This is a genomic window from Litorisediminicola beolgyonensis (assembly GCF_042679605.1).
In the GTDB taxonomy this organism is placed as follows: domain Bacteria; phylum Pseudomonadota; class Alphaproteobacteria; order Rhodobacterales; family Rhodobacteraceae; genus Litorisediminicola; species Litorisediminicola beolgyonensis.
On record NZ_JBHTMU010000030.1, the window covers coordinates 1 to 54,213 of the forward strand.

Here is a 54,213-nt window from a genome sequence, read left to right on the forward strand (position 1 = left end):
CAGGTGCCCCAAGGTCTTCCTCTCGGCCATCGCTCTCGCCGCTATCGTCATCTACTGGCTATGAGTCCTGAGCCTAGGTGGAAAATGAGAAAGGCCCGCCTCTCACGAGGCGGGCCTGACAGATGTCTCATCGTCCGGAGACGGGACGCGGCGCTCAGAGCTTTTCGGTAAGCTCCGGAACGGCCTCGAAGAGATCGGCGACCAGGCCGTAATCGGCGACCTGGAAGATCGGCGCCTCTTCGTCCTTGTTGATCGCGACGATCACCTTGGAGTCCTTCATGCCCGCGAGGTGCTGGATCGCGCCGGAGATGCCGACCGCGACGTAGAGCTCGGGCGCCACGACCTTGCCGGTCTGGCCGACCTGCCAGTCGTTCGGAGCGAAGCCCGAGTCGACCGCGGCGCGCGACGCACCCACTGCTGCACCGAGCTTGTCGGCGAGCTTCTCGATCAGTGCGAAATCCTCTTCCGAGCCGACGCCACGCCCGCCGGAGACCACGATCCCCGCCGAGGTCAGCTCGGGACGGTCGCTTTCAGCCAGCTTGTCGGACACCCAGCTCGACAGCGCCGGATCCTCTCCGGTCGCGACGTCCTCGACCGAGGCAGAGCCGCCGGTGGGGGCCGCGTCGAAGGTCGAGGTCCGCACGGTCAGGACCTTGATCTTGTCCGAGGATTTCACCGTCTGCATGGCGTTGCCCGCGTAGATCGGGCGCTCGAACGTGTCGGCATCGACGACCGAGGTGACGTCGGTCAGGACCATCACGTCCAGGAGCGCCGCGACGCGCGGCAGGATGTTCTTCGCATCCGTCGTGGCGGGGGCAACGATGTGGCTGTAGCCCTCGGCGAGCGAGGCGACCAGCGCCGAGACCGGCTCGGCCAGGCGGTGGCCGTAGAGCGCGTCCTCGGCCACGAGCACCTTCGAGACGCCCTCGATGGTCGCGGCTTCCTCGGCTGCGGCTTTCGCCGATGCGCCGATGGCCAGGACCGTGACGTCGCCGAGCGACTTGGCGGCGGTCACGGCCTTGGCAGTGGCGTCCATCGCCAGCGCGCCGTCGTTGATTTCGGCAAGCAGAAGAACGGCCATCACACGATCCCCTTTTCTTTGAGTTTCGACACCAGCTCGTCGACCGATCCGACGATCTCGCCGGCCGCGCGGGCCTCGGGCTCGGAGGTCTTGACGATCTCGAGGCGCGGCGTGACGTCGACGCCGAAATCGGCGGGCGTCTTCTCGTCGAGCGGCTTCTTCTTCGCCTTCATGATGTTCGGCAGCGACGCGTAGCGCGGCTCGTTGAGGCGGAGGTCGGTGGTGACGATCGCGGGCAGCGAGACCTTGACGGTCTGCAGGCCGCCATCGACCTCGCGCGCGACCGTGGCGCTGTCGCCGTCGATCTCGAGCGTGTTGGCATTGGTCGCCTGGCTCCAGCCCAGAAGTGCCGCCAGCATCTGGCCGGTGGCGTTCAGGTCGTTGTCGATCGCCTGCTTGCCGCAGATGATCAGACCTGCGCCTTCCTCCTCTGCGACCTTGGCGAGGATCTTCGCGACGCTCAGCGGCTCGATATCCTGGTGCACGTCGTCCGCGGCGGTGACGAGAATGGCGCGGTCGGCCCCCATGGCGAGCGCGGTCCGGAGTGTCTCCTGCGCCTGCTTGACGCCGATCGACACCGCGATGACCTCGTCGGCCTTTCCGGCCTCTTTCAGGCGGATCGCCTCTTCGACGGCGATCTCGTCGAACGGGTTCATCGACATCTTGACGTTGGCGAGATCGACGCCCGATCCATCCGCTTTGACGCGAACTTTCACGTTATAGTCGATCACGCGTTTGACGGGCACTAGCACCTTCATTCTTCGCGGTCCTCCTAGTCATGGGGCCCAGCCGCGCTGCGCTCCCGGTCAATCGGTCTCCGGCGTGATATAGGCTCGCGCCGGGTCGCAACAGATCAAAATCGTCACGTCATGGCGTTAGAACGCCGCGTTTTGCGGGGCGCAAGCGGTCGTTCAGTCGCAGATCGCCTGCAGCGCGCGCCATTCGGCGTCGCTGAGAAGCGGCGTGTCGCGCGGGACCGTGGCGCTGGGACGCTCGCGAAGGACCGCGATGCGCTCGGCGGGCTGGGGGTGGCTCAGGAAATAGGCGAGCGGTCCCTCGAGTTGGCCCGAGGTGTCGAGCAGGCGCTGGAACATGTCGATCATCGGCTTGGGTCCGAGCCCCTGCCGCCTCAGGACCGCCTCGGCGAAGACATCGGCGCGGATCTCTGTGGATTTGCTGTGCCGTGCGGCGATCAGCCGATCGGTCAGCAGAAGCACCACGGCGCCGCCCGCGAAATCCCCGAGCACCACGGTGAGGATGCCCACCGTGCCCGCCGAGCGCAGCGCCTCGCGCACGCCGTCGCGGCTGTAGACATGGCCGATCTCGTGGGCGAGCACGCCTGCGAACTCTTCCGGTGTTTCCGCGAGGTCGAGAACCCCGCGCAGCATCAGGATATGGCCGCCCGGAAGGGCAAAGGCGTTGCGCTGGTCGCTCCGCAGGATGCGGACCGAGAGCTCGGAGGGAAGCGCGATCCCGCGCGTCAGTTCCCGCGTCAGATGGTCGAGCGCGGCGCGGCCGTCGGCATTCGTGCACTCGGTGATCTCTCCGCCCGAGGTGGTCGCGAGCGCGTCGATGATGTGGCGGCTCGACATCGCGCCGAGCGCGGCTTCGCCCTTGGGCGGAATGGCATCGGCCAGCCGGTTCGAGAGCTGCGGCACGATCACGAGGATGACCAGAAGGACCGCGGTCAAGGCGCCGAGAAGCCAGACCGTGAGCCGCTTGGCCGAGATCGCGGAGCTGCGCCGGAAGGGCATCGGCAAGTCGGCAAGGAGGCTGCGCTCGGGCAGGTAGAGGCGTCGCGTCCGGCCGCCGACGAGCCGAAGTGCCAAGCCCTCGGTCGCGGCCTGATCGGGCACCTCGCGGATGCGCTCGAGCGGCCAGCGTTCACGGCTGCCATCGGAGAGCTCCATGACCAGAATGCCGTGCTCGCGGTCGAGGCTGATCGCGACCGGGTGCGGAACCGGGCAAACCCCGTCGAAATAGGCGCCGCGCAGGGTCAAAACGAAGCTCCGATATCTAGCGCATCGGCAAAGCCCTCGGCCTCCTCCGGAGCGGCGCGCGGGGTTTGCTTCAGGCGCGCAAGCTCGGAGGTGCCGGTGAGCTGCAGGCGCTCGGCGTAATGGTGATAGATGGGACGGGTGACGAAGGTTGCGCGAAGGGCCGACCACAGGAGGAAGATCGCGAAGTAGAGCGGGACGCAGGCCAGTGCCAGGACGTAAGGCGGCAGGCCCGCGAGGGTGGAGAGATCGACGCCCAGCTTCTCGCCGATCTGGATCAGACGCGGACCGGACTGAAGCGCCACGATCGCGGTGGTGAAGGCCACGGCCGGTGGAAAGACCACGATCAGCGCCAGTGCATAGCCGCGGGCCATGAGGAGAAACACGCGGATCGGCGAGGGATCGAAGCGGAAGCCCAGCGATCCCAGCGATTTGGCTTCGGTCAACCGCGCCAGGGCGGTCACCTGGAAATGCACGAGCCCGTAGGCGAGGACCGCGGCAGCGGCCACGCCGATGACCGTGCCCGCGACGCGGTGGCCGAAGATCACTGTTGTCGCAGCCGCCGCGGCGACGAGGACGCCCACGGCCAGGGGCACCGCCGCGGGGTAGAGCATCGCGACCGATCCACTCTGGCGCAGATGGCCGTCACCGAAACGGGTTCGGTCGGTCAGGAAGCGCTCGAGCACGAAGACGGTGACCGGCATCAAGAGCCCCGCCGACAGGACCGCAAAGGCCCACCAGACCGTCGCCTTGCGCGCATAGGCCAGCGCGCCCTTGTCGAGCCCGAAGGTCACCCCGCGCCAGGCGGTGCGCGTCAGCTTGTAGCGGCGGGCGCGATATTTCGCGAAGAAAAACAGCATGATGAGGCCGCCGCCTGACACGACATAGGCGGGGCCGGTGTTTTGGAAGAGCGTCAGCCCGAAATAGACCAGGATAAGGTTCACGACGCCCACGTAGAGCGCGATCACCACCATCGCGGCGAGAAACCCCATCATCTTCTCTGTGGGGTCGCCGGTATATTCCAGCGGCTGCCCGCCGGGACGGAAAGACGACCAGAGCCAGCGCCTCACGCGCGTCTTCATCCAGAAGCGATAGAGGCCAAGCGTGAAGAGCGTCACGAGGCCCGTCCACATGGTGATGCGGAAGAGCGGGCGGGCGGGGCCGTCGAAGCCCACGCCCATCGGATCGGGATCAGGTGAAGCGGTTGTCTCTAGGGAAGCCGCGGGGGGCCATCCGTCCGGCGGAGGCGCGCTTGCCCTGCCATTCTCCGAGATCGGCTTCGGTTCGCGTGCGTCCGGCGGGGTCGTGCCAGCTGAGTCCGTCCGAGAGTGTGAAGGTGGTCGCATCCGACAGCCCTCCATCCTTGTACTTCTGCAGACGCACACCCTTGCCGCGGCCCATTTCCGGCAATTCGTCCAACATGAACACCAATACCTTGCGGTTCTCGCCAACCACGGCCACCGCGTCGCCCGTCACCGGGCGGATGATCTTCGCCACAGCGGGCGCCTTCACGTTCAGCACCTGTTTGCCCGCACGGGTCTGGGCGACCACCTCGTCCTCGGGCACGACGAACCCGTCACCGGCAGAGGAGGCCACCAGAAGCTTGCGGCCCGGCTGGTGGATCAGGATGTCGACGATCTGCGCCTCGTTCGGCAGATCGACTATGAGCCTGAGCGGCTCGCCCATGCCGCGGCCTCCGGGAAGGTTCGCGGCGGAGACCGTGTAGAACCGCCCGTTCGAGCCGAAGACCAGAAGCCGGTCCGTGGTCTCGGCGTGGAAGATGAAGCGCGGGCCGTCGCCATCCTTGAACTTCAGCTCCGAGCCGAGGTCGATATGGCCCTTCATCGCCCGGACCCAGCCCATCTGCGAGCAGACGACGGTGATCGGCTCGCGCTCGATCATCGCCTCGAGCGGCACTTCTTCAACCTCGCCGGCCTCGGCAAAGGCGGTGAGGCGCTGGCCGCGATGGTAGTCCTTGGTAAAGGCCTTCCGGGTCGCCTTCAGCTCTTCGGAGATGCGCTTCCACTGCAGCGCCTCGCTGTCGAGCAGGTCCTCGAGCCCCGCGCGCTCTTCCATCAGGCGGTCGCGCTCGGCCAGAAGCTCCATCTCTTCGAGCTTGCGCAACGAGCGCAGGCGCATGTTCAGGATCGCTTCGGCCTGGACCTCGGTCAGGCCGAGCCCGTCATCGCTGGCGGGGGCGGGCGGGACGTAATCGCTCTGGTCGGTGGCGCGGACGTGGTCCTTGCCCCAGTCTTCGCGCATCAGCGCGGCTTTGGGGTCGTCGTCGTAGCGGATGATGTCGATGACGCGGTCGAGGTTCAGATAGGCCACGATCAGGCCTTCGAGCACCTCGAGCCGGTGGTCGATCTTCTCCATCCGGTGCTTCGAGCGCCGGATCAGCACCTCGCGCCGGAAATCGAGGAAGGCGCGCAGCACCTCCTTCATCGAGCAGACCTTCGGCGTCACCCCGTCGATCAGCACGTTCATGTTGAGCGAGAAGCGGATCTCCAGGTCCGAGTTCCGGAACAGCATGCCCATCAGCACGTCCGGATCGACATTCTTGGTGCGCGGCTCCAGCACCATGCGGATGTCCTCGGCGCTCTCGTCCCGGATATCGGCGAGGATCGGCACCTTCTTGGTCTGGATCAGCTCGGCGAGCCGTTCGACCAGCTTCGATTTCTGCACCTGGTAGGGGATCTCGGTGACCACGACCTGCCATTGGCCGCGGCCCAGATCCTCGACGTGGTATTTCGCGCGCAGTCGGAAGCTGCCGCGGCCGGTGCGGTAGGCCTCGGCGATGTTCTCGCGCGGCTCGACGATCACGCCGCCGGTCGGGAAATCGGGGCCGGGCACGTATTGCAGGAGCGTCTCATCGCGCGCGTCCGGCGATTTGATCAGGTGCTGGCAGGCGTCGATCAGCTCGCCGATATTGTGCGGAGGGATATTGGTCGCCATGCCGACCGCGATGCCCGAGGCGCCGTTGGCGAGAAGGTTGGGGAAGGACGCGGGCAGCACCACCGGTTCGGTCAGCGTGCCGTCGTAGTTCGGGCGGTAATCGACCGCGTTCTCGTTCAGACCTTCGAGAAGCGCCTCGGAAACGACGGTCAGCCGCGCTTCGGTGTAGCGCGAGGCGGCCGGGTTGTCGCCGTCGATATTGCCGAAATTGCCCTGGCCGTCGACCAGCGGGTAGCGGATGGTGAAGTCCTGCGCGAGCCGCGCCATCGCGTCGTAGATCGCCGCGTCGCCATGCGGATGGTAGTTGCCCATCACGTCGCCGGAGATCTTCGCGGACTTCCGGAAGCCCCCCGACGAGGACAGCCGAAGTTCCCGCATCGCGTAGAGAATCCGGCGATGCACGGGCTTCAGGCCGTCGCGCGCATCCGGTAGCGCGCGGTTCATGATCGTCGAGAGCGCGTAGGTCAGATAGCGCTCGCCGATCGCGCGGCGCAGAGGCTCGGCCACGTCGCGAGGGTTGATATTGGGGTCGCCGGTGATCTCGTCCATAGATGCTGTGATACTCCTGGCGCGAACCTCCGTAAAGCGCGGGCGAAAGAATTTCGGACCTTTTCCGGACCTCCGGCGTTTCAAGTGTGATATTGTCGCGGCGCCGATACCTGCTCTTGGCCGTAGACAAGTAACCGTGTTTCGTAGGGGGATAGACGCATGGCGCGTTTTATGCTGCTGACTTTCGCCTTCTTGGGATGGGCGTTTTATGAGATGAGCGGCGGCTCGGATTTCGAGCCTGGCTGGTACATCGAATCCGCTGAAGCCAAGACCGTCGATCCGGCCGAGATGCCCGCGGTCGAGGTCGCCGAGGATGCAAGCGCCGAGGACCCGGCGCCCATGACCGAGATCGTCGCGCGCGCCGAGACCTCGCCGGAGACCTTCGCCGTCATTCAGACCGCAGCGCCTGCATCGTCCGCGGATGCCGCACCGGTCGTGAAGGCGTCGCTCCGGACCGACGAACCCGCGCCCGAGGCCCAGGGCCTGCGCGTGACGACCCGCAGCACCGCGGCCTCCTTCGACAGCAACGTGGTGATCGGCCGCCGCCAGCCTGCAAACGCGGTCGCAACCTCGACCGGCAGCGGCGATGTGCGTGAAGTTGCGGGCAGCCGCGTCAACATGCGCAACGGCCCCGGCACCAACTTCTCGGTGGTCGACAGCCTCTCGCGTGGCGCTCGGGTCGAGGTGATTGACGAGCCCGGCAACGGCTGGCTGAAGCTCCGCGTCGTGTCGACCGAAGAGATCGGCTGGATGGCCGACTACCTCGTAACCGCGTCGAACTAAGCCGCTTACACGCTGGAGATTTGAGAGCCGGGTGCGCCATCGCGCGCCCGGTTTTTCGTTGCGCCTAACACCAACGGGATATGGCGCGGTTCCCCGGGTCAGGATACATCACTGGCCGCAGAGGCCCGGCTCGTGGGCCATTGTCTTGCGGGACAGTTCGGAATGGCGCATCTCATTGCCTTGTCTGGCCTTCCGGGTGTCGGAAAATCCACCATCGCCGCCGAAGTCGCCCGCGCGCGCCGCGCCTGCTACCTGCGCGTCGACACGGTCGAGCGGGCGTTGGGGGAGAGCGTGCTCGCCATCGCCAAAGCCCAAAACGCGGGCTACCGGGCGATCATGGCGGTGGCCGCCGACAACCTCCGCCTCGGGCTCGATGTCGTGGCCGATACGGTCAATCCGCTCGCTCTGACCCGCGGCTGGTGGCACAAGACCGCGCGCGCCGTGCGGGCAGAGTGCCTTGATGTCGAGATCATCTGCTCCGATCCCGCAGAGCATCGCCGCCGTGTCGAGGCGCGTCGCGCCCGCGATCCGGGGGCGGGCTATCCCGATTGGGCAGCGGTCGAAGCCCGACAATACGACCGGTGGGAGGGCGACCGGCTGGTGCTCGACAGCGCCAGGTTCTCCGCCGAGGATTGCGCCAAGCTGATCCTGTCGGCGCTGTCGGACGATTTCTGAAAGCACGGGGCCCCGCGCCCGGGGGATTGCCCTCGCTGCGCCGACGCGCCATCTCCCGCAGCGATGCGTAAGTGACGGAGTGCCCCCGATGTCCCGAAAATCCCTGCTTATCACCGGCTGTTCCAGCGGCATCGGATACGACGCGGCGAAACTCATGCAGGCGCGGGGCTGGCGCGTGTTCGCCGCGTGTCGCCGGGACGAGGATTGCGCGCGGCTGAGAGAGGAGGGGTTCGAGAGCCCCCTCATCGATTACGAGCGGCCCGAAACCTTCGAGGCGGCGCTGGCCGAGGTGCTGGACGCGACCGGCGGCACGCTCGATGCGGTCTTCCACAACGGCGCCTACGCGATCCCCGGGCCCCTCGAAGACGTGCCGGCGGAGGCGATGCGCGCGATTTTCGCGGCCAATTTCCTGGGCTGGCACGATCTCAACAACCGCATCCTGCCCGTCATGCGCAGGCAGGGGCACGGGCGCGTGGTGCTGAACTCCTCGGTCCTGGGCTTCGTCGGCACGAAATGGCGGGGCGCCTATGTCGCCACCAAGTTCGCGCTCGAAGGCTGGGCCGATGTCCTCAGGCTCGAAATGGCGCCGGAGAACATCCAGGTCGTCCTGATCGAGCCCGGTCCCATCGAGAGCGATTTCCGCAAGAACGCGGTCAAGGCTTTCGAGCGCTGGATCGACTGGGAAGCGAGCCCCCGCGCCGAGGACTACCGCGCGCGCCTGCTCGACCGTCTCTACAAGGGTTCCTCGGGGCGCATGACCTTGCCCGCCCGCGCGGTCTCGGAGGTGCTTTTCACCGCGCTCGACAGCCCGTCACCCCGCGCGCGCTACCGGGTCACGACGCCGACCCACGCCATGGCCGTGGCCAAGCGCCTCTTGCCGCCCGGGGTGATGGACTGGCTGCTCTCCAAGGCGTGATCGCTGCGCCGATCTGACGCCTCGTCTCGACAAGCGCCCCGGCTAGGTGGTAGCGCCCTGTTGAAAGAAGGACCGAAGCGATGATGCAAGACCCCCTGTTCATCCTGATCGCGGTGGTGATGCTCGCGGTCGTCGTGGTGCTGATGCTCGGCATCGGCAGCTTCGCCAAGGGCGGCGAGTTCAACCGCAAGAACGCCAACCGCTTCATGCGCTGGCGGATCATCGCCCAGTTCGTCGCCGTGGTCCTGATCCTGCTTTTCGTCCTGATCCGCCGCGGAGGCTGACACCCCAATGGTCGTTCTGAACAAGATCTACACCCGCACCGGCGATGCCGGAGAGACCGCGCTTGGCGATGGCACGCGGGTGCCCAAGACCTCGACGCGGGTGGTGTCCTACGGGACGGTGGACGAGCTGAACGCGACGCTCGGTCTGGCGCGGCTCCATGCCGAGGGCGATCTGGCCGAGGCCCTGTCGCGCATCCAGAACGATCTCTTCGATCTCGGCGCCGATCTCTGCCGTCCCGACATGGCCAAGGACGGCGAGGCGGGCTACCCGGTGCTGCGCATGGTCTCGGCCCAGACCGACCGGCTGGAGGGCGAGATCGACGCGATGAACGCCCGGCTCGAGCCGCTCCGGAGCTTCATCCTGCCCGGCGGCAGCGCGCTGTCGGCGCATCTCCATCTCTGCCGCACCGTGGCGCGCCGCGCCGAGCGGCACACGCTGGAGCTTGCCGCCGAGGACGAGGTCAATCCCGCCGCGATCACCTATCTCAACCGGCTCTCGGACTGGTTCTTCGTCGCGGCGCGGATCGCCAATGACGATGGCCGCGCCGACGTGCTCTGGGTTCCGGGCGCCAATCGCTGAGGCTGTCATGCAGGTCGATTACGAAGAGCTCGCCCGCGGCATCCGCGGGCTCACCGAAGGCGAGGACGATCCCGTCGCGCTGATGGCGACCCTTGCCTGCGAGATCCACCATTCCGACGACCGCTTCGACTGGACCGGCTTCTACCGTGTGGTCGCGCCGGGGCTTCTGAAGATCGGCCCCTACCAGGGCGGCCATGGCTGCCTGACCATCCCCTTCGAGCGCGGCGTCTGCGGCGCAGCGGCGCGTGAGGCGACGACTCAGATCGTCGCCGATGTCGAAGCCTTCCCGGGCCATATCGCCTGCTCCAGCTCGACCCGCTCGGAAATCGTGCTGCCGGTCTTCGACCGGCACGGCACGGTCATCGCCGTTCTCGACATCGACAGCGACCGCCCCGACGCTTTCACCGAGGCCGACCGCGACCAGCTCGAACCGATCCTGCGCGACGTCTTCGGACGTCTCGGGTGAGTCTCGAAGGCTGGCTCGTCTTCGCGGGCTTCTGGGTGGTTTTCGTGACCTCGCCGGGCCCCAACGCCGTCAACTGCATCCGCAACGGGCTGGCGCTCGGCCTGCCGCGCGCGCTGATCGGCGTGACCGCGATCCTCACGCAATCGGCGCTTTTTCTCGCCCTGTCCGCCGCGGGGATCTCGGCCCTGATCCTGCACGCGCCCGGAGCGCTTCTCATCGCCAAGCTCGCTGGCGCCGCGGTGCTGATATGGCTCGGCATCCGCTCCTGGCGCGCCGCCGAGCGGCCGCTCTCCGGCGGCGACGAGGGGGCCGGGTCCGTCTGGCTGAAGGCCTTCCTCATCGCCACGATAAATCCAAAGAGCGTCGCGGGTTACCTGGCGGCCTTCACCCAGTTCGTGGAGCCTGACCTGCCGATCTCGCGGCAGATGTGGGCGATCGTGCCGACCTCGCTCCTGATCACCGCGACCAGCTATTCGGGCTATACCGCGCTCGGCGCTTGGCTCGGGACACGCGCGCTGGGCGTCGTCGGCCAGACACGCGTGCGGCGTCTTCTGGCGGGATGTTTCCTGCTTTATGGTCTGGCTCTGGGCGCATCTGCGCTGCCATTTGGAGAGATGGAATGATCGACGGTCGCTGCGCCTGCGGGGCGGTCCAATTCACGAGCGAGGCTCAGCCGGTCAATGCCTCGGCCTGCCATTGCGGCATGTGCCGCAAGATGTCCGGGCACGCCTGGGCCTCGGCGCAAGTGCCCTTCGAGAGCCTGAGGGTCACCGGCAATGTGCGCTGGTTCCGGCTCTCCGCCACTGCGGAGCGCGGCATCTGCCCAAGCTGCGGCGCGTTCCTCTTCTGGCGCGGCGATGGCGAGGCCGAGATCAGCGTGGCGCTCGGCGCGCTGGAGGCACCGACGGGCCTCCGGCTCGAGAAACACATCTTCACCGCCGACAAGGGCGATTACTACGAGATCAGCGACGGGCTTCCGCAGTCATGATCGCCGGACTGCCCGATCCGGTCTCGCTCGCGACCTTCCTCGGCGCGGGGCTCGTCCTGAACCTCACCCCGGGGGCGGACGTGATGTTCGCCATGGCCTCGGGTGTGCGCGGCGGATGGCGCGCGGGCGTCGCGGCCGCCGCGGGGGTCAGCGCGGGCTCGATGATCCACGTCACTCTGACCGCCTTCGGAGCCGCGGCGCTCTTCGCCGCTTGGCCGCCGGGTTTCGCGACCCTGCGCTGGGCCGGGGCGGGCTACCTCCTCTGGCTCGCATGGCGCAGTTGGCAGGGCGGCGGCGACGCCGAGACCACGCGCGGCGCGCAAACGCTCGGGCGGGCGGCGCGGCAGGGGCTTGTCACCAACGTGCTGAACCCCAAGGTCGCGCTTTTCGTCCTGGCCTTCCTGCCGCAATTCGCCGATCCCGCGCAGGGACCGGTCTGGAGCCAGATCCTGGTCTTGGGCACGCTCTTCTCGATCACCGGTTTCGTCGTCACCGCCAGCTACGGAGGCGTCGCGGGCCTCCTGCGCGACCGGGTTGCGGCGGCGAAACGCACGCTGGACAGGGTCGCGGCGCTGGTCTTCACCGGACTTGCGCTGCGGCTCGTCTGGACCTGACATCACTCGAAAGGACCGGCACATGGCACGGATCACGCTGCTCGACGGGGGCATGGGACAGGAACTGGTGCGGCGCTCCGGGGATGCGCCGACCGGGCTCTGGAGCACCCGGGTGATGATGGATCACCCCGGGCTCGTCGAGGCGGTTCACCGCGATTACTTCAACGCGGGCGCCACCATCGCCACCGCCAATACCTACGCGATCTTTGCCGACCGGCTCGACCGCGAGGGCCTGGGCGACCAGCTGGCCGATCTGCGCGCCATGGCCATGGCCGAGGCCCGCGCGGCCCGGGACGCGCATGGCTCGGGCCGGGTCGCCGCCGCCATCGGCCCGCTGCGCGGCAGCTATCGGCCCGAGGCCTTCCCCGACCACGACACCGCCGTGACCGAGTACCGCGCCGCGCTCGAGGCGCTCGCGCCCGAGGCCGATCTGGTGATCTTCGAGACCGTCGCGTCGCTTGCCCATGCCCGAGCCGCGCTCGACGCGTCCGAGGACTGCGCGCGCCCAGTCTGGATCGCGGCGACGGTCGATGACGAGGACGGCACCCGCCTGCGCTCGGGCGAGCCCGTCGCGGATCTCGCCCGCGCCCTGAAGGGCCGTCATGCCGAAGCCGCGCTGGCCAATTGCTCGGCGCCCGAAGCGATGGGACCGGCGCTTGGGCTCCTCGCTGAGAGCGGCGTGCCCTTCGGCGCCTATGCCAACGGGTTCGAGCAGATCACCAAGGCCTTTCTTGGCGAGGTCCAGACCGTCGACGTGCTCACCTCGCGGCGCGACATGGGACCCGAGCGCTACGCCGCGATCGCGATGAGCTGGGTCGGGCAGGGCGCGACCATTATCGGCGGCTGCTGCGAAACCGGGCCCGACCACATCGCGGCCATCGCCGCGGCGCTCCGGGCCGGCGGGCACGAGATCGTCTGAGGGCCTTGCAGCGCCGGAGCGCACCTGACAGAGACCGCGACATGTCCGATCGCTACGACCCGCCCAAAGACGAGATCGCGGTGCTGCACGCCGATCACGAGCTGCTCGTTGTCGAGAAACCGGCGGGGCTCCTGTCGGTGCCCGGCAAGGGGCCGGAGCTCGCCGATAGCCTGATCGCACGGCTGGCACAGGCCTTTCCGCAGGTGCTTCTGGTCCACCGGCTGGACCGGGACACCTCCGGCGTGATGGTCTTCGCGCTCACGCCCCATGCGCAGCGCCATCTCGGGCTGCAATTCGAAAAGCGGCAGGTGAAGAAGACCTATATCGCCCGGGTCGCGGGCCGGGTCTCCGAGAGCAAGGGCACGGTGGATCTGCCGCTGATGGTCGACTGGCCGAACCGTCCGCTGCAGAAGGTCGATCCCGAGGGCCGCGCCGCGCTCACCGACTGGCATCGCGTCAAGGCATCGGATGCTGAAAGCCGGATGCGGCTTCTGCCCAAGACCGGCCGCTCCCACCAGCTGCGTGTCCACATGCTGGCGCTCGGACACCCGATCCTCGGCGATCCGCTCTACGCGCCCGACACCGCGCCCGCGTTTCCCCGCATGATGCTTCACGCCGAGGAATTGCGCCTGCGCCATCCCGATGGCGGCGCAGGCCAGGTGTTTCGCGCCAAGGCGCCGTTCTAGGCCGCGCGCCCTTGGCCAGGTGCGGGATGCGTATTTATCGAAAAGAAGAAGCCCAAAAGCGCCTCTTTCGAGCTTCTTCTTTTTCCAAATACGCCGCGCGCGCGTGACGCTATCGAGACGCCCGGCAGGCGCGCGTCAGTCCACGGACCAGCCCGAGACGGCCTTGACTTCGAGGAAGTCGAGAATGCCCCAATAACCGCCCTCGCGGCCATTGCCGGACTGTTTCATGCCGCCGAAGGGCGCGCCCTGCGCGCGGTCTTCGCCGTTCATTTCGACCATGCCGGAGCGCAGCTGCCGGGCGAGGCGGTTGCGCCGGGCGCCGTCCTGGCTCTGGACGTAATTGGTCAGGCCGTAGGGGGTGTCATTGGCGATGGCGACGGCCTCGTCCTCGGTCTCGAAGCGCAGGATGGACAGGACCGGTCCGAAGATCTCCTCGCGCGCGATGGTCATGTCCGGGGTTACGTCGGCAAAGACCGTGGGGCGGACGTAGAAGCCGCGGTTGAGGCCCTCGGGCAGGCCCGGGCCACCGGCGACGAGGCGGGCGCCTTCGTCGATGCCCTGCTGGATCAGGCCCTGGATCTTGTCCCACTGGGTGCGGTTGATCACCGGGCCGATATGGCGGCCCTCTTCCGAGGCCGGACCGACCGCGACCGATTGCGCCACTTCGGCGGCCTCGGCGACGACGCGGTCATAGACCGGCGCCTCGACCAGCATCCGCGAGGGCGCGTTGCAGCTCTGGCCGGTGTTCTGCATCATGTGCAGGACGCCCCGTTTCACCGCCTTCTCGTCGGCATCGGCGAACAGGAGGTTCGCGCCCTTGCCGCCCAGTTCCAGGTGCACGCGCTTCAGCGTGTCGGCGGCGGCCTTTGAGATCAGCTTGCCCGCGCGGGTCGAGCCCGTGAAGCTCACCATGTCGACATCGGGGTGGGCCGAGAGCTGGCTGCCGACGCCCGCGCCGTCGCCGTTGACGAGGTTGAAGACGCCCTTGGGCCAGCCTGCGGCATCGACGCATTCGGCGAAGATCATCGCCGAGAGAGGGCTTTCCTCGGAGGGTTTCAGTACCATCGTGCAGCCCGCCACCGCCGCCGCGCCGACTTTCAGTGCGATCTGGTTCATTGGCCAGTTCCAGGGCGTGATCAGCGCCGCGACGCCGACCGCCTCGTGGATGATGCGGTCCGTCGGCGCATGATCGCCGAGAGGGGCCTCGAACTCGAACTCCTTGGCGGCTTCAAGGAAGCCCTTGAGGTGCCACGCACCGGCGCCCCACTGGTTCTTCCGGGCGAGTTCCATCGGCGCGCCCATCTCCCGGCTCATCGCCTCGGCCAGATCGGCGGAGCGCTCCTTGTAGGCGGCGAGCAGGCGCTCGACGCAGGCGATGCGCTCGGCGGGCGGCGTCGCCATCCAGCCGGGCAGGGCGGCCTTGGCGGCGGCGACGGCGGCGTCGGTATCGGCGGCCCCGCCGAGGGAGATCACCGCAAAGGGCTCTTCGGTCGAGGGATCGATCACCTCGCGGTCCGTGCCCTCGCGCGGGCTGACCCAGGCGCCGTCGATGTAGAAGTCGCGTTTCTCGAGCATGTCGTTCCTCCGCTTGGCGCCGCGACTCGGGTCGGCGGCGCGCCAAAATTTGATCATATTCTGGCGCGGGGGCAGCCCGGTCGCAAGGGGAAGTCAGTCTTGCGCGGCGCGATACCAGGCGATGAGCGCGGCGCGGTCGGCCGCTTCGATGCCGGTCACGTTGCCCGGCGGCATGGCGTGGCTCACCCCGGCCTGCAGGTAGATCTCGCGGGCATGGGCGGCGATGTCGGCCTCGGTCTCGAGATGCACCCCCTTGGGCGCGCGGCGGATGCCGTCCCAGACGGGCTCGCGCGCGTGGCACATCGAACAGCGGCCGAGCACGATGTCCTGCGCCTCGGCGAAGCCCTCGGCCGAGGCGTAGCGGGCCTCGAAGGGAGAGAGCGGGCGGGCGGCGGCGTCCTCGTAGGTCTCGGGCTGACCGAGCGTCGAGAGCCAGGCGATCAGCACGAAGAGTGCGACGGTCACGGCCCAGGTCCAGCTCGGGTTCCCGGCGCGGGCGTGGCGGGTGTTGAAGTAATGCCGGATCGTCACGCCCATCAGGAAGACGAGGCTGGCGATGGCCCAGGAATAGGGCGTCGCGAAGGCCAGGGGGTAGTGGTTCGACAGCATCAGGAAGATGACCGGCAGGGTCAGGTAGTTGTTATGCGTCGAGCGCAGCTTGGCGATCTTGCCGTATTTGGCGTCCGGCGTGCGCCCGGCCTTGAGGTCGGCCACGACGATGCGCTGGTTCGGCATGATGATCAGGAAGACGTTCGCGGTCATGATCGTCGCGGTGAAGGCGCCGAGATGCAGGAGCGCCGCGCGCCCGGTGAAGACCTGGTTGAAGCCCCAGGACATCGCCACCAGCATCGCGAACAGGAGCAGCATCAGGAGCGTCGGGCGGTTGCCGAGCGCCGATTTGCAGAGTGCGTCGTAGATCAGCCAGCCCAGCGTCAGCGAGCCCGCCGAAATCAGGATCGCCTGCCAGAGCGCCAGGTCGGCGCGGGCGCGGTCGATGAGGTACAGCTCTCCGCCCGCCCAGTAGACGATCATCAGGAGCGCCGCGCCCGAGAGCCAAGTGGCGTAGCTTTCCCATTTGAACCAGGTCAGGTGCTCGGGCATCGCTTCGGGCGCCACGAGGTATTTGCGAATGTGGTAGAAGCCGCCGCCATGGACCTGCCATTCCTCGCCATGCGCGCCGGGCGGCAGGTCGGGGGCTTTGCGGAGGCCCAGGTCGAGCGCGATGAAGTAGAAGGACGACCCGATCCAGGCGATGGCCGTCACCACGTGCAGCCAGCGCACCGCGAAGCCCAGCCAGTCCCAGAGTATCGCCAGATCGGCCATCGTCCCGCTCCCTGTCCCTATTCTGTCGGCGAGGCTATGCCGCTTGCCACGGCTTTGCTATTGCCAGAGACGCCTGAACATCATCAAAATTTTCCGAAGAATGTCCTATCTCGAAAACATCCGCACCTTCCTGCGCGTCTATGAATTGGGCAGCATGTCCGCGGCCGGGCGGGATCTGCGCATTTCTCCGGCAGTGACCTCGGCGCGGATGAGCCAGCTCGAGGATCACTTGGGCGTGCGGCTCTTCCAGCGCACCACGCGCAAGCTGTCACCGACCGAGCAGGGGCGGGCCTTCTACTCCGGCGCGCGCGAGGTGATCGCGGCGCTTGAAGCTGCCGAGGCGCAGGTGGCCGAGATCACCGAGAACCCGCGCGGCGCGCTGCACGTCGCGGCCCCGCTCGGGCTTGGGCGACGGCTGGTGGCGCCCTTGGTGCCCGCGTTTCTAAAACGCTACCCGGACGTGTCGGTCCGGTTGCGGCTGAGCGATCGCAAGCTCGACCTCGCGGAAGAGGCGATCGACCTCGCGTTCTTCCTGGGGGTTCCCGAGGACAGCACGTTGAAGATCCGCAAGATCGCCGATTGTCCGCGGGTGCTCTGCGCCGCGCCCGCCTATCTCGACGCGCGGGGCCATCCCCGGTCGGGCGACGACCTGCTGGCGGGCGGGCATGAGTGCCTGATCCTGCGCTTCCCCGGCGCAACCGAGTTCCAGTGGCGGCTCTCCACGCCCGACGGCGTCCGCCGCTTCGCGGTCAGCGGACGGCTCGAGAGCGACGATGGCGATGTGCTGACGGGCTGGGCGCTCGACGGGCAGGGGATCGTGCTGAAACCGGTCTTCGAGGTGGCGCCGCATCTGGCATCGGGCGCGCTGGTCGCTGTCTGCGACGCCACACCGCCCGAGCCCGTGCAGCTGGCCTGTCTCTTCCCGCATACGCGCGGACAGGACCCGAAAGCGCGGCTTTTCATGGATTTCGTGACCGAAGGATTGGCAAGCGCGCTGCGCGGTGTGACCTCCTGAGGCAAATCGGGCAGCCCCGGCTTGCGCGTGGGAGAAGAGTGACCTAGGCGGCAGGCACAGTTTTTTCTGCCCGGAGCCGTCCATGTATCGCCGCGCCTTTCTTGCGTCCGCAACCTCGCTGCTTGCTGTCCCGTTCCTGCCGGGTCGCGCCCGCGCCGCCTTTGCGCCCGAGCCGGGGGAGTGGCGCCGGTTCGAGGTCACGACCGAGCTGCAGCTGCCCGGCGACGCGCCCACCGATCTCTGGGTGCCCTTGCCATTTGCCGAGGGCGAGGGCTGGAACCGGGGCGGCGATCTGCGCTTTGACGGCACCGCCGATCACGTCGCGCAAAAGAGCGATGCCGAGAGCGGCGCCCGCTACCTGCACGCCCATTGGAACGCGGGTGGCCTCCCGCGACAGCTGACCGTCACCGCGACCGTCGAGACCCGCGACCGCGCCGTCGATCTGGGCGCACCGCGCGACATCGCACCGCTCGACGCCGCCGAGCGCGCCCGCCTGACCGCGCCCTCGCGGCTTGTGCCGACCGACGGGATCGTGCGGGAGACCGCGCTTGCGATCACCGAAGGGACCGGCTCCGACCTCGAGGCCGCGCGCGCGATCTACGACTGGGTCGTCGAGAACACCGCGCGCAATCCCGAGACCCGGGGCTGCGGGCTCGGCGATGTCGCCACGATGCTGGAGACCGGCGATCTGACCGGCAAATGCGCGGACCTGAACACGCTCTATGTGGGCCTCGCCCGCGCCGCGGGCCTGCCCGCGCGTGACGTCTACGGCCTGCGCGTCGCGCCCTCGCGCTTCGGCTACAAGAGCCTCGGCGCCGGGTCCGAGATCGTCACCAAGGCGCAGCATTGCCGCGCCGAGGTCTGGCTGTCGCAGTTCGGCTGGGTGCCGGTCGATCCGGCGGATGTGCGCAAGGTCATGCTGGAAGAGGTCGAGGGCGGCCTCGCGCTCGACACGCCCAAGGTCGAGGCCGCGCGCGAGACGCTCTTCGGCGCCTGGGAGGGCAACTGGATCGCCTATAACAGCGCCCATGACCTCGACCTGCCCGGCGCAGGCGCCGATCCGGTCGATTTCCTGATGTATCCCGAGGCCGAGATCGGCGGCGTCCGGCAGGACGCGCTGTCGCCCGACAGCTTCGCCTACACGATCGCCGCGCGCGAGCTCTGATCAGCTGCCGCGATAGGTCGAGAACCCGTAGGGCGAGAGCAGGAGCGGGACGTGGTAATGCGCGTCCCCGTCCGCCATGCCAAAGCGGATCGGCACCTCGTCGAGAAAGAGCGGCTCGGCTCCGGCCTGCCCGCTGGCGCGCAGATAGTCGCCCGCGTGAAAGGTCAGCTCGTACTGGCCGGGGGCAAAGGCCTCCTTGGGCAGGATAGGCCCGTCTGTCCGGCCATCGGCGTTGGTCTCCATCTCCGCAAGACGCGTCCGCTCGGACCCGCTGATCCGGTCGAGCGTGATCTTCAGCCCCGCCGCGGGCACGCCCTGCGCGGTGTCGAGTACATGGGTCGTCAGGTATCCGGCCATTTCGCCCTCCCGGTTTGCCCCGTCTTTGTGCAGACACGCGCCCTCGGGCGCAAAACCATTGCCATCGCATAGTCCTTCGCATCTTTTTTGAAAACCCGCGCAGGGTCGGGCGGTTACAACGACAAGAACAGGAGACCCGAGATGACCCGTTATCCCCGCGACTTGACCGGCCACGGTCAGACCCCTCCCGATCCGAACTGGCCCGACGGCGCGAAGATCGCCGTGCAGATCGTGCTGAACTACGAAGAGGGCGGCGAGAACAACGTGCTCCACGGGGATGCCGCTTCTGAGGCGTTCCTGTCCGAGATCACCGGCGCCGCACCCTGGCCGGGCCAGCGGCACTGGAACATGGAGACGATCTACGAATACGGCGCCCGCGCCGGGTTCTGGCGGCTCCACCGCATGCTCGGGCACCTGCCGATCACCGTCTACGGCGTCGCCACGGCGCTCGCCCGCGCGCCCGAACAGCTTCGCGCGATGCAGGAGGCGGGCTGGGAGATCGCGAGCCACGGGCTCAAATGGATCGAGCACAAGGACATGCAGCCCGAAGAAGAGCGCGCCCAGATCCGCGAGGCGATCCGGCTGCACGAAGAGGTCACCGGCGCGAAACCGCGCGGCTGGTACACCGGGCGCTGCTCGATGAACACCATCGACCTGGCGGCCGCCGAGGGTGATTTCGCCTATATCGCAGACAGTTACTCCGACGAGTTGCCGTACTGGATGAAGGCCGGGGGCAAGGATCAGCTGATCGTGCCCTACACGATGGATTGCAACGACATGCGGTTCGCGATCCAGGCGGGCTTCACCGAAGGCGGCCAGTTCGAGCGCTATCTCGTCGACAGTTTCGACACGCTCTACGCCGAGGGTCAGGACGGCGCGCCGAAGATGATGTCGATCGGCCTGCATTGTCGGCTGGCCGGGCGTCCGGGACGCGCGGCGGCGCTGAAGCGCGCGCTCGACCACATGGCGGCGCATGAGGGCGTCTGGTTCGCGACGCGCCTCGAGATCGCCGAGCATTGGGCCGCGACGCATCCGCCCTCGCAGAGGCCGCGCCCCTCCGACATGGACCGCGCGACATTCGTCGACGCCTTCGGCGGGATCTTCGAGCACTCGCCCTGGATCGCCGAGCGCGCCTTCGAGCGCGAGCTTGGCCCCACCCATGACACCGCGCTCGGCATCCACTCCGCGCTGGCGCGCGTCTTCCGGACCGCCAGCGAGGACGAGCGCCTGGGCGTTCTCCGCGCCCATCCCGACCTCGCGGGCAAGCTGGCCGCGGCGAAGCGGCTGACGGCGGAGTCGACCGCCGAACAGGCGAGCGCCGGGCTCGACGCCCTGACCGATGCCGAGCGCGCGCGCTTCACCGAGCTCAACAGCGCCTACACGGTCAAGTTCGGTTTCCCGTTCATCATCGCCGTCCGCGATCACGACAAGGCGGGCATCCTCGCTGCCTTCGAGCGCCGCCTCGAGAACGACCGCGCTGACGAGTTCGCCGAAGCCTGCGCGCAGGTCGAGCGCATCGCCGAGCTGCGCCTGGTCGAGAAGCTCGGGGCATGACGCGCCGGATCACGCCCGAGCCCCTGACCGCCGAGGCCTTCGCCCCCTTCGGCGAGGTGCTGGAGGCCACGGGCGCGCCGGACAGGATCATCAACCAGGGGCTCTGCGGGCGCTACCACGATTGCGCGACGCTGGATTTTACCTCGGGCCGCGCCGGGATCAGCCTCTTCAAGGCCGATCTCCGCGCGCGGCCCTACCGGCTCGAGATGGTCGAGCGCCATCCCGAGGGCAGCCAGGCGTTTCTGCCGATGGACCCGGAGCCGTTCCTGGTGATCGTCGCGCCCGACGAGGGCGGCGTGCCGGGGGTGCCGCGAGCCTTTCTCACCGCACCGGGGCAGGGCGTGAACTTCGCCCGCGGGACATGGCACGGCGTCCTGACGCCGCTCGCGGGATCGGGGCTCTTCGCGGTGATCGACCGGATCGGGGAGGGCGCGAATCTCGAGGAACACTGGTTCGAGGAGCCCTTCTTCATCGACTGAGCGCTCGGGACAGGGCGCGAGACCTCCAACAGGGACAAGGAGACACGCGACATGACGGACACATCCATCGGCACACCTGACCAGCTCAGGGACCCGAACTACCTGCCGCCGCTGGTCAAATCGGTGCCGCTCGGCATCCAGCACGTGCTTGCGATGTTCGTGTCGAACGTCACGCCCGCGATCATCGTCTGCGGCGCGGCGGGCTTCGGTTTCGGGTCGAACAGCCCCGACTTCCCGCAGATGCTCTACATGATCCAGATGTCGATGTTCTTCGCGGGCATCGCCACGCTGATCCAGACCATCGGGATCGGCCCGGTGGGCGCCAAGCTGCCCATCGTGCAAGGCACCTCCTTTGCCTTCATCCCGATCATGATCCCGCTCGTCGCGGGCAAGGGCGTGGACGCCATCGGCATCCTCATGGGCGGGATCGTGGTCGGCGGCCTCTTCCACGCCTGCCTCGGCTTCTTCATCGGGCGCATCCGCTTCGCGCTGCCGCCGCTCGTGACCGGGCTCGTGGTGACGATGATCGGACTGGCGCTCGTCCGGGTCGGCATCCAATACGCGGCGGGTGGCGTGCCCGCCATCGGGACCGAGGAATACGGCTCGCTCCAGAACTGGTTCGTGGCGCTGGTCGTGATCGTCGTGACGCTGGGCCTCAAGTTCTTCACCCGCGGGATGCTCTCGGTCTCGGCGGTGCTTCTGGGCCTTGTCGCGGGCTATCTCGTGGCGATCCCGCTCGGCATGGTGAATTTCGGCAATATCGGCCGCGCGGCGCCGCTCGCCCTGCCGGATTTCGGGCATTTCGGCTTCGAGTTCTCCATCGCCGCGATCATCGGCTTCTGCCTGATGGGCTTCGTCTCGGCGGTCGAGACGGTGGGTGACGTTTCGGGCATCACCAAGGGCGGCGCGGGCCGCGAGGCGACCGACAAGGAGATCCAGGGCGCGACCTTTGCCGACGGTGTGGGCACCGCCGTCGCGGGGCTCTTCGGGGCGCTGCCCAACACCTCGTTCAGCCAGAATGTCGGCCTGATCGCCATGACCGGCGTGATGAGCCGCCATGTCGTGACCATCGGCGCGGTCTTTCTGATCCTCTGCGGGCTGGTGCCCAAGGTCGGCGCGGCGATCTCGACCGTGCCGATCGAGGTTCTGGGCGGCGGTGTCATCGTGATGTTCGGCATGGTCGTCGCGGCGGGCGTGTCGATGCTCTCGGATGTCAGTTGGACCCGGCGCAACATGGTGATCTTCGCGATCTCGCTGTCGCTGGGCCTCGGGCTGCAGCTCGAACCGGGCGCGCTGCAATATGTGCCGGGCACGCTCAAGGTGCTCCTGACCTCGGGCATCCTTCCCGCGGCGTTCCTCGCGATCGTGCTGAACCTGCTTCTGCCCGAGGATCTGCCCGGCGAGGCGACCGAGGAGATCTCGGGCGGCATGGCCTCGCATGGTGCGAAGCCCGCGAAGTAACGCCCTGCGATGAAACGAGAAGAGCCTGCCCGGGCGATCGGGCAGGCTCTTTCATTTGGCGGGGGGGAAGCGTCAGAGCGACAGGCGCGGCAGGCGGTTCACGTCCTTGTAAAGCAGGTAGCGGAACCGTCCCGGGCCGCCCGCGTAACAGGCCTGCGGGCAGAAGGCGCGGAGCCACATGAAATCGCCGGCCTCGACCTCGACCCAGTCCTGGTTCAGCCGGTAGACCGCCTTGCCCTCGAGAACGTAAAGCCCGTGCTCCATCACATGGGTCTCGGCAAAGGGGATCACGCCGCCCGGCTCGAAACTGACGATGGTGACATGCATGTCGTGGCGCAGATCGGCGGGATCTACGAAGCGGGTGGTGGCCCAGCGGCCCTCGGTCCCGGGCATCGGCGTCGGCGCGATGTCCTGTTCGTTCAGGACCAGAGGATCGGGCAGCTCCAGCCCCTCGACCCGTTCATGCCGCTTCCGGAACCAGTGCAGGCGGGCGGGCGCGTCGCCTTTCGCGGTGATCGACCACGCGCAACCGGGCGGGATGTAGGCATATCCGCCGGGCACAAGCTCATGCGTGGCGTCACCGAGCTGAACCAGGACCGCACCCTCCATGACGAAGAGCACGGCCTGCGCCTCGGCGTCGGTCTCGGGCCGGTCCGAGCCGCCGCCCGGCGCGATCTCGAGGATGATCTGCGCGAAGGTCTCGGCGAAACCCGAGAGCGGGCGGGCGATGACCCAGGCCCGCGTGTCGCGCCAGAAGGGGAAGGCCGATGTCACGATATCCCTGAGACAGCCTTTCGGGATCACCGCATAGGCTTCGGTGAACATGGCGCGGTCGGTCAGAAGCTGATCCTGACCGGGATGCCCGCCATGCGGTGCGTGATATCGTGGCATTGAAGAAAATCCGTCTTGTTCGGCGACTTGGCCAGTATGCAGCGACGGGATCACCGCCGCCAGCACCGGCGCGGCAACAGGTGCCTTCGGTTTCAGGCGAAAATCGGACGGGTCAGTTTTTGGCGGAGAGATCGCGCAGGTCGCGCAGCTTTTCCAGCGGCTGCAGACCGCGATCATACGCCGATTCGAGACTGCCGATCACCGCGTCGACCAGCGGATCGGCCGGCGAGCGCTTGAGGATCCGTGCCGCGCTGCCCACGGTGGACAGAAGATTGCCCATCGCATGCACCGCCTCGCCGAGTGCCGCCCGGGTCTCGTCCAGAGCGGCCAGTTCAGGGCGCTCGTTGGCGTTCGCGGGATGGCGCACGGGATCGGAATGCTGCGAGATCGCGAGCAGGTTCATGACCGTTCCGTCGGGTTCGGGCAGCGGGTAGATCGCGATGGTCCAAGGCGTCTCGCCCATCATCTCTTCCAGCGACACGCTTTGCCCGGAGAACGCGGTCTCGAGAGCGGCTTCGATCCGGTGGCGGGACGTGCCCTCCCACAGATCGGCCCAGCGGCGATTGCAGAACTGTTCGGCGGTCAGGCCGACCAGATGCAGCCCGCGCCGATTCACGTGCCGGATGACGCCATCGCGGTCGATCGTCTTCACGCATAGCTCGGAGTGATCCGACAGCAGATCGAGCATCTGCATGACCGAATCGGGTCGAACGTGTTGAAGCCTTGATGAGTCGCTCGTCATGCATCCCCCGGGGTGATGGGCCAGATTAGCACGAAAACCGCCAGATCCAACGGCTTATTTCCGAGACATCAGCCCCAGCGAGGACAGGGCGCCCATGATCGACGCGCTTGAGAACGGCTTTTGCAGGATCTTGCACGGCGGGTAGAGCTTGGTGACGCTCTCGACATCGCCATACCCGGTCGCCAGCGCGAAGGGCACGCCCTTGGCCGCAAGAGCCTCGGCCACCGGCACCGACTGCTTGCCGCCGAGATTGACGTCGAGAAGGGCGAACTCGTAGTCCTGCGTCGCCACGCGTTCGAGCGCTTCCTCGATCCCCGCGCAGATATCGACCTCGCTCGCGCCGAGATCGCTCAGCATGTCGGCGGCATCCATCGCGATGATCATCGTGTCCTCGAGCACCATCGCGCGACCGGAGAGGCCCGCCTGTGCGGTTTCGGCGCCGCCCTGGATCGCGCGGAGCGGCAGGACATTCGCCGTCGAGGAGATATGTTCTGCGGGCACCAGGAAGCGTGCCTCGACGCCGGTGACGATATACGAGACCTTCGCCTCGCCGCCCAGCTCGTAGGGGATCGAGCGCTCGATGATCGCGGTTCCGAAGCCGCGCCGCTCGGGTTTCTGGACCGCGGGACCGCCGCGCTCGCGCCAGTCGATGACCAGGTCGCCCGCGGCGTTCAGCGACAGATCGACCTCGGCACGTCCGCCCTTGGCCGACAGACCTCCGTATTTCACCGAGTTCGTGACCATCTCGTGCAGGACGAGAGCGAGGGTCGTGTAGGCATCGGGGCTGACCATCACGTCCTCGCCCGAGATCCGGGCGCGGTCCGGGTCGTCCAGATAGGCGGCGAACTCATGCTCCAGCATCTCGTGCAGCGAGGCCGGACCCCATTCCTTGCGCGTCAGCTGGTCATGCGCCCGGGCCAGCGACTGGATGCGACCGTCGAGGCTCTTGGCGAAATCCGCCGTGCTCATGTCCTGGGTGCGGGTCTGGGACAGGAGGCTGCGCATCAGGTTGAGGATATTGCGCACGCGGTGGTTCAGCTCGGCGATCAGGAGCTCCTGATGCTCATGCGCCCGCGCACGTTCGGCATTGGCGGCGTCCGAAACCCGGAGGAAGACCTCCAGCAGAAGGCTGCGCAACAGGTCGGCGGCATGACGATCGCTCTCGGACCAGGGCGCGCAGCGCCCCTCGACGGTCTCGCGCCAGGCCTCGAAGCTCTTGCGCGGTGTCAGGCGGTCGCCGTTCGGGCCCTCCTGAACGCCCTTGGCCGGCTCGCCGGCCCAGGCGACGTTGCGCGGGATCTCCCGGCGGCAGAGCAGGAGATAATCGCGCGGCGTCCGCGAGATCGGAATGGCCAGCACGCCCGCGCAGGTCTTCGCGAACTCCTCGGCATGGGGCATGAGCTGCGACAGCTTGTCGGTGCTGTAGACGCGAGAGGCCGCGGTGGTGTTCAGGAGCCCTTCCAGCGTCATCAGATCGGCCTCGGAGGGGGTGTCGCCCGAGCGGTGAAAGCGCCCTTGGGTGACCAGAACGACCCCGTCATGCGGGATCACCGCGCGCAGGTCATCGGAGACGGACAGGAGGCTTGCCTCGAGCGTGTCGCCCTCGGCCAGGTGGTTCATCAGCTTGCGCTGCAGGTTCTGGGTCCGGGATTGGGATTCGTTGCGCTCTCCCTCCTGGCGCCGGGTCAGCTCGTAGGAGAAGAGATGCGCGAAGAGCTCGATGGCGGTGCGCTGTTCGAACTCGAGGTAATGCGGGCTCTGGTGGTGGCAGGCGAAGAGGCCCCAGAGCTTGCCGTCCTTCATGATCGACACCGACATGGACGCCGCGACGCCCATGTTGCGCAGGTATTCGAGATGGATCGGCGACACGGCGCGGGTCACGGCCAGCGACAGGTCGAGGGGCGTGCCCTCGGGCGAGCGGGCCGGAATGATCGGCACGCCCTCGTCGGACACATCGGCGATCAGGCGCAGAAGCGACCGTGTATAAAGCGCGCGCGCCTGCACCGGGATGTCGGAGGCCGGAAAGTGCAGGCCCAGGTATTTCTGTCCCGTCTGGCGGCGGCTTTCGGCGACGACCACGCCGGAGTGATCCTCCTGGAAGCGGTAGACCATGACCGAATCGAAGCCCGAGAGGGCGCGCACGGCACGGGCAGCCTCGCGCAGCATGTCGTCGGGACTGGCCGCGTCGCGGATGCGCTGGATCAGCGGGTAGGTCTGGGCAAGAGCATCGCCGTCGCGCTCGCCGCGCTTCGGTTCGAACTCGAGGATCAGGTGGCGCCCGCTTTGGTGGATCGACACGTCGAAGCGGCGATCCTGAACGACGAGATCGAAGATCCGGGTCGCGTTCGAGCCCGATTCGAGCATCCGCAGACGGTTGCGGATCTGACGCAGCGCGGCGGGCGGCAGCAGGTCCGACAGGGGCTTGCCGAGCGGCGTCGCGAAGGACGGGCCGATGATGTCGGCGGCGTTCTCCGAGGCGTGCTGCACCAGCCAGTCCGACGACACGGCGAGAAGCGCGCCGTAGCGCTGCGTCCGGCCGAGAATGTGGATCGGCTCGCGGTCGCAATTCGTCAGGGTGACCGGGCCGGTGTCCGGCGCGGTTCGCGATGGGTTACGGTCCATCCGTCACTCCTTCGGCGCCCAGACCCGCAAGGCGGGCCGAGGCGGCATAGATGTCAAAGCCAAGCGCGGCATCTGTGGCGATGCGCTGCGCCATCGGCTGATCAGGAACGAGCGCGTCGAGGCGCGCCCGGAAGGCGGTCCAGGCGCCACCGGGAGGCGGCAGCCGGAAATAGAGGGGCAGGGGTAGGGCAAGCGCCGTCAGGCGACGCGCCAGAACCTCGGTGCCGAGGCGCGAGCCCAGCACGATATACCCGACCGCGAGCGTGTCGAGCGGCCGGGGCAGCGCGATGTCCGGCAAACGTGACGCAGCGTCGCCCAGATCGCCTTCGAGCGCCGCGATCATGTCCGACAGCGTCGCCGCTTCCTCGGCCGGAGGCGCACCGTCGCGGCCGCGCCGAAGCGCGCGGGCGGCGATCAGCTGCGCGGACAGGAAACGCGACATCAGCGGCGCGGGATCGTCCATGAAGGGCGAAAACAGCGATTCCACGCGGTCATGCGCGGGCTGGGTGGCCCGGCGCAGGACACTATGGAAGCCCGGTTCGCCTAGGCGATCCGGCCTGTTGGGTGCGCGATTGGGCACGGTAGGAGTGGGGCTCCGGTGTCAGGACATTCGGACGGGCAGCTGTCACCCGGATCTGACGTTAACGATCCTTGCAGGGAAAATAAAGGTGAGTCTTGAGTTTGAACTCGCGACTATCCCAATTCCCTCAACCGCTCCAAAGCGCCCGACAGGGCCTTTTGCTCGTCCTCTTTCTGCGCCAGCGTCTCGCGGGTTTCCTCGACCACGTCCTCGGGCGCGCTTTCGACGAATTTCGGGTTCCTGAGCCGTCCCGACAGTCCGGCGATCTCCTTGTCGAGCTTGGCGAGGCTCTTCTCGAGCCGCGCGATCTCTTCGGCGACGTCGATGATCCCTTCGAGCGGCAAGCCGAAGGTCGCGCCCTCGACCGCGATGGTCACCGTGCCCTTCGGGAAGGCGTCGGTCTCCGACAGGCTCTCGATCCGGGCCAGGCGGGTGATCAGCGACGCGTTCCGCTCCCAGGCGGAGCGGCCCGCCGCGTCGATCTGGCTGACCAGCATCGGCACATGGAGACCCGCGGGCACATGCATCTGCGCCCGGGCCGAGCGCACGCCCTCGATCAGCGAGATCACCCAGGACATCTCGCGATCCGCGGCCGGATCGGCGAGATCGGCCGCGCTGTAGTCCGGCCAGTCGGCATGGACGAGCATCCGCTCGCGCGGGGCCAGCGTCGCCCAGAGCTCTTCGGTGATGAAGGGCATGATCGGGTGCAGGAGGATCAGGCACTGGTCGAGCACCCAGGCCATCGTCGCGCGGGTCTCGGCCACGACGGCCTCGTCCTCGGACGAGAAGAGCGGCTTCGAGAACTCGACATACCAGTCGCAGACCTTGCCCCAGACAAAGGCGTAAAGCCCGTTCGCGGCATCGTTGAACCGGTATTCGGCAAGGGCCGCATCGACGGCTTTGCGCACGCGCGCGGTCTCGCCGATGATCCAGCGGTTCGCGGTCTGGCTGGCCTCGGGGCGTGTGCCTGTCGCGCCCTCGAAAACGCCGTTCATCTCGGCGAAGCGGCAGGCGTTCCAGAGCTTGGTGCCGAAATTGCGGTAGCCCGCGATGCGGTCCTTCGACAGCTTCAGGTCGCGCCCCATCGCCGCCATCGCGGTGAGCGTGAAGCGCACCGCGTCGGCACCGTACTCGTCGATCAGGTCGAGCGGATCGAGCACGTTGCCGAGGGATTTCGACATCTTCTTGCCCTTCTCGTCGCGGACGAGCGCGTGGACATAGACCGTCGAGAAGGGTTTTTCGCCGACCACCGCGTATTGCATCATCATCATCCGGGCGACCCAGAAGAAGATGATGTCGAAGCCGGTGATCAGGACCGAGGTCGGGAAGTAGCGCGCCAGCTCCGGCGTCCGCTCGGGCCATCCGAGCGTTCCGATCGGCCAGAGGCCCGACGAGAACCACGTGTCGAGCACGTCGGGATCGCGCCAGACCGGGTAGACCAGATGCGTCGGGTCCTGGTTGAGGTTGTACTCGGCGAGGCTTTCGGCGAGCCGCTGGATCGCCTCCGCGCGGTCGGCCACTTCGACGACGCGGGCGGCATGCAGCGGCGCGGGCAGGGCGCGCAGGTCGGCATGGAACTTGTCGGCCAGCGCCTCGAGATCGGCGGCGCAGTGATAGGTCGGCTCGGCGTGGTTATAGGCGCCTTCCGACAGGAGCCGCATCAGCTCGACCTCGTCGAGCGCGGCATCGCCCTCGTCATCGGTGAAGCCGGTGTTCCAGACGTCGAGCCCGTACCAGACCGGGATTTGGTGGCCCCACCAGAGCTGGCGCGAGATGCACCAGGGCTCGATATTCTCGAGCCAGTGGAAATAGACCTTGCGGTCGCGCTCTGGCAGGATTTCGGTCTCGCCGCTGCGCACCGCGTCGAGCGCGGGGCCGACGATCTTGTCGGCATCGACGAACCACTGGTCGGTGAGCATCGGCTCGATCACCACCTTCGAGCGGTCGCCGAAGGGCTGCATAATCGGCTTCGACTCGACCAGCGGCACGAGCGTCTCGGTGCGGTCCTCGCCGCCTTCTTCGGGTGCGAGCGGCTTTGTGGCTTGTCTGCCGAGGCGCGGATCGCTCTCGGGCACCATCACCGCGAGACCTTCCTCGGTGATCTGCCGGACCACGGCTTCGCGAGCGGCGAGGCGGTCGAGGCCGCGCAGCTCGTCGGGCACGAGGTTGATCGCGTCGACCTCGGCCTCCGAGAGCGTCCGCGCGCCCTTGGCGACCTCCATCGCCGTGGCGGCGGCCTCGGCGTAGGGCGCACCGTCTGCGCGCATCTGCGCGCGGGTGTCCATCAGCCGGTAGCAGGGGATGCCGCCGCGCTTGGCGACCGCGTAGTCGTTGAAATCATGCGCGCCGGTGATCTTGACCGCGCCCGAGCCGAACGCGGGATCGGGATACTCGTCGGTGATGATCGGGATCAGGCGGCGATGCTCCTTGGGCCCGACCGGGATCTCGCAGAGCTGCCCGACGATGGGCGCGTAGCGCGCGTCCGAGGGATGCACCGCGACCGCGCCGTCGCCCAGCATGGTCTCGGGCCGGGTCGTTGCGATGGAGATGTAATCGCGCTCTTCCTCGAAGAGCACGTTGCCGTCCTCGTCGCGCTCGACATAGGTGTAGGTCGCTCCGCCCGCGAGCGGATACTTGAAGTGCCACATATGGCCGGGCACTTCGATATTCTCGACCTCGAGATCCGAGATCGCGGTCTCGAAATGCGGGTCCCAGTTCACCAGCCGCTTGCCGCGGTAGATCAGGCCCTTTTCGTACATGTCGACGAAGACCCGGATCACCGCGTCGTGGAAGTTACCCTCTTCCCCCTCGGGCGCACCGGGTGCGCCGGACATGGTGAAGGCTTCGCGCGACCAGTCGCAGGAGGCGCCGAGGCGCTTCAACTGCCCGATGATCGTGCCGCGGCTCTTGATCTTCTGCTGCCAGACCCGCTCGAGAAACGCTTCGCGGCCCATCTCGGTGCGCGAGGGCTCGCCATTGGCGGCCATCTCGCGCTCGGTGACCATCTGGGTCGCGATGCCCGCATGGTCGGTGCCCGGCTGCCAGAGCGTGTCGTAGCCCTGCATCCGCTTCCAGCGCACCAGGATATCCTGCAGCGTGTTGTTGAAGGCATGACCCATATGCAGAGAGCCGGTCACGTTCGGCGGCGGGATCATGATCGAGAAGGCCTCGGCCCCGGGCTTGGCATTGGCGCCGGCCGAGAAACATCCCGCGTCTTCCCAGGCGTCGTAGATGCGGGCCTCGGCCGAGGCGGCATCGAAGGTCTTGTCCATGCTCATCGCGCGACCCCTCTTTGTCATCTGCGCCCGCCGGGCGCCGGTCTCGGGCCTCGTCTACCGAAGCGGCGGACGAAGGGAAAGACACGCTCTGCGACAAAGGAATGTGCGGGGGTATGTGCGGGAGAGAAGTCGGCGGCGGGGTCAGGGAGGAGGAGAGACCCCGCCGCCAGTTTCGAAAGCCCAGGGAGGAGGAGAGGGCCTTCGTCTCGGATGGAGCGGGCGGGTGGGACCCGGATGCTCCGAATTGGGTCAGCGGCGGGGTCAGGGAGGAGGAGAGAGCCCGCCGCCAGGTCCGAAAGCCCAGGGAGGAGGAGAGGGCCTTCGTCTCGGATGGAGCGGGCGGGCGTGGCCCGGGCGCTCCGAATATGTCGGCGGCGAGGTCAGGGAGGAGGAGAGACCCCGCCGCCAGGTCCGAAAGCCCAGGGAGGAGGAGAGGGCCTTCGTCTCGGATGGAGCAGGCGGGTGGGACCCGGATGCTCCGAATTAGGTCAGCGGCGGGGTCAGGGAGGAGGAGAGACCCCGCCGCCAGGTCCGAAAGCCCAGGGAGGAGGAGAGGGCCTTCGTCTCGGTTGGAACAGACAGGCCAGGCCCGATGCTCCGAATTTAGAGGCGACGGGAAAGGGAGGAGTGATCCCGTCGCCTGTCCGGGCCACCCAGGGAGGAGGAGAGGGCGCCCGTGTCTTTGTGGGATGAGCAGGCGCCGGGCGCCCGATATCCCGTGATCTGGTGCGACAGGGTCAGGGAGGAGGCGACCCTGCCGCTAAATTCGAAACGCTCAAGGGAGGAGGAGAAGCGTTCCGAAACTGGTGACATCTTTTGCTGCAATGCAGAAACTCGAGATCGGTTCCCTCGGATGTGCAAAATTTGTCAGGAGTTCTTAGTAACCTCGCGTCAGGCGACGTTCTGTGCTGCTTCCTGCGCGATCCGGCGGAGCATCGAGCGATGCAGGCCGAGATCCGCCAGCTCGCGATCGCTGAGAGCCGAGAGCTCTTTCAGAGTGCGGCTGAAGACCCGGCGACGCTGAAGCGCGGTGCGCAGGGACGCGGTGAAGGTTTCGAAGCGGCCCGTGGGGGCGCTGGAGATGTGAGTTGCGTAAGCCATTATGTGTGCCTGTTCGCTACTGTTCGTTTCGTGTTGACACCAAGATGGCCTCAATGCTGCAGTTGCACAATGGATCAATTCTCAATGCTGCCATGCAGAAATCGCAGATTAAGAAGGCCGCGTTATCAATGGGTTCCAATATTTTCTTATGAGTGACGTTGGGTAATTCCATTTCCTTTCGGCGGTCCCGGCGGGAAAAGGCTGCAAAAATGGTCAATTCATAAAGCGCTCCGCTTGACTGTTTTACCGGAATGTCGGCGCTGAGACTGCCCCCATGTCGGCGCGCTCCTCTTTATACGTCCCCGTCCAGCGGCCTCCCTCATTGCGCACGCCTTCTAGGGGCCTGCTGGCCGCTGTCCCATGGGAAGTCATGGGATGTGTGCGCTGGGTCGCATGGGAATTTGTGGTCGAGGCCCCGAATCCGGGCTCTCCGGCGCGCGATTCCATGCGGGCGGCGCGCCAGGGAGGGGTGGAAAACGGGCGTGGATCGCGCGGCGTCTTCTGAGTTGGGAAATTGTGGGAAAAACTTACCACCCGCGGCGGCACTAGATATGCCTATTTGGGATCGGCTTTCATCAATATGAGGTAACAGACTGGTGATGCAGGTGTCCATATGTTGTTTTTAGGGCACCCCCAAAGCAACATGATGGGGTTTGGTTCCAAATTTTTTATTGCGCCCCACGAATTCCCATGTCATCCCTATATCCACGATGAAGGCGGGAACGAGCGGCTCCCCAAGCGCCGCGAAAAACTCCCGAAACATAATAAAAACAGCAGGTTTCATACAGGCACCCGCTCTTCATCGTCAAAAACGGAATCCGGCGCGCGAGCGAGCAGACATCCCCCCAGATGGCGCGCGCAGTCGGACCCTCCCGCACAGCGGGACCAGGCGGCGGGTCGATCATTGGCAGCAGATCGACCCGCCGTTTTTACGTTCAGGGGGATGAGGAAAGGGCCGGGCAGTGGGCCGCAGGCTGAGGTTCAGAGGCGAAAGTCGTCACAAGGTGGACGGCAAGGGTCGGGTGAGTATCCCGGCCTCGTTTCGTCGCGTCCTCGAGGCGGGCGATCCGGCCTGGGTCGACGGCAAGACCCCGGACTTCGTCATCGTCTACGGCGACAGCCGCCGCAAGTTCCTGGAATGCTATACGATCAACGCCATCGAAGAGGTCGACGAGAAGATCGAGGCCCTGCCGCGCGGCTCGCGCGAGCGCAAGATGCTCGAGCGGCTGTTCTCGGGCCAGTCGCTCGACACCTCCGTCGATGACACCGGCCGGATCGTGCTTCCCGCGAAGCTGCGCGAGAAGATCGGCCTCAGCTCGGGCGACGAAGCCTTCTTCATCGCCTCCGGCGACACGTTCCAGATCTGGAACCCCGAGACCTACGAAACCGAAGAGGCGGCGGCGACCGAGGAATGGCTCGACGAGCTCGATGAGGATGTCGACCCGCTGATCTTCCTGGACCAGGCTCAGGGAGGCTGAGCATGGCTGCGGACGCGCCTCTCGCACCTCCGCACATCCCTGTCCTGCTGCGTCCGCTCCTGAAAGCGGTCGCACCGGTCTCCGGCATCTGGGTCGACGGCACGCTCGGCGCAGGCGGCTATGCGCGCGGCCTGCTCGACGCGGGCGCCGAGCGCCTGATCGGCATCGACCGCGATCCCTTGGCGCATGAGATGGCGCGGGTTTGGGGCGCGGATTACGGCGACCGGCTGCAGCTTGTTCAGGCCAATTTCGCCGAGATGGACGCCCATGCCGAAGGCGTGGACGGCGTCGTTCTTGATCTCGGCGTCTCCTCGATGCAGCTCGACCGCGCCGAGCGGGGCTTCTCCTTCCAGAAGGACGGCCCCCTCGACATGCGCATGAGCCAGGACGGCCCGAGCGCCGCCGATCTGGTCAACGAGGCGGGCGAGGCCGAGTTGGCGGACATTCTTTATGTCTATGGCGAAGAGCGCGCCTCGCGCAGGATCGCCAAGGCCATCGTCAGGGCGCGCGCCGAGGCGCCGATCGAGACGACCGGACGGCTGAGCGAGATCGTCGAGAGCTGCCTGCCGCGCCAGAAACCCGGCCAGAGCCATCCCGCGACCCGGTCCTTCCAGGCGCTCAGGATCGCGGTGAACGACGAATACGGCGCGTTGTATCAGGGGCTTATGGCTGCCGAGCGGGCACTGGCCCCCGGCGGCGCACTGGCGGTCGTGACCTTCCATTCCGTCGAGGACCGGATGGTCAAGCGGTTCCTCCAGTCGCGCGCCGGGCAGACCGGCCGCGCCAACCGCTACCAGCCCCTGACCGAGGAAGCGCCCGCGCAGTTCACCCTGATCAGCCGCAAGGCCATCGGCCCGGACGAGGACGAGCTGCGCATCAACCCGCGCGCCCGGTCCGCCAAGCTGCGCGTCGCCCGACGCACCGATGCGCCTCCGGGCGAGATCGACCCCACCGCCATATCCATGCCTCTGTTGAAGAAAGACCGTTGAGATGCGGAGCGTGTTCTACGTCCTGAGCTTCCTGACCCTGATCGGACTTGCCTTCTGGGTCTACCACGAGAACTACACCACCCGTGCCGCGCTGGGCGAAACCGAGCGGCTGCAGGCCGAGATCGGGGCGGCGCGCGAACGGCTCGCCGTGCTCAAGGCGGAATGGGCCTATCTCAATCGCCCCGATCGCCTGCGCGACCTGGCCGATTTCAACTTCGACCGGTTGGGCCTTCTGCCGTTCCTGCCCGAGCAGTTCGGCCGGGTCGACCAGGTCGCCTATCCCGCGCCGCCGCCGCTCGAGATCACCGGCGCGGTCGATGTCTCGTCCCGTGGAGGTCAGCCATGATCCGGACGCCGCTGCGCCCGCTCGCCCGCATTCTCGAGGCCCGCGAAAAGGGGGAGAACCCCGACGCCATCGAGCGCGAGAACCTGCGCATCCGCCACGAGCAGATGCGCGACAAGGCCCGCGCCCGCGCGCAGGGCCGACTTCTGGTCATGGGTGTGATGTTCTTCCTGGCCTTCGGCGCGGTCGGCGCCCGGATGGGCGTTCTCGCCGCCTCCGAGCCGGTCGAGCCGCGCGCGCAGACCGTCGGGGCCTCCATCGTCGCGGGACGGGCCGATATCGTCGACCGCAAGGGTCGGCTCCTGGCCACCAACATGGCGACCCATTCGCTCTATGCCCATCCCCAGCAGATGATCGAGCCGGAGCGCGCCGCCGAGGAGCTCGTGAAGATCTTCCCCGAGCTCGACCGCGAGCGCCTGCTCAAGGATTTCTCCGGCAACCGGAAATTCGTCTGGGTGCGCAAGAAGCTGAGCCCCGAGCAGAAGCAGCTGGTCCACGATATCGGTGAGCCCGGGCTGCTGTTCGGCCCGCGCGACATGCGCCTCTTCCCGAACGGGGCGCTGGCCGCGCATGTGCTGGGCGGCACCCGTTTCGGGCAGGAGGGCGTGCATTCGGCCGAGGTCGTCGGCACCGCCGGTCTCGAAGCCTATCTCGACAAGGAATTGCGCAATCCCGCGCGCGAGGGGCGCCCGGTGGCGCTGTCGCTCGATCTCACCGTCCAGGCGGCGGTCGAGCGGGTGCTCGCGGGCGGCATGATGCTGATGAACGCCCGCGGCGCGGCCGCGGTCCTTCTGGACGTGGCCACGGGCGAGGTGATCTCGATCGCGTCGCTTCCCGATTTCGATCCCAACGACCGGCCGATGCCGCCCACCAAGGGCTCTCCCTCCGACAGCCCGCTCTTCAACCGCGCAGTGCAGGGCGTCTACGAGCTGGGCTCCACCTTCAAGATCTTCGCCGCCGCGCAGGCGGTCGAGCTCGGGATCGTGACGCCCCAGACGGTGATCGACACGCGCCCCCCGATGCGGGTCGGCGGCTTCTCCATCGGCGAGTTCCGCAACCACAATTACAAGGACCTCACCGTCGAGGAGATCATCATCAAGTCCTCGAACCGCGGCACCGGCAAGCTCGCGCTCGCCATCGGCACCGCGCGGCAGAAGGATTTCCTGGAAAGGCTGGGCTTTCTCGCCCCGACGCCTCTGGAGATCGCCGAGGCAAAGGGCGGCCAGCCACTCTTTCCCAAGGAGTGGAAAGAGCTCTCCGGCGTGACGATCTCCTACGGGCACGGGCTCTCCTCGTCGCCCCTGCACCTGGCGGCGGCCTATGCGGCCATCGCCAACGGCGGCATCTACCGCCAGCCCTCGCTGATCAAGGGCGGCAGCGGCGATCCCGGCCACCGGGTGATGTCCGAGCAAACCGCCCAGGCCGCCGTAACCATGCTGCGCAAGGTCGTCACCGAGGGCACCGCGACCTTCGCCGAGGTGCCGGGCTACAAGGTGGCGGGCAAGACCGGCTCCGCCGACAAGCCCAAGGAGCGCGGGGGCGGCTATTACGACGACAAGGTGATCGCCAGCTTCGCCTCGGTCTTCCCGGCCGATAATCCGAAATACGCGCTTGTCGTGACGCTCGACGAGCCGGTCGAGACCTCCGGCGAAAAGCCGCGACGCACCGCCGGCTGGACCGCCGTACCGGTCGCTGCCGAGATGATCCGCCGGGTCGCGCCGCTTCTGGGGCTTCGTCCCGATCACGGTCCGGGCGAGGCGCTGGTTCTGACCGGGAACTGAGCGGTCCGAGCGCCGCGGGGCCTTGCCTCCGGTTGCGGGACGCGGGAAAACGGCTGTATGAGCGGAGCGCGCGAAAGACGCGCGCCACGGCAACGCATGGGGGCGGGACGTGACGGCGAGACGGACACTGGCTGAGCTGGGATTGACCGCGCGCGGCGGCGCCGAGGCGCAGGTCACGGGGCTCGCGGTCGACAGCCGCGAGGTGCGGGACGGCACCCTCTTCTTTGCGCTTCCGGGCACGCGGGTGCACGGGGCCGAATTCATACCCGCGGCGCTTGCCGCCGGTGCGGGCGCGATCCTGACCGATGCCGAGGGCGCGCGGATCGCCGCGGACGCGCTTGCGGGCTCGCCCGCCGCGCTGATCGTCGCCGCCGATCCCAGGCAGGCCCTGGCCTACAGCGCGGCGCTCTGGTTCGGCGCCCAGCCCGGAACGGTGGTCGCGGTCACCGGCACCAACGGCAAGACCTCGGTGGCGAGCTTCACCCGCCGCATCTGGCAGGAGCTCGGTCTGCGCGCTGTCAATCTGGGCACAACCGGGGTCGAGGGCGACTGGCAGGCACCGCTGCGCCACACCACGCCCGAACCGATCACGCTCCACCACATGCTCGCGGGCGCGGCCGAAGCCGGTGTCGATCACGCCGCGATGGAGGCGTCCTCGCACGGGCTCGAACAGCGCCGTCTCGACGGGGTGACGCTGACCGCGGCGGGGTTCACGAATTTCACCCAGGATCACCTCGATTACCATGCGAGCTTCGAGGATTACTTCGCCGCCAAGGCCGGGCTCTTCGCCCGCGTCCTGCCCGAGGACGGCACCGCGGTGATCAATATCGACGACCCGAGAGGCGTCGACATGGCCGCCATCGCCGAGGCGCGGGGCCAGACGCTCATTACCGTGGGCCGGGCCGAGGGCGCAGATATCTGCCTGATGGGCCAGCGCTTCGAGCAGGCGGGCCAGGAGATCCGCGTCCGGCACGAAGGGGTCGTGCGGCAGCTGAAGCTTGGCCTGATCGGCGGCTTCCAGGCGGAGAACGCGCTGGTGGCGGCAGGTCTCGTGATCGCCTGCGGCACGCCGGCCGAAGACGTGTTCTCGGCCCTGCCGCGCCTCGACACCGTGCGGGGCCGCATGCAGCTTGCCGCGACGCGCGACAACGGCGCGACGGTCTTCGTCGATTACGCCCACACGCCCGACGCGGTGGCGACCGCGATCCGCGCGCTTCGCCCGCATGTCATGGGCCGCCTCGTCGCCATCGTCGGCGCGGGCGGCGACCGCGACGCGGGGAAGAGACCGCTGATGGGCGCAGCGGCGGCGGAGTTCGCCGACACGGTGATCGTGACCGACGACAACCCGCGCACCGAGGACCCCGCGGCGATCCGCGCGCAGGTGCTCGACGGCGCGCCGGGGGCGCTCGAGGTCGGCGACCGCGCCGAGGCGATCCTGCGCGGCGTCGATGCGCTTGGTCCCGGCGACGCGCTCCTGATCTGCGGCAAGGGCCACGAGACCGGCCAGATCGTCGGCGAGACGGTCTATCCGTTCGACGATGCGGAGCAGGCCAGCGTCGCGGTCTCCGCACTCGACGGGGGCGTCGCGTGACAGCGCGCCGCGCCGCAAGGCCGCGCCCGTGGCAGCCGTGGGCTGCGTATTTAGAAAAAGAAGAAGCACGAGGCTGCGCGTTCGCCCGGCGTGGGACGCGCAGGTGGCGAGGCGAGGGGCGGCAATGACACTCTGGACGAGCGACGAGGCGGCCCGGGCGACGGGCGGGCGGGTCAGCGCGCCCTGGACGGCCGGGGGCGTGTCGATCGACACGCGGAGCCTGGCGCCGGGCGATCTCTTCGTGGCGCTCAAGGCGGCGCGGGACGGGCATGAGTTCGTGGCCGACGCGCTGGCCAAGGGCGCGGCGGCGGCGCTGGTCGATCACATCCCCGAGGGAGTGGCCGAGGATGCGCCGCTCCTGATCGTCGACGACGTGCTTGGGGCGCTCGAAGCGCTGGGGCGCGCCGCACGGGCGCGCACGGCTGCGCGGGTCGTGGCGGTGACCGGGTCGGTGGGCAAGACCTCGACCAAGGAGATGCTGCGCACGGTCCTGGGCGGGCAGGGCCGGGTGCATGCCGCCGAGGCCAGCTACAACAACCATTGGGGCGTGCCGCTGACGCTGGCGCGGATGCCGCGGGAGACCGAGTTCGCGGTGATCGAGATCGGCATGAACCATCCCGGCGAGATCGCGCCCCTGTCGCGCCTGGCGCGCCCGCATGTGGGCATCGTGGTCATCGTCGCCCCGGCGCATCTGGCGGCCTTCGAGAATGTCGAGGGGATCGCGCGCGAGAAGGCGGCGATCTTCGATGGGCTGGAGCCCGGCGGCACCGCCATCCTGAACGGCGACCTGGCGGTCACGCCGATCCTCGAGGCGGCGGCGGAGCGCGCGGGCGCCAGCGTGATCAGCTTCGGAGAAAGCGCGGCCTGTCACCACCGGGCGACCGATATCCGCATCTCCGGGACGGTCACGGTGGCGCAGATGCGCGCCTGGCGGCAGAAGCTTCTCTACAAGGTCGCGGCGCAGGGGCGGCATTTCGCGGTCAACGCGCTGGCGGTCATCGCCTGCGCCGGTGCGCTCGGTCTCGACCTCGCCACGGCCATTGCCGATCTGGCGCGCTGGCGGCCCGGGGCGGGGCGCGGCCAGCGCGAGGTGATCGCGCTCGACGCGGTCGATCCGCAGATGCGGATCGAGCTGATCGACGATGCCTACAACGCCAATCCCGCCTCGGTCGGCGCGTCGCTCGAGGTGCTCGCGGCAAGCATGCCCGAGGACGGGATCGGGCGCATCGCCCATGGCCGCCGGATCGCCTATCTCGGCGACATGAAGGAACTGGGCGACACCGGAGCGGCGCTGCATGCCGCTCTGGCCGACCATCCCGCGATGCGAGAGATCGACCTCGTGCATTGCGTGGGCCCTCTGATGCGGTCGCTCTGGGAGGCGCTGCCGCGCGAGAAACGCGGTCACTGGACCGAGGATGCCCCGGCCATGGCGGCCCGAGTGGCGCGTGATCTCGATGCCGGCGACGTCGTGCTGGTGAAGGGATCGTTGTCGATGGGTCTCGGCCGCATTGTTGACGCGATCCGCAAATTGCGCCAAGGCGCCGCCACGGCGGAGGCCTGAGGCCGGGCGCCGCCTCTCCGGCGCGAAGAACGGGACGGGAGACGAGACCACATGCTCTACTGGCTGGCCGAGCTGTCCGACGGGGGCGGGGCATTCAACCTGTTCCGCTACATCACCTTCCGCGCGGGCGGGGCCTTTCTCACCGCGCTGATCTTCGGCTTCCTGTTCGGGCTGCCGCTGATCAACGTCCTGCGCAAGCGCCAGGGCAAGGGGCAGCCGATCCGCACCGACGGGCCGGAAGGTCATTTCGTCAAGGCGGGCACGCCGACCATGGGCGGTCTTCTGATCATCGGTGCGCTCGTGACCTCGACGCTCCTTTGGGCGCGGCTCGACAACCCCTTCGTCTGGATGGTGCTCTTCGTCACCGTCTCTTACGCGGCGATCGGCTTTGCCGACGATTACGCCAAGGTGAAAAAGCAGACCTCGGCGGGGGTCTCGGGCAAGGTGCGGTTGCTCCTGGGCTTCCTCATTGCTGCCATCGCGGGGTTCTGGGCGAGCCTCTACCATCCGCCGGAGCTGACCAACGAGTTGGCACTGCCGGTCTTCAAGAACACGCTCATCCACCTGGGCTGGTTCTACATTCCCTTCGCGATGATCGTGATCGTGGGCTCTGCCAACGCGGTGAACCTGACCGACGGGCTCGACGGGCTGGCGATCATGCCGGTGATGATCGCGACCGGCACGCTGGGGGTCATCGCCTACGCGGTGGGTCGGGTCGACTTCACCGAGTATCTCGATGTGCATTATGTGCCCGGGACCGGCGAGATCCTGATCTTCGCGATGGGGGTGTTCGGCGGCGGGCTCGGGTTCCTGTGGTACAACGCGCCCCCCGCGGCGGTCTTCATGGGCGATACCGGCAGCCTTGCCCTGGGCGGCGCGCTCGGTGCCATCGCGGTGGCGACCAAGCACGAGATCGTCCTGGCGGTCGTGGGCGGCCTTTTCGTGGTCGAGGCGCTCTCGGTGATCATCCAGGTCCTCTACTTCAAGCGGACCGGCAAACGGGTCTTCCTGATGGCCCCGATCCACCACCATTACGAAAAGAAGGGCTGGGCCGAGCCGCAGATCGTGATCCGCTTCTGGATCATCTCGCTGATCCTCGCGCTGATCGGGCTCGCGACGCTCAAGGTGCGCTGATGAAGATCGCGGCGGCGGGCTATCCGCTCGATTTCCTGCCGAACTGGGCGGCCTATGAGACCAAGCTCATCGACTGGGTGAGCGAGGCGGCCTCGGCCGGGGCCGACCTTCTGGTCTTTCCCGAATACGGGGCGATGGAGCTGGCGACGCTCGACGGTGCCAAGGTGGCGGGCGATCTCGAGGCGTCGCTCCGGGCTGTCTCGGACCGGATCCCGGCGGTCGACGACCTGCATGCGCGGCTCGCCGCCGAGTACGGGGTCTACATCCTCGCCGCCTCGGCGCCGGTCTTCGATCCCGATTTCGGCGAGCGACCCGTCAACCGGGCGCGGTTCTTCACGCCGGGCGGTGCGCGCGGCCATCAGGACAAGCAGATCATGACGCGCTTCGAGCGCGAGACCTGGGGAGTCGTCGGGGGCGGCCCGCTGCGCGTCTTCGACACGGAACTGGGGCGGATCGGCATCCTGATCTGTTACGACAGCGAATACCCGCTCCTGGCGCGTGCGATGAAGGAGGCCGATCTCATTCTCGTGCCCTCCTGCACCGAGGCCCTGACCGGCTATTCCCGCGTGCGCATCGGCGCCATGGCCCGCGCGCTCGAGCAGCAATGCGTGACGGTCATGTCCTCGACCGTCGGTCCGGCGGACTGGTCCGAGGCGGTGGACACCAATTGCGGACGCGGCGGCGTCTTCGGCCCGCCCGATACCGGCTTTCCGCCGACCGGCGTGATCGCCGAGGGCGTGCTCGACCAGCCCGGCTGGACCTATGCCGAGCTCGATCCCGTGCAGGTCGCGCAGGTGCGCATGGACGGCGTCGTGCTCAACCGCACCCATTGGGACGAGCAGGCGGGCCGCGACGGCCCGGTCGAGGAAATCTCCCTGCGCGGAATTGACACTTGAAAAACCGTCCGCATGGGCGCATTTACCCCACATTGCGCTGACCGGACCCCCGATCGGCGCTGGACGCAATTCAGGAGAGACCATGGCCAAGGAAGATTTGCTCGAATTTCCCGGTGTCGTGAAGGAACTCCTGCCCAACGCGACGTTCCGGGTCGAGCTTGAGAATGGCCATGAGATCATCGCGCACACGGCAGGCAAGATGCGCAAGAACCGCATCCGTGTTCTGGCTGGCGACAAGGTGCAGGTCGAGATGACGCCCTACGATCTGACCAAGGGTCGCATCAACTACCGCTTCAAGTAAACGGCAGGATATGCGATCCCGCGCGGGGCCCTCGGGCCCCGTTTTGCTGTTCAGGGGGCGGATGTGACCTTCATTCTCGGATCGGGAAGCCCGCGCAGGCTCGAGCTTCTGGCACAGATCGGCGTGACGCCCGACGCGGTGCGCCCGCCGGAGATCGACGAGGACCCGCGTGAACGCGAGTTGCCGCGCCCCTATTGCGTGCGGATCGCCCGGGAGAAGGCGCTGGCGGTTGCGGCGGAGCCCGACGACCTCGTGCTCGCCGCCGACACCACCGTGGCGCTCGGCCGCCGGATTCTCGGCAAGCCCCGCGATGCGGGCGAGGCGGCGGAGTTTCTCTATGCGCTCTCCGGGCGTCGCCACCGCGTCGTCACCGCCGTGGCCGTCCGCCGGGGCGAGCGGCTCTGGGAGCGCGACGTCGTGAGCGCGGTGAAGATGAAGCGCCTCACGGGCGACGAGGTGAACGGCTATCTCGCCACCGGCGACTGGCAGGGCAAGGCTGGAGGCTACGGCATCCAGGGACCCGCGGGCGCGCTGATCCCGTGGATCTCGGGCTCGTTCACCGGCATCGTCGGTCTGCCGCTCGCGGAGACGGCGGCGCTGTTGCAAGCGGCCGGATGGCCGGTCTGGAGGCAGGCATGAAAGGCTCGGTGATCGCTCTCGACCATCTGGGCGACCGCGAGGCGGCGGCTCTGATCGTCGATGGACAGCTCGAGGATCTGCTGATCGAGGGCGAGGGCCTCTCGACCGGCGCGATCTGCCGCGGCATCGCGCGGCGACCGATGAAGGGGCAGGGCGGGCTCTTCCTCGACGGTCCCGAGGGGCCGCTCTACCTGCGTCAGATCAAGGGCATTTCGCCCGGCGAGCCGCTGATCGTACAGGTCACGGGCCAGGCCGAGCCGGGCAAGGCGCTTCCGGTGACCGCGAAACTTCTCTTCAAGAGCCGCTACGCCATCGTCACTCCGGACGCGCCGGGCATCAATGTCTCGCGCTCGATCCGCGACGACGACACGCGCGACATGCTTCTGGGCATCGCGCACGAAAGCTTCGACGGCCCCGGCGGGCTGATCCTGCGCTCGGAATGCGTCGGAGCAGAGGCTGGCGAGATTGCCGAGGACATCGCCGCGATGGTCGCGCTTGCGGGGCAGGTCCTGGCCGATAGCGGCAAGGGGCCGGAGCTCCTGGTCGCGGGCGACGGGCCCCACGCGCTGGCGTGGAGGGACTGGCCGGTGCCGGACGTGTTCGATCAGGACGCCGGCAGTTTCGAGTGCCACGGCGTGACCGAGGCGCTGGAGCGCGCCCGGCGCCCCGAGGTCGCGCTTGGCAATGGCGCGTCGATGTGGATCGAGCCTACCCGCGCGCTGGTCGCGGTCGACGTGAACACCGGCGGCGACACCTCTCCGGCTGCGGGTCTCAAGGCCACTATCGCCGCGCTGCGGGCGCTGCCGCGGGCGCTCCGGGTCCGGGGGCTCGGCGGCCTGATCACCATCGACCCCGCGCCGGTCCCCAAGAAGGAGCGCCGCCAGATCGAGACCGTCCTGCGCGCCGCGCTCAAGGCCGATCGGGTCGAGACCACCTTTGTCGGCTGGACGCCGATGGGGAACATCGAATTGCAGCGCAAGCGCGACCGCGTTGCGCTGTCGGAGGTGCTCTCATGAGCTGCCCGATCTGCACGAAACCGACCGACCCGAGCTACCGGCCGTTCTGCTCGCGCCGCTGCGCCGATCTGGACCTCGCGAAATGGCTGACCGGCAGCTACGCGATCCCGTCGGAGGATCCCGAGGACGCGGACGAGGCGCTCGACGCGATGCGCGAGGCGGTGGATGCACAAAAGGAGCGACCGCATTGAAAACGCTCGAAGAGCTGGGCCTGATCGAGGCCGTCCGCGACCGCTTCGCCCATGTCGAGACCTGCCCGCTCTCCGGCCCGCGCATCTTCTTCGAGAATGCGGGCGGGGCGCTGACGCTGAAATCCGTGGTCGAGACCTCGGCCTTCTACGCCGCGATCCCCGACAACCAGGGCCGCGACAACCCGGCCTCGGCCGAGCTTCAGCGGGTGATCGACGCGGCCAAGGCCGATGTCGCGCGCTGGTTCGGTGCGACGGGCGGGGCGGTCTTCGTCGGCGAAAGCGGCACCGAGCTTCTCTTCCGGGTGATCCGCGACGCTTGCCTCGGCGCGGCACCGGCCGGCACGGTCCTGGGGTCGACCGTCGAACACCCGGCCTCGCGCAGCGCCGCGACGCGCTGGGCGGAGCAGACCGGCCGCGCCTATATCTCGGTCGCGCATGACGACGCGAAGGGCCGCGTCAGCGCCGAGGCCTATGCCGAGGCGGTGACGCCCGAGACCCGGGTCGCCACCATCCTGCACACCTCGCCGGTGACCGGGATCGGCAACGATCTGGCCGCGATTACGGAGGCGATCCGCGCCACCGCGCCCGAGGCCTTCATCATCGTCGACGGCATCCAGCACGCGAGCCACGGGGCGATCGGGCTCGGGGCGGCGGATGTCGATGCCTATGTCATCTCGCCCTACAAGGTCTTCTCGCGCCACGGCTACGGCGTCGCCTGGGCCTCGGACCGGCTGACGGCGCTGGCCCATGACGCGCTGATCGGCGGACCCGAGGGCCGCTGGGAGCTCGGCACCCGCGACACCGGCGCCTATGCGACAATCTCGGAGGTGGTGCGCTATCTCGAATGGCTGGGCCACGCGGCGGGCGGCGCTGAGCCGCTCGAGACGGCGGGCGCGGTCATCCACGCGCAGGAAGCGGCGCTTTGCGACGCGATGCTGCACGGCATCGACAATCTCGCGGGTCTGGCCGAACTGCCCGGGGTGCAGATCCTCGGCGGCGTGCAGAACCCGCATCGCGAGGGGCTCGTCAGCTTCGCCGTCGAGGGCCGCGATCCGGGCGGGATCGTCTCGGCCCTGCGCGAGGCGGGCGTGCGGGTGCATCTGAGAAAACCCGATCACTACTCAGGCAACATCCTGACCCCCTTGGGTCTTCCAGGCTGCGTGCGGGTGTCGATGTGCCATTACAACACGCTCGCCGAGGTGCGGAGCTTCTTGGCGGCGATGGCGCAGATTCTCTGACCGGTGCGCCTCTGGAGCGGACAGGAGCGAGGGGCCTGCCCCTCGCGCTTCCCGGGAATATTTATGGACAGATGAGGCCAGGGGCGCGGCGCTCTGTCCCGGCTTGGGACGCGGGCGGTGCTGGACAAGGGGCGCAGCGCTCGGGCAAAACGGGCGCCAATCGAGGAGACAGACAGGATGGATATCGAGGCTCTGGCGACCGGCATCCTGGCGGGTGAGCGTCGCGCGCTGGCGCGGGCGATCACCCTGGTGGAAAGCGGGCGCGCCGATCACCGGCAATCGGCGATGGCACTGATCGAGCGGCTGAACGCCGCCGATCACGGGCGGCAGGCGATGCGGATCGGGCTCTCGGGCACGCCGGGCGTCGGTAAATCGACCTTCATCGAGAGCTTCGGGATGATGCTGACCGGGCAGGGGCTCAAGGTCGCGGTCCTGGCGGTCGATCCCTCCTCGGCGCGCTCGGGCGGCTCGATCCTGGGCGACAAGACCCGGATGGAGCATCTCTCGCGCGAGAAGAATGCCTTTATCCGGCCCTCGCCCTCGCAATCTCACCTGGGCGGCGTGGCGCGGCGCACGCGCGAGGCGATCGGGCTTTGCGAGGCGGCCGGCTTCGATGTCGTGCTGGTCGAGACCGTGGGCGTCGGCCAGTCCGAGACGGTAGTGGCCGAGATGACCGATCTCTTCCTGCTGCTTCTCGCCCCGGCGGGCGGCGACGAGTTGCAGGGGGTGAAGCGAGGCATCATGGAGATGGCCGACATCATCCTGATCAACAAGGCCGATGGCGAGCTGAAATCACAGGCCGTGCGGACCTGCGCAGACTATGCCGGCGCGCTGCGGCTCCTGCGGAAGCGCCCGCAGGACCCCGAGGGGTTCCCCAAGGCGCTCACCGTCTCGGCGGTCGAGGAGACCGGCCTCGCCAAGGCCTGGGAGGAGATGCAGTCCCTGACCGAGTGGCGCCGCGAGGCCGGGCATTTCGAGGCACGGCGCGCGGGCCAGGCGCGCTACTGGTTCGAGGCGGAGGTGCGCGAGGGTCTTCTGGCGCGGCTCAAGCGCGAGCCCGTGAAGGGCGCGCTCGAGCGCATGGCGCTCGAAGTCGAGGCGGGCGAGGTGACGCCAGCCGCGGCGGCCGACACGCTCCTGCGCGACTACCTGGGGGGCTGATGAGACCGCGGCGGGTTTTCGACGGGGTGCGCCTTCGGGGCGATCTCTTCAATGCCGATGCGCCGAAGCTCTTCGTGTCGTTTCGCCAGCGGCTGGAACGGCCCGGAGCCTTCGACGAGGCGCGGCCCGTGAAGAGTTTCACAGACCGCGGCCACGCCCATCTCGCGCTCCAGGCGCGCGAGAACGACTGGTATATCAACGACGAGACCCCGGCCTTCGAGGTCATGCTCGCCGAGGTCGCGACGCGCTACAAGCGCGTGGTCTCGATGGGCTTCTCGATGGGCGGCTACGCGGCCCTGCGGTTTTCCAAGGCGCTCGATCTCAAGCGGGTGATCGCGATCTCTCCCCAGGTCTCGATCTCGCCCGCGCTTGTGCCGGGGGATATCCGGTTCCACCGCTTCGCCGCCGAGTTCGATCCCGAGCGCGGCGATCTCGCCTCCCATGGACGGCTGCGCCTGCGCGGCGCGGTGCTTTTCGATCCGTTCCGCCCGCTCGATGCATTCAATGCCGAGGCGATCGGCGCGATCTTTTCGAATCTCGCGCTGTGCCGCTTGGCGGGCGGCGGCCACCCCGCCACCCGCACCCTGCGGGAGGGCGGCGGATACCCGGCGCTGCAACGGCTGCTCGTCGGCAACGAGGTGGCCCGTGCCGATATCACCGGCCTGCATCGCGCCGGTCGTGCCAAGTCCCCGAATTACTGGCATAATCTCAGCGGAATCGCCACGCGACGCGGCCGTCCCACGCTGGCCGAGGAGGCCGCGCGCCGTCGTGCGGCACTTGGCGGTCACGACGCCGACCCGGGGCTTGACGATGGCGCGTCAAGCCCATAGAGAAGCCCGACGAATTTCCGGGCGCTGCCGCGGCAGTGCCCTTTGACTTTGGCGGACGTGCCGCGCGTTTCGCCCGATCATGACGAGGATGGACCCATGAGCCGTGTCTGCGAACTGACCGGAAAAGGCCCGATGACTGGCAACAATGTCAGCCACGCCAACAACAAGACCAAGCGGCGTTTCCTGCCGAACCTGAACGACGTGACCCTGCAGTCCGAGGCGCTGAACCGCGGCATCAAGCTGCGCATCTCCTCGCACGCGCTGCGGTCGGTCGATCACCGCGGCGGGCTGGACAAGTTCCTGGCCAAGGCCAAGGACGCCGAGCTGTCCGAGCGCGCGCTGAAGGTGAAGAAGGAAATCGCGAAGGCTCAGGCCGAGGCCTGATCCCTCCGATCTCGACGGTTTACCGGCCCCGCCTCGGCCTCGAGGCGGGGCTGTTTCCGTTTGTCGCATGGCTCCCGATCCGCGCGGATGCGACATGCTGGGCCACCCGTACCAGATGGAGAAACTCCCATGCGCGCGCTCGCTCTCGCCGCCGTTCTGACCCTTGCCCCGCTGGCCGTCAGCGCCGAGATCCGCGTCGAGGACGCCTATGCCCGCGCCTCCTCGCCGGTGGCGAAAACCGGCGCGGCGTTCATGGTCCTCACCAATGACGGCGCGACCGATGACCGGCTGGTCGGGGTCCGGACCGAGGCCGCCGAGCGCGCCGAGCTGCACACCCACATCGCAGATCCAAACGGCATGATGCAGATGCGCGAGATCGAGGGCGGCATCGCGCTTGCGGCCGGGGAGAGCCACGCGCTGCAGCGCGGCGGCGATCACGTCATGTTGCTCGGGCTGACCGGCCCTCTGGAGCAGGGCGACGATCTGACGCTGGTCCTCGAGTTCGAGGCGGCGGGTGAGCTGACGATCGAGGTTCCGGTCGACAATGACCGGGTGCCGCCCGAGTTGGGAGCCGCTGGCGGGATGCACGGCGACCATGGCGGGATGGACCACGGCTCGGCCACCGGCAACTGACGCTCAGGCGAGCAGTTCCTCGACCCAGGCCGGCACGGTCTCGGAGGCCGGGCCGATCAGGTGGCGGTCGAAAACATGCGCGACATCCGAGCGGTCGAGATTGATCTCGACCGTGTGCGCCCCGGCGAGCCGGGCTTCCTCGACGAATCCCGCGGCGGGATAGACCTGCCCAGAGGTGCCGATCGCGGCGAAGAGCGTGGCTTCGGCCAGTGCCTCGAGGATCGTCTCCATGTGGTAGGGCATCTCGCCGAACCAGACGACATCCGGCCGGGTCATCGCGCGCCCGCAGGCCGGGCAGGGGTCCTCGGGCGCCATGACCAGCGACGCCTCCCACCGATGTCCGCAGCCATGGCAGAGCGCGCCCGCAAGGCGGCCATGCATGTGGATCGGAGTGGCACCCGCGGCCTCGTGCAGCCCGTCGACATTCTGCGTGACCAGCGTGACGCGGCCCGGATGCTCCGCGACCAGCCGGGCAAGGGCGGCATGGGCGAGGTTGGGCTCTACCGTCGCGGCTTCCGCCCGGCGCATGTTGTAGAACGCATGGACCCGCGCGGGATCGCGGGCATAGGCTTCGGGCGTGGCGACATCCTCGATGCGGTAGCGCGCCCAGAGGCCGTGCTTGTCGCGGAAGGTGCCGAGCCCGCTCTCGGCGGAAATCCCGGCGCCGGTCAGGATGACGATCCGCTCGTGCTCTTTTGCCAAACCGCCTCTCCTGCGCTATCTGGAGGCCCGGAAGGAGACCCCATGACCCGATCTATCCTCTTCGTATGTCTCGGTAATATCTGTCGTTCCCCCTCGGCGGAAGGGGTGGTGCGGGAGCGGTTGAAAGAGGCGGGGATGGAGGTGCTGGTGGACAGTGCGGGGACCGGCGACTGGCATGTGGGCAAGCCGCCCTACGGGCCGATGCAAGAGGCGGCGCGGGCGCGCGGCTATGAGCTGGGCGGCCTTCGGGCGCGGCAGGTGAGCGGCGCCGATTTCCACCGGTTCGACCTGATCCTCGCGATGGATGACGAGAATTATCAAGACCTTGCGCGCCTCCAGCCGAGCGGCGCCAGCGCACGGCTCGCCCGCTTCACCGATTATGTCGACGACGCCGACTTCGTGCCGGACCCGTACTACACCCGGGATTTCGACGGGGCGCTCGACCTGATCGAGCGCGCGGCGGACGGGCTGGTGGCCGCGCTCCGGGACGGGGAAAACCGTACAAAGCCGTGAATTCGACCCCCCGATTTGTACGCGGTCTGCGGTTTTCGGGGCCGGTTTGTACGGAGAATGCAAATCAAAGCGCTTTTGGGCAATTGCCCACGCGCCCCAAGCCCGCCCCGAACGGCGCATTCACCCGATCTTGAGGTCCGCGCGGCACTCTGCCCCTCCCGAAGACCGACAGGGGGCGCCGATGCCGATCCCGAAATTCGAACAGGTCACTGCCACCGTGCTTCGCGCGCGGATGTCCGAACATCTGCGCTTCGTGCGCGAGACCGGCGGGCAGGTCTACATCACCAATCACCGCAGGCGCATCGCGGCTCTGGTGCCGATCTGGCAGGCCGATTGCATGTGCGACGTCGAGGCCTGGACGGTCAAGGAATTCCGCCGCCGCCAGGACGAAACCATGCGCGCCTGGCGTGCGCTTCGGAGCAATGCGGGCTATGTCGACTGAGAGGGGGCATCGGAGCCCCCATGGGAGTTTGACATGAAGAAGAACGGAATCCTGAACGCCGAGCTGTCACGCATCGTGGCCGCGCTCGGGCATGGCGACCGGGTCGTGATCGCGGATGCGGGCCTGCCGGTGCCCCCGGGCGTGACCTGCGTCGACCTTGCGGTCAGGCTGGGGGTGCCGGGCTTCTGGGACGTGCTCGACGCGGTGCTGTCCGAGATGGTGGTGGAGCAGGCGGTGATCGCCGAGGAGGCCTCGGAGGAGGTCCGCGCCCAGTTCGCCGAACGCCTCGAGGTCGAGGCCGACAGCCATGTCGCGCTCAAGGAGATGAGCCAGGGCGCCATCTGCATCGTCCGCACCGGCGAGGCGGTGCCCTACACCAACGTGGTGCTGGTGAGCGGGGTGCCGTTCTAAGCGGCGATCTCCTGGCGGTTTGATCGGGTTCCGGCGCGAATAGCACCGTAGGTGCCGCGCCATCCGTCGCCCGGGAGGCGATCCGTCACAGCTGGATCTGCCGAGAGGGGCCAGACCGCCCGTCGCACCGCAGGTGCGCCGCTGCAATCAGCACGCTTTCGGCGTGACGGGCTGGCGATTTGGCTGGGCTGGGCAGCACGCTCAGAGGTCTTTTGGACGTGGCTGGAATAAAGCGAGCTGATCTGTAGGCGGATCGCCATCCCGCGGTCTTGCGATGGCGCTTTCCGCGAACAGCCCAGCGATTCCAGGCCCATATCTTGGTAAATTCATGTGCGCCCGGGGCCGGAGAACAGCACCGAAGGTGCCTCCGGGCCAGCGCCCGTCCGCCCCTTTGGGCGGGCGCTGTGTCGACGCCTGCGCGCGCGTTGAACTGAGAGGGATTTGGCAGACATAAAGCGGCGACCCCGGGAGGGCGGGGCGCCCACCCGCGGACGGGCGCTGGCCCGGAGGCGCGGCTTCACGGTTTCTTAGGACCTGAGGGCTAAACAGAGTCGCATGGGCCTCGGCGTCGTGGCCCACGCGGTCTCGGGGTGGTGTCAGCTGTCCATCTTGAGGGCGGAAATGAACGCCTCTTGCGGGATCTCGACCTTGCCGAACTGTCGCATCTTCTTCTTGCCGGCCTTCTGCTTCTCCAGAAGCTTCTTCTTCCGGGTCGCGTCGCCTCCGTAACACTTGGCGGTGACGTCCTTGCGCAGCGCCGCGAGGGTTTCGCGGGCGATGACCTTGCCTCCGATCGCGGCCTGGATCGGGATCTTGAACATGTGGCGGGGAATGAGCTCCTTGAGCTTCTCGCACATGGCGCGGCCGCGCATCTCGGCCCGGTCGCGGTGGACCAGCATGGCGAGCGCATCGACCGGCTCGTCATTCACGAGGATCTGCATCTTCACGAGGTTGTCCTCGCGGTAGCCGATCATCTGGTAGTCGAAGCTCGCATAGCCCTTGGTCACCGATTTCAGCCGGTCGTAGAAGTCGAAGACCACCTCGTTCAGCGGCAGGTCGTAGACCACCATCGCGCGGGCGCCGGCATAGGTCAGGTCGAGCTGCAGGCCGCGGCGATCCTGGCAGAGCTTGAGCACGTCGCCGAGGTAATCGTCCGGCACCAGGATCGTGGCCTTGATGCGCGGCTCCTCGATCCGGTCGATCTTGGAGGGGTCGGGCATGTCGGCGGGGTTGTGCAGGTCGTGGCGCTCGCCGTCCTTGGTGAAGACGTGGTAGATCACCGAGGGCGCGGTGGTGATCAGGTCGATATCGTATTCGCGCTCGAGCCGGTCGCGGATGACCTCGAGATGCAGAAGGCCGAGGAAGCCGCAGCGGAAGCCGAAGCCGAGCGCGGCGGAGGTCTCGACCTCGAAGGTGAAGGAGGCGTCGTTCAGCGCGAGCTTCTCGATCGCGTCGCGCATGTCCTCGAAATCGTTGGCGTCGACCGGGAAGAGGCCGCAGAAGACCACCGGGATCGACGGCTTGAAGCCGGGAAGCGGCGTCTCGCAGCCCTTCTTCTCGGTGGTGATCGTGTCGCCGACGCGGGTGTCGCGGACCTGCTTGATCTGGGCGGTGATGTAGCCGATCTCGCCCGGGCCAAGCTCGGCCACGTCCTGCATCGCGGGGCGGTAAACGCCGATCCGGTCGATGTCATAGGTGCCGCCGGTCTTCATCATCTTGATCCGCTGGCCCTTTTTCAGGACCCCGTCGACGACCCGGACGATCACAACGACGCCCAGATAGGGGTCGTATTTGCTGTCGACGAGCATCGCCTTGAGCGGTGCGTCCGCGTCGCCGCCATGGGGCGGGGGCAGGCGGGTGACGATGGCCTCGAGCACGTCGGGAATGCCGAGGCCGGTCTTGGCGGAGATCTCGATGGCGTCATGGGCCTCGATCCCGATCACGTCCTCGATCTGCTCGCGCACGCGCTCGGGCTCCGAGGCGGGCAGGTCGATCTTGTTCAGGACCGGGACGATCTCGTGATCGGCGTCGATGGCGGTGTAGACATTGGCGAGCGTCTGCGCCTCGACGCCTTGCGTCGCGTCGACCACCAGGAGCGAGCCCTCGACCGCGCGCATGGAGCGGGAGACCTCGTAGGCGAAGTCGACGTGTCCGGGCGTGTCGATCAGGTTCAGGATATAGGTCTGGCCGTCCTTCGCGGGATATTCGATGCGGACGGTGTTGGCCTTGATGGTGATGCCGCGCTCGCGCTCGATATCCATCGCGTCGAGCAACTGCTCCTTCATGTCACGCTCGGCGACGGTGCCGGTGAGCTGGATCAGCCGGTCGGCCAGGGTGGATTTCCCGTGGTCGATATGGGCGACGATGGAGAAGTTGCGGATGCGCGAAATCGGGGTCATGGCCAAGCGATATGAAGCGGAAGCGGGGGGCGGTCAAGGTGGCGCGGCATGGCCGCGACGCCTTTGCGCGCTAGGCTCTTCGGGGGTGAACCACAAGGAGAGACACGCCATGGCGGAACTGAGCATGAAGGTCAGCGTGACGGGCAAGGTGCAGGGGGTGGGCTTCCGCGCCTGGACCCGCGACCGGGCAGAGGCGCACGGCCTGCGCGGCTGGGTCGCGAACCGCGGGGAGGACACGGTCGAGGCGGTCTTCGCGGGCGATCACGCCGCGATCGAGGAGATGCTGGGAGAGATCCGCGCGGGCGGCCCGGAGGCGGCCTCGGTGGACGAGGTCGAGACCGCGCCGGCGGAATACGACGAGACGGGCTTCGAGGTCCGGGGCTGAGCGACTGAGCGATCCGCGCCGCCGTCACGCGCCCCCGAAGCGCCCGTGACGGCGGCGCGGAAGAAATGAACGGATTTCATTGAATCTTAAGCGCCGCTGGGGCAAGCTTCCGCCATGGCAGTCAGGGACGCGACGCGGCCGATCAACGGTGCGCCGTCCCGAGATCGAGGGCGCGTTATGAGAGCAGTACTTACCCTATTCGTGGCGGCATTTGCGTTGCAGGCCTGTGGCGGCGGCGGCGGTGTCAGCCGGTCGGCCTATGCGCCGATTCAGATGTATGCGACCGGGCCGATCAACACGGCCTGCATGAAGAGCGACCGCAAGGCCCGCAACCCGCGGCTCTGCGGCTGTGTGCAGGCGGTGGCGAACCAGTCGCTGAGCAATTCCGAGCAGCGGCTCGCGGTGACCTTCTTCAAGGACCCGCACCGGGCGCAGGAAATCCGCCAGTCGGATCGCCCGAACCACGAACGGATGTGGCGGAACTACAAGGCCTTCGCGGGCCGCGCCGAACAGCTCTGCCGCGGGCTCTGATCCGGGTACGCGCGCGCCACGCCTGACGCAGCGCGCGCCGCGCTCAACTCCGGTCGAGGAAGGTCTGCACGGTCTCGGCAAATTCCCGGGGCTTCTCGGCATGGAGCCAATGGCCCGTGCCGGGCAGGCTGACGAAGCGCGCTTTCGGGAAATAGCCCCGGATCGTGTCGCGATAGGCGGGGGCGACATAGTCGCTCTCGGCGCCCGAGAGGAACAGCGCCGGTCCCTCGAAGCTCCCGTCCAGATCGGGCCAGCCCAGGACCTTGTCCATGTCGCGCTCGAGCACGTCGAGATTGAGCTTCCAGCGCTTCTCGGAGGTGTCGATGCTCTGGGTGAAGAAGCTCTGGAGCGTGCTGTCCGAGACATGCTCGGACAGTTGCCGCGCGGCGTCGGAGCGTTTCTCGACCTGAGACAGATCGACGGATTTCATCGCTTTGACATATTGCAACTGGTCATGGTCATAGGCGACCGGGGCCATGTCGGCGATGATCATCCGGTGGACGAGATCGGGGCGGGTCAGCGCCAGCGCCATCACCGCCTTGCCGCCCATGGAATGGCCGACGAGATCGGCGAGACCGCCCTGGGCGTCGATCACCTGTGCAAGATCCTCGGCCATGCCAGGATAGTCATGGCTGTCGGTCCAGGGGCTGTCGCCGTGATTGCGCTGGTCGACGGCGATCACGTGGCGCTCCTTCGACAGCGCGCGCGCGATCTGCAGCCAGTTGCGGGCCTGGCCGTAAAGGCCGTGGACGAGGATCAGCGGCGGGCCGTCGCCGGGCGTGCCGTGGGAGATGGTATTGAGCATGGGGTGTGAGATAGCGCAGGGGCGCGTCTCGGGCCAGAGGGGCTTGGCGGGACGCGGGGGACGCGACTAGGGTGCGGGCATGAGCGACGCGAGCGAGATGCGCAAGATCGTGCTGCGGCTGGAAAAGCTCCTGGCCGAGCGGTTCGGGGTCGAGACCGGCAGTCTCGGCCAGCGCGCGGCGCAGGCCGGGCGGCGGCTGCCGCGCGGCGTCCGGCGGGACCTG

Annotated in this window: 55 protein-coding genes; 38 read left to right on the forward strand and 17 right to left on the reverse strand. The window is 67.8% G+C overall.

Going from position 1 to position 54,213, the window contains the following annotated elements:
* Nucleotides 1-154: 154 nt before the first annotated feature.
* From ACFQ4E_RS14890 to ACFQ4E_RS14910, 5 genes are all read right to left on the reverse strand, one after another.
* A complete protein-coding gene (locus ACFQ4E_RS14890) occupies nucleotides 155-1,081 on the reverse strand; it encodes an electron transfer flavoprotein subunit alpha/FixB family protein (protein WP_386804904.1) in 927 nt (308 codons plus the stop codon).
* Nucleotides 1,081-1,839, reverse strand: coding sequence for an electron transfer flavoprotein subunit beta/FixA family protein (locus tag ACFQ4E_RS14895; RefSeq protein ID WP_386804905.1), 759 nt, complete (start codon nucleotides 1,837-1,839; stop codon nucleotides 1,081-1,083). Before ACFQ4E_RS14895 ends, ACFQ4E_RS14890 begins: the two co-directional genes overlap by 1 nt.
* Nucleotides 1,840-1,992: 153 nt before the next feature.
* Nucleotides 1,993-3,081 (reverse strand): M48 family metallopeptidase, encoded by a 1,089-nt coding sequence (locus ACFQ4E_RS14900; RefSeq protein WP_386804907.1) that lies wholly within the window; start codon nucleotides 3,079-3,081, stop codon nucleotides 1,993-1,995.
* Nucleotides 3,078-4,259, reverse strand: a complete 1,182-nt coding sequence (locus tag ACFQ4E_RS14905; protein ID WP_386804909.1) for a DUF898 family protein — start codon at nucleotides 4,257-4,259, stop codon at nucleotides 3,078-3,080. Before ACFQ4E_RS14905 ends, ACFQ4E_RS14900 begins: the two co-directional genes overlap by 4 nt.
* 10 nt (nucleotides 4,260-4,269) lie before the next feature.
* Complete coding sequence (locus ACFQ4E_RS14910; protein ID WP_386804911.1) at nucleotides 4,270-6,582, reverse strand: DNA topoisomerase IV subunit A; 2,313 nt, start codon at nucleotides 6,580-6,582, stop codon at nucleotides 4,270-4,272.
* Nucleotides 6,583-6,741: 159 nt separating this feature from the next.
* Between ACFQ4E_RS14910 and ACFQ4E_RS14915 the strand changes: the two genes are divergently transcribed.
* The 11 genes from ACFQ4E_RS14915 (at nucleotide 6,742) to ACFQ4E_RS14965 (ending at nucleotide 13,493) form a co-directional block, all read left to right on the forward strand.
* On the forward strand, nucleotides 6,742-7,365 hold the full coding sequence (locus ACFQ4E_RS14915) for an SH3 domain-containing protein (protein WP_386804913.1): 624 nt from the start codon (nucleotides 6,742-6,744) through the stop codon (nucleotides 7,363-7,365).
* Between the two features lie 162 nt (nucleotides 7,366-7,527).
* Nucleotides 7,528-8,040 carry an AAA family ATPase gene (locus ACFQ4E_RS14920; protein ID WP_386804915.1) on the forward strand — a complete coding sequence of 171 codons (513 nt, stop codon included), beginning with the start codon at nucleotides 7,528-7,530 and terminating at the stop codon, nucleotides 8,038-8,040.
* A gap of 88 nt (nucleotides 8,041-8,128) precedes the next feature.
* Nucleotides 8,129-8,956: an SDR family NAD(P)-dependent oxidoreductase gene (locus ACFQ4E_RS14925; RefSeq protein WP_386804917.1), complete on the forward strand. Its 828-nt coding sequence runs from the start codon at nucleotides 8,129-8,131 to the stop codon at nucleotides 8,954-8,956.
* A gap of 80 nt (nucleotides 8,957-9,036) precedes the next feature.
* The gene (locus ACFQ4E_RS14930) at nucleotides 9,037-9,240 is read left to right on the forward strand and encodes a twin transmembrane helix small protein (protein WP_386804919.1); all 204 of its coding nucleotides are present in this window, start codon (nucleotides 9,037-9,039) and stop codon (nucleotides 9,238-9,240) included.
* 7 nt (nucleotides 9,241-9,247) lie between these two features.
* Nucleotides 9,248-9,820: a cob(I)yrinic acid a,c-diamide adenosyltransferase gene (locus ACFQ4E_RS14935; protein ID WP_386804921.1), complete on the forward strand. Its 573-nt coding sequence runs from the start codon at nucleotides 9,248-9,250 to the stop codon at nucleotides 9,818-9,820.
* A 7-nt stretch (nucleotides 9,821-9,827) separates the two neighbouring features.
* Nucleotides 9,828-10,286, forward strand: coding sequence for a GAF domain-containing protein (locus ACFQ4E_RS14940; RefSeq protein ID WP_386804923.1), 459 nt, complete (start codon nucleotides 9,828-9,830; stop codon nucleotides 10,284-10,286).
* Nucleotides 10,283-10,909, forward strand: coding sequence for a LysE family translocator (locus tag ACFQ4E_RS14945; protein ID WP_386804925.1), 627 nt, complete (start codon nucleotides 10,283-10,285; stop codon nucleotides 10,907-10,909). The genes ACFQ4E_RS14940 and ACFQ4E_RS14945 overlap by 4 nt, the downstream gene beginning before the upstream one ends.
* A complete protein-coding gene (locus tag ACFQ4E_RS14950) occupies nucleotides 10,906-11,274 on the forward strand; it encodes a GFA family protein (protein ID WP_386804927.1) in 369 nt (122 codons plus the stop codon). Before ACFQ4E_RS14945 ends, ACFQ4E_RS14950 begins: the two co-directional genes overlap by 4 nt.
* Complete coding sequence (locus ACFQ4E_RS14955) at nucleotides 11,271-11,888, forward strand: LysE family translocator (RefSeq protein WP_386804929.1); 618 nt, start codon at nucleotides 11,271-11,273, stop codon at nucleotides 11,886-11,888. Before ACFQ4E_RS14950 ends, ACFQ4E_RS14955 begins: the two co-directional genes overlap by 4 nt.
* Nucleotides 11,889-11,910: 22 nt before the next feature.
* Nucleotides 11,911-12,807: a homocysteine S-methyltransferase family protein gene (locus ACFQ4E_RS14960; protein WP_386804931.1), complete on the forward strand. Its 897-nt coding sequence runs from the start codon at nucleotides 11,911-11,913 to the stop codon at nucleotides 12,805-12,807.
* Nucleotides 12,808-12,848: 41 nt separating this feature from the next.
* Nucleotides 12,849-13,493 (forward strand): pseudouridine synthase, encoded by a 645-nt coding sequence (locus tag ACFQ4E_RS14965; RefSeq protein WP_386804933.1) that lies wholly within the window; start codon nucleotides 12,849-12,851, stop codon nucleotides 13,491-13,493.
* 135 nt (nucleotides 13,494-13,628) lie between these two features.
* On the opposite strand, the gene ACFQ4E_RS14970 is transcribed toward ACFQ4E_RS14965, so the two are convergent.
* The gene (locus ACFQ4E_RS14970) at nucleotides 13,629-15,068 is read right to left on the reverse strand and encodes an aldehyde dehydrogenase family protein (protein WP_386804935.1); all 1,440 of its coding nucleotides are present in this window, start codon (nucleotides 15,066-15,068) and stop codon (nucleotides 13,629-13,631) included.
* A 93-nt stretch (nucleotides 15,069-15,161) separates the two neighbouring features.
* The gene (locus tag ACFQ4E_RS14975; RefSeq protein ID WP_386804937.1) at nucleotides 15,162-16,391 is read right to left on the reverse strand and encodes a urate hydroxylase PuuD; all 1,230 of its coding nucleotides are present in this window, start codon (nucleotides 16,389-16,391) and stop codon (nucleotides 15,162-15,164) included.
* Nucleotides 16,392-16,491: 100 nt separating this feature from the next.
* On the opposite strand from ACFQ4E_RS14975, the gene ACFQ4E_RS14980 reads away from it, so the two are divergent.
* Nucleotides 16,492-17,406, forward strand: a complete 915-nt coding sequence (locus ACFQ4E_RS14980; protein ID WP_386804939.1) for a LysR family transcriptional regulator — start codon at nucleotides 16,492-16,494, stop codon at nucleotides 17,404-17,406.
* Between the two features lie 82 nt (nucleotides 17,407-17,488).
* On the forward strand, nucleotides 17,489-18,571 hold the full coding sequence (locus tag ACFQ4E_RS14985) for a transglutaminase-like domain-containing protein (RefSeq protein WP_386804941.1): 1,083 nt from the start codon (nucleotides 17,489-17,491) through the stop codon (nucleotides 18,569-18,571).
* Here the strand turns inward: ACFQ4E_RS14985 and uraH are convergent, their stop codons facing one another.
* A complete protein-coding gene (gene uraH / locus ACFQ4E_RS14990) occupies nucleotides 18,572-18,928 on the reverse strand; it encodes a hydroxyisourate hydrolase (RefSeq protein WP_386804943.1) in 357 nt (118 codons plus the stop codon).
* A 141-nt stretch (nucleotides 18,929-19,069) separates the two neighbouring features.
* On the opposite strand from uraH, the gene puuE reads away from it, so the two are divergent.
* The 3 genes from puuE to ACFQ4E_RS15005 are packed head-to-tail and all read left to right on the forward strand — an operon-like array spanning nucleotide 19,070 to nucleotide 22,422.
* Nucleotides 19,070-20,482 (forward strand): allantoinase PuuE, encoded by a 1,413-nt coding sequence (gene puuE / locus ACFQ4E_RS14995; protein WP_386804945.1) that lies wholly within the window; start codon nucleotides 19,070-19,072, stop codon nucleotides 20,480-20,482.
* Entirely contained in the window at nucleotides 20,479-20,961 is a 483-nt protein-coding gene (locus ACFQ4E_RS15000) for an ureidoglycolate lyase (RefSeq protein WP_386804947.1), read from the forward strand. Before puuE ends, ACFQ4E_RS15000 begins: the two co-directional genes overlap by 4 nt.
* Before the next feature lie 51 nt (nucleotides 20,962-21,012).
* Nucleotides 21,013-22,422, forward strand: coding sequence for a uracil-xanthine permease family protein (locus ACFQ4E_RS15005; RefSeq protein ID WP_386804949.1), 1,410 nt, complete (start codon nucleotides 21,013-21,015; stop codon nucleotides 22,420-22,422).
* A 72-nt stretch (nucleotides 22,423-22,494) separates the two neighbouring features.
* On the opposite strand, the gene ACFQ4E_RS15010 is transcribed toward ACFQ4E_RS15005, so the two are convergent.
* The 6 genes from ACFQ4E_RS15010 to ACFQ4E_RS15035 form a co-directional block, all read right to left on the reverse strand.
* Nucleotides 22,495-23,313 carry a bifunctional allantoicase/(S)-ureidoglycine aminohydrolase gene (locus ACFQ4E_RS15010; protein ID WP_386804951.1) on the reverse strand — a complete coding sequence of 273 codons (819 nt, stop codon included), beginning with the start codon at nucleotides 23,311-23,313 and terminating at the stop codon, nucleotides 22,495-22,497.
* Nucleotides 23,314-23,425: 112 nt separating this feature from the next.
* Nucleotides 23,426-24,001: a PAS domain-containing protein gene (locus ACFQ4E_RS15015; RefSeq protein WP_386804953.1), complete on the reverse strand. Its 576-nt coding sequence runs from the start codon at nucleotides 23,999-24,001 to the stop codon at nucleotides 23,426-23,428.
* Between the two features lie 108 nt (nucleotides 24,002-24,109).
* On the reverse strand, nucleotides 24,110-26,677 hold the full coding sequence (locus ACFQ4E_RS15020) for an HWE histidine kinase domain-containing protein (RefSeq protein ID WP_386804955.1): 2,568 nt from the start codon (nucleotides 26,675-26,677) through the stop codon (nucleotides 24,110-24,112).
* Complete coding sequence (locus ACFQ4E_RS15025; RefSeq protein ID WP_386804957.1) at nucleotides 26,667-27,164, reverse strand: hypothetical protein; 498 nt, start codon at nucleotides 27,162-27,164, stop codon at nucleotides 26,667-26,669. Before ACFQ4E_RS15025 ends, ACFQ4E_RS15020 begins: the two co-directional genes overlap by 11 nt.
* A gap of 206 nt (nucleotides 27,165-27,370) precedes the next feature.
* Entirely contained in the window at nucleotides 27,371-30,535 is a 3,165-nt protein-coding gene (locus ACFQ4E_RS15030; protein ID WP_386804958.1) for a valine--tRNA ligase, read from the reverse strand.
* An 891-nt stretch (nucleotides 30,536-31,426) separates the two neighbouring features.
* Nucleotides 31,427-31,636 (reverse strand): DUF1127 domain-containing protein, encoded by a 210-nt coding sequence (locus ACFQ4E_RS15035; protein ID WP_386804960.1) that lies wholly within the window; start codon nucleotides 31,634-31,636, stop codon nucleotides 31,427-31,429.
* A 962-nt stretch (nucleotides 31,637-32,598) separates the two neighbouring features.
* Here ACFQ4E_RS15035 and mraZ point away from each other — a divergent pair.
* The 17 genes from mraZ to ACFQ4E_RS15120 all read left to right on the forward strand — a co-directional run bounded on the left by mraZ (nucleotide 32,599) and on the right by ACFQ4E_RS15120 (nucleotide 47,802).
* Nucleotides 32,599-33,114: a division/cell wall cluster transcriptional repressor MraZ gene (gene mraZ / locus ACFQ4E_RS15040; protein ID WP_386804962.1), complete on the forward strand. Its 516-nt coding sequence runs from the start codon at nucleotides 32,599-32,601 to the stop codon at nucleotides 33,112-33,114.
* 2 nt (nucleotides 33,115-33,116) lie between these two features.
* Nucleotides 33,117-34,103 carry a 16S rRNA (cytosine(1402)-N(4))-methyltransferase RsmH gene (rsmH, locus tag ACFQ4E_RS15045; RefSeq protein ID WP_386804964.1) on the forward strand — a complete coding sequence of 329 codons (987 nt, stop codon included), beginning with the start codon at nucleotides 33,117-33,119 and terminating at the stop codon, nucleotides 34,101-34,103.
* A 1-nt stretch (nucleotide 34,104) separates the two neighbouring features.
* Complete coding sequence (ftsL, locus tag ACFQ4E_RS15050; protein ID WP_386804966.1) at nucleotides 34,105-34,449, forward strand: cell division protein FtsL; 345 nt, start codon at nucleotides 34,105-34,107, stop codon at nucleotides 34,447-34,449.
* Nucleotides 34,446-36,227 carry a peptidoglycan D,D-transpeptidase FtsI family protein gene (locus ACFQ4E_RS15055; RefSeq protein ID WP_386804968.1) on the forward strand — a complete coding sequence of 594 codons (1,782 nt, stop codon included), beginning with the start codon at nucleotides 34,446-34,448 and terminating at the stop codon, nucleotides 36,225-36,227. The genes ftsL and ACFQ4E_RS15055 overlap by 4 nt, the downstream gene beginning before the upstream one ends.
* 109 nt (nucleotides 36,228-36,336) lie before the next feature.
* Nucleotides 36,337-37,818 carry a UDP-N-acetylmuramoyl-L-alanyl-D-glutamate--2,6-diaminopimelate ligase gene (locus ACFQ4E_RS15060; protein ID WP_386804970.1) on the forward strand — a complete coding sequence of 494 codons (1,482 nt, stop codon included), beginning with the start codon at nucleotides 36,337-36,339 and terminating at the stop codon, nucleotides 37,816-37,818.
* Nucleotides 37,819-37,942: 124 nt separating this feature from the next.
* Entirely contained in the window at nucleotides 37,943-39,379 is a 1,437-nt protein-coding gene (locus ACFQ4E_RS15065) for a UDP-N-acetylmuramoyl-tripeptide--D-alanyl-D-alanine ligase (protein WP_386804971.1), read from the forward strand.
* A 51-nt stretch (nucleotides 39,380-39,430) separates the two neighbouring features.
* Nucleotides 39,431-40,513: a phospho-N-acetylmuramoyl-pentapeptide-transferase gene (gene mraY, locus ACFQ4E_RS15070; protein ID WP_386804973.1), complete on the forward strand. Its 1,083-nt coding sequence runs from the start codon at nucleotides 39,431-39,433 to the stop codon at nucleotides 40,511-40,513.
* Nucleotides 40,513-41,409 carry a carbon-nitrogen hydrolase family protein gene (locus ACFQ4E_RS15075; protein WP_386804974.1) on the forward strand — a complete coding sequence of 299 codons (897 nt, stop codon included), beginning with the start codon at nucleotides 40,513-40,515 and terminating at the stop codon, nucleotides 41,407-41,409. Before mraY ends, ACFQ4E_RS15075 begins: the two co-directional genes overlap by 1 nt.
* A gap of 82 nt (nucleotides 41,410-41,491) precedes the next feature.
* A complete protein-coding gene (gene infA, locus ACFQ4E_RS15080) occupies nucleotides 41,492-41,710 on the forward strand; it encodes a translation initiation factor IF-1 (protein ID WP_386804975.1) in 219 nt (72 codons plus the stop codon).
* A gap of 63 nt (nucleotides 41,711-41,773) precedes the next feature.
* On the forward strand, nucleotides 41,774-42,349 hold the full coding sequence (locus ACFQ4E_RS15085) for a Maf family protein (protein WP_386804977.1): 576 nt from the start codon (nucleotides 41,774-41,776) through the stop codon (nucleotides 42,347-42,349).
* Nucleotides 42,346-43,365 (forward strand): ribonuclease E/G, encoded by a 1,020-nt coding sequence (locus tag ACFQ4E_RS15090; protein ID WP_386804979.1) that lies wholly within the window; start codon nucleotides 42,346-42,348, stop codon nucleotides 43,363-43,365. The genes ACFQ4E_RS15085 and ACFQ4E_RS15090 overlap by 4 nt, the downstream gene beginning before the upstream one ends.
* Nucleotides 43,362-43,556, forward strand: a complete 195-nt coding sequence (locus ACFQ4E_RS15095; RefSeq protein ID WP_386804981.1) for a DNA gyrase inhibitor YacG — start codon at nucleotides 43,362-43,364, stop codon at nucleotides 43,554-43,556. The genes ACFQ4E_RS15090 and ACFQ4E_RS15095 overlap by 4 nt, the downstream gene beginning before the upstream one ends.
* Nucleotides 43,553-44,794 carry an aminotransferase class V-fold PLP-dependent enzyme gene (locus ACFQ4E_RS15100; protein ID WP_386804983.1) on the forward strand — a complete coding sequence of 414 codons (1,242 nt, stop codon included), beginning with the start codon at nucleotides 43,553-43,555 and terminating at the stop codon, nucleotides 44,792-44,794. The genes ACFQ4E_RS15095 and ACFQ4E_RS15100 overlap by 4 nt, the downstream gene beginning before the upstream one ends.
* Nucleotides 44,795-44,971: 177 nt before the next feature.
* On the forward strand, nucleotides 44,972-45,955 hold the full coding sequence (gene meaB / locus ACFQ4E_RS15105; RefSeq protein WP_386804985.1) for a methylmalonyl Co-A mutase-associated GTPase MeaB: 984 nt from the start codon (nucleotides 44,972-44,974) through the stop codon (nucleotides 45,953-45,955).
* Nucleotides 45,955-46,785: an alpha/beta hydrolase gene (locus ACFQ4E_RS15110; RefSeq protein WP_386804987.1), complete on the forward strand. Its 831-nt coding sequence runs from the start codon at nucleotides 45,955-45,957 to the stop codon at nucleotides 46,783-46,785. Before meaB ends, ACFQ4E_RS15110 begins: the two co-directional genes overlap by 1 nt.
* 96 nt (nucleotides 46,786-46,881) lie before the next feature.
* Nucleotides 46,882-47,169 (forward strand): 50S ribosomal protein L28, encoded by a 288-nt coding sequence (gene rpmB / locus ACFQ4E_RS15115; RefSeq protein ID WP_386804989.1) that lies wholly within the window; start codon nucleotides 46,882-46,884, stop codon nucleotides 47,167-47,169.
* Between the two features lie 129 nt (nucleotides 47,170-47,298).
* Nucleotides 47,299-47,802, forward strand: coding sequence for a copper chaperone PCu(A)C (locus tag ACFQ4E_RS15120; protein WP_386804991.1), 504 nt, complete (start codon nucleotides 47,299-47,301; stop codon nucleotides 47,800-47,802).
* Between the two features lie 3 nt (nucleotides 47,803-47,805).
* On the opposite strand, the gene ACFQ4E_RS15125 is transcribed toward ACFQ4E_RS15120, so the two are convergent.
* On the reverse strand, nucleotides 47,806-48,504 hold the full coding sequence (locus tag ACFQ4E_RS15125) for an NAD-dependent deacylase (protein ID WP_386804992.1): 699 nt from the start codon (nucleotides 48,502-48,504) through the stop codon (nucleotides 47,806-47,808).
* A 42-nt stretch (nucleotides 48,505-48,546) separates the two neighbouring features.
* Between ACFQ4E_RS15125 and ACFQ4E_RS15130 the strand changes: the two genes are divergently transcribed.
* The 3 genes from ACFQ4E_RS15130 to rbsD all read left to right on the forward strand — a co-directional run bounded on the left by ACFQ4E_RS15130 (nucleotide 48,547) and on the right by rbsD (nucleotide 49,870).
* A complete protein-coding gene (locus ACFQ4E_RS15130; protein ID WP_386804994.1) occupies nucleotides 48,547-49,017 on the forward strand; it encodes a low molecular weight protein-tyrosine-phosphatase in 471 nt (156 codons plus the stop codon).
* Between the two features lie 181 nt (nucleotides 49,018-49,198).
* Nucleotides 49,199-49,459, forward strand: coding sequence for a type II toxin-antitoxin system prevent-host-death family antitoxin (locus ACFQ4E_RS15135; protein WP_386804996.1), 261 nt, complete (start codon nucleotides 49,199-49,201; stop codon nucleotides 49,457-49,459).
* A 33-nt stretch (nucleotides 49,460-49,492) separates the two neighbouring features.
* Nucleotides 49,493-49,870 carry a D-ribose pyranase gene (rbsD, locus tag ACFQ4E_RS15140; protein ID WP_386804998.1) on the forward strand — a complete coding sequence of 126 codons (378 nt, stop codon included), beginning with the start codon at nucleotides 49,493-49,495 and terminating at the stop codon, nucleotides 49,868-49,870.
* 596 nt (nucleotides 49,871-50,466) lie between these two features.
* Here the strand turns inward: rbsD and lepA are convergent.
* The gene (gene lepA, locus ACFQ4E_RS15145) at nucleotides 50,467-52,269 is read right to left on the reverse strand and encodes a translation elongation factor 4 (RefSeq protein WP_386804999.1); all 1,803 of its coding nucleotides are present in this window, start codon (nucleotides 52,267-52,269) and stop codon (nucleotides 50,467-50,469) included.
* 109 nt (nucleotides 52,270-52,378) lie between these two features.
* Here lepA and ACFQ4E_RS15150 point away from each other — a divergent pair, with 109 nt between their 5' ends.
* The gene (locus ACFQ4E_RS15150) at nucleotides 52,379-52,654 is read left to right on the forward strand and encodes an acylphosphatase (RefSeq protein WP_386805001.1); all 276 of its coding nucleotides are present in this window, start codon (nucleotides 52,379-52,381) and stop codon (nucleotides 52,652-52,654) included.
* Between the two features lie 177 nt (nucleotides 52,655-52,831).
* Entirely contained in the window at nucleotides 52,832-53,185 is a 354-nt protein-coding gene (locus ACFQ4E_RS15155; protein WP_386805003.1) for a hypothetical protein, read from the forward strand.
* Between the two features lie 43 nt (nucleotides 53,186-53,228).
* On the opposite strand, the gene ACFQ4E_RS15160 is transcribed toward ACFQ4E_RS15155, so the two are convergent.
* Complete coding sequence (locus tag ACFQ4E_RS15160; RefSeq protein WP_386805005.1) at nucleotides 53,229-53,990, reverse strand: alpha/beta fold hydrolase; 762 nt, start codon at nucleotides 53,988-53,990, stop codon at nucleotides 53,229-53,231.
* Nucleotides 53,991-54,213: the final 223 nt, after the last annotated feature.

Coding starts and splice junctions, on each gene's coding strand:
- ACFQ4E_RS14890 (WP_386804904.1), bottom strand. CDS start 1,081: ATGGCCGTTCTTCTGCTTGCCGAAATCAACGACGGCGCGCTGGCGATG.
- ACFQ4E_RS14895 (WP_386804905.1), bottom strand. CDS start 1,839: ATGAAGGTGCTAGTGCCCGTCAAACGCGTGATCGACTATAACGTGAAA.
- ACFQ4E_RS14905 (WP_386804909.1), bottom strand. CDS start 4,259: ATGGGCGTGGGCTTCGACGGCCCCGCCCGCCCGCTCTTCCGCATCACC.
- ACFQ4E_RS14910 (WP_386804911.1), bottom strand. CDS start 6,582: ATGGACGAGATCACCGGCGACCCCAATATCAACCCTCGCGACGTGGCC.
- ACFQ4E_RS14915 (WP_386804913.1), top strand. CDS start 6,742: ATGGCGCGTTTTATGCTGCTGACTTTCGCCTTCTTGGGATGGGCGTTT.
- ACFQ4E_RS14920 (WP_386804915.1), top strand. CDS start 7,528: ATGGCGCATCTCATTGCCTTGTCTGGCCTTCCGGGTGTCGGAAAATCC.
- ACFQ4E_RS14925 (WP_386804917.1), top strand. CDS start 8,129: ATGTCCCGAAAATCCCTGCTTATCACCGGCTGTTCCAGCGGCATCGGA.
- ACFQ4E_RS14930 (WP_386804919.1), top strand. CDS start 9,037: ATGATGCAAGACCCCCTGTTCATCCTGATCGCGGTGGTGATGCTCGCG.
- ACFQ4E_RS14935 (WP_386804921.1), top strand. CDS start 9,248: ATGGTCGTTCTGAACAAGATCTACACCCGCACCGGCGATGCCGGAGAG.
- ACFQ4E_RS14940 (WP_386804923.1), top strand. CDS start 9,828: ATGCAGGTCGATTACGAAGAGCTCGCCCGCGGCATCCGCGGGCTCACC.
- ACFQ4E_RS14950 (WP_386804927.1), top strand. CDS start 10,906: ATGATCGACGGTCGCTGCGCCTGCGGGGCGGTCCAATTCACGAGCGAG.
- ACFQ4E_RS14955 (WP_386804929.1), top strand. CDS start 11,271: ATGATCGCCGGACTGCCCGATCCGGTCTCGCTCGCGACCTTCCTCGGC.
- ACFQ4E_RS14960 (WP_386804931.1), top strand. CDS start 11,911: ATGGCACGGATCACGCTGCTCGACGGGGGCATGGGACAGGAACTGGTG.
- ACFQ4E_RS14965 (WP_386804933.1), top strand. CDS start 12,849: ATGTCCGATCGCTACGACCCGCCCAAAGACGAGATCGCGGTGCTGCAC.
- ACFQ4E_RS14970 (WP_386804935.1), bottom strand. CDS start 15,068: ATGCTCGAGAAACGCGACTTCTACATCGACGGCGCCTGGGTCAGCCCG.
- ACFQ4E_RS14975 (WP_386804937.1), bottom strand. CDS start 16,391: ATGGCCGATCTGGCGATACTCTGGGACTGGCTGGGCTTCGCGGTGCGC.
- ACFQ4E_RS14980 (WP_386804939.1), top strand. CDS start 16,492: ATGTCCTATCTCGAAAACATCCGCACCTTCCTGCGCGTCTATGAATTG.
- ACFQ4E_RS14985 (WP_386804941.1), top strand. CDS start 17,489: ATGTATCGCCGCGCCTTTCTTGCGTCCGCAACCTCGCTGCTTGCTGTC.
- uraH (WP_386804943.1), bottom strand. CDS start 18,928: ATGGCCGGATACCTGACGACCCATGTACTCGACACCGCGCAGGGCGTG.
- puuE (WP_386804945.1), top strand. CDS start 19,070: ATGACCCGTTATCCCCGCGACTTGACCGGCCACGGTCAGACCCCTCCC.
- ACFQ4E_RS15000 (WP_386804947.1), top strand. CDS start 20,479: ATGACGCGCCGGATCACGCCCGAGCCCCTGACCGCCGAGGCCTTCGCC.
- ACFQ4E_RS15005 (WP_386804949.1), top strand. CDS start 21,013: ATGACGGACACATCCATCGGCACACCTGACCAGCTCAGGGACCCGAAC.
- ACFQ4E_RS15010 (WP_386804951.1), bottom strand. CDS start 23,313: ATGCCACGATATCACGCACCGCATGGCGGGCATCCCGGTCAGGATCAG.
- ACFQ4E_RS15015 (WP_386804953.1), bottom strand. CDS start 24,001: ATGCTCGATCTGCTGTCGGATCACTCCGAGCTATGCGTGAAGACGATC.
- ACFQ4E_RS15020 (WP_386804955.1), bottom strand. CDS start 26,677: ATGGACCGTAACCCATCGCGAACCGCGCCGGACACCGGCCCGGTCACC.
- ACFQ4E_RS15030 (WP_386804958.1), bottom strand. CDS start 30,535: ATGAGCATGGACAAGACCTTCGATGCCGCCTCGGCCGAGGCCCGCATC.
- ACFQ4E_RS15035 (WP_386804960.1), bottom strand. CDS start 31,636: ATGGCTTACGCAACTCACATCTCCAGCGCCCCCACGGGCCGCTTCGAA.
- rsmH (WP_386804964.1), top strand. CDS start 33,117: ATGGCTGCGGACGCGCCTCTCGCACCTCCGCACATCCCTGTCCTGCTG.
- ftsL (WP_386804966.1), top strand. CDS start 34,105: ATGCGGAGCGTGTTCTACGTCCTGAGCTTCCTGACCCTGATCGGACTT.
- ACFQ4E_RS15055 (WP_386804968.1), top strand. CDS start 34,446: ATGATCCGGACGCCGCTGCGCCCGCTCGCCCGCATTCTCGAGGCCCGC.
- ACFQ4E_RS15065 (WP_386804971.1), top strand. CDS start 37,943: ATGACACTCTGGACGAGCGACGAGGCGGCCCGGGCGACGGGCGGGCGG.
- mraY (WP_386804973.1), top strand. CDS start 39,431: ATGCTCTACTGGCTGGCCGAGCTGTCCGACGGGGGCGGGGCATTCAAC.
- ACFQ4E_RS15075 (WP_386804974.1), top strand. CDS start 40,513: ATGAAGATCGCGGCGGCGGGCTATCCGCTCGATTTCCTGCCGAACTGG.
- infA (WP_386804975.1), top strand. CDS start 41,492: ATGGCCAAGGAAGATTTGCTCGAATTTCCCGGTGTCGTGAAGGAACTC.
- ACFQ4E_RS15090 (WP_386804979.1), top strand. CDS start 42,346: ATGAAAGGCTCGGTGATCGCTCTCGACCATCTGGGCGACCGCGAGGCG.
- ACFQ4E_RS15095 (WP_386804981.1), top strand. CDS start 43,362: ATGAGCTGCCCGATCTGCACGAAACCGACCGACCCGAGCTACCGGCCG.
- meaB (WP_386804985.1), top strand. CDS start 44,972: ATGGATATCGAGGCTCTGGCGACCGGCATCCTGGCGGGTGAGCGTCGC.
- ACFQ4E_RS15110 (WP_386804987.1), top strand. CDS start 45,955: ATGAGACCGCGGCGGGTTTTCGACGGGGTGCGCCTTCGGGGCGATCTC.
- rpmB (WP_386804989.1), top strand. CDS start 46,882: ATGAGCCGTGTCTGCGAACTGACCGGAAAAGGCCCGATGACTGGCAAC.
- ACFQ4E_RS15120 (WP_386804991.1), top strand. CDS start 47,299: ATGCGCGCGCTCGCTCTCGCCGCCGTTCTGACCCTTGCCCCGCTGGCC.
- ACFQ4E_RS15130 (WP_386804994.1), top strand. CDS start 48,547: ATGACCCGATCTATCCTCTTCGTATGTCTCGGTAATATCTGTCGTTCC.
- ACFQ4E_RS15135 (WP_386804996.1), top strand. CDS start 49,199: ATGCCGATCCCGAAATTCGAACAGGTCACTGCCACCGTGCTTCGCGCG.
- rbsD (WP_386804998.1), top strand. CDS start 49,493: ATGAAGAAGAACGGAATCCTGAACGCCGAGCTGTCACGCATCGTGGCC.
- lepA (WP_386804999.1), bottom strand. CDS start 52,269: ATGACCCCGATTTCGCGCATCCGCAACTTCTCCATCGTCGCCCATATC.
- ACFQ4E_RS15150 (WP_386805001.1), top strand. CDS start 52,379: ATGGCGGAACTGAGCATGAAGGTCAGCGTGACGGGCAAGGTGCAGGGG.
- ACFQ4E_RS15155 (WP_386805003.1), top strand. CDS start 52,832: ATGAGAGCAGTACTTACCCTATTCGTGGCGGCATTTGCGTTGCAGGCC.
- ACFQ4E_RS15160 (WP_386805005.1), bottom strand. CDS start 53,990: ATGCTCAATACCATCTCCCACGGCACGCCCGGCGACGGCCCGCCGCTG.